The 57671-nt window shown below is 45.9% G+C and carries 46 protein-coding genes (1 of these 46 running past the window's edge); 30 read left to right on the forward strand and 16 right to left on the reverse strand.

All coding sequences use genetic code 11. The features are described 5' to 3' along the window. From ACK8OT_RS03230 to ACK8OT_RS03260, 7 genes are all read right to left on the reverse strand, one after another. Nucleotides 1-234, reverse strand: a 234-nt coding sequence (locus tag ACK8OT_RS03230; protein WP_410195072.1) for a hypothetical protein, incomplete at its 3' end; no start/stop codon positions are given. 68 nt (nt 235-302) lie between these two features. Next, nucleotides 303-1580, reverse strand: a complete 1278-nt coding sequence (locus tag ACK8OT_RS03235; RefSeq protein ID WP_410195073.1) for a hypothetical protein — start codon at nt 1578-1580, stop codon at nt 303-305. 235 nt (nt 1581-1815) lie between these two features. After that, nucleotides 1816-2058 (reverse strand): hypothetical protein, encoded by a 243-nt coding sequence (locus tag ACK8OT_RS03240; RefSeq protein ID WP_410195074.1) that lies wholly within the window; start codon nt 2056-2058, stop codon nt 1816-1818. Further along, complete coding sequence (locus ACK8OT_RS03245) at nt 2051-2842, reverse strand: hypothetical protein (protein WP_410195075.1); 792 nt, start codon at nt 2840-2842, stop codon at nt 2051-2053. Before ACK8OT_RS03245 ends, ACK8OT_RS03240 begins: the two co-directional genes overlap by 8 nt. Next, nucleotides 2814-5186: a lipase family protein gene (locus ACK8OT_RS03250; RefSeq protein ID WP_410195076.1), complete on the reverse strand. Its 2373-nt coding sequence runs from the start codon at nt 5184-5186 to the stop codon at nt 2814-2816. Before ACK8OT_RS03250 ends, ACK8OT_RS03245 begins: the two co-directional genes overlap by 29 nt. After that, a complete protein-coding gene (locus ACK8OT_RS03255; protein ID WP_410195077.1) occupies nt 5183-6016 on the reverse strand; it encodes a DUF4123 domain-containing protein in 834 nt (277 codons plus the stop codon). Before ACK8OT_RS03255 ends, ACK8OT_RS03250 begins: the two co-directional genes overlap by 4 nt. Continuing rightward, nucleotides 6013-8040: a type VI secretion system Vgr family protein gene (locus tag ACK8OT_RS03260; protein WP_410195078.1), complete on the reverse strand. Its 2028-nt coding sequence runs from the start codon at nt 8038-8040 to the stop codon at nt 6013-6015. The genes ACK8OT_RS03255 and ACK8OT_RS03260 overlap by 4 nt, the downstream gene beginning before the upstream one ends. Nucleotides 8041-8428: 388 nt before the next feature. Between ACK8OT_RS03260 and ACK8OT_RS03265 the strand changes: the two genes are divergently transcribed. Beyond that, nucleotides 8429-8713 (forward strand): PAAR domain-containing protein, encoded by a 285-nt coding sequence (locus ACK8OT_RS03265; RefSeq protein ID WP_410195079.1) that lies wholly within the window; start codon nt 8429-8431, stop codon nt 8711-8713. Between the two features lie 215 nt (nt 8714-8928). Here the strand turns inward: ACK8OT_RS03265 and ACK8OT_RS03270 are convergent, their stop codons facing one another. From ACK8OT_RS03270 to ACK8OT_RS03280, 3 genes are all read right to left on the reverse strand, one after another. Further along, nucleotides 8929-9555 (reverse strand): hypothetical protein, encoded by a 627-nt coding sequence (locus tag ACK8OT_RS03270; RefSeq protein WP_410195080.1) that lies wholly within the window; start codon nt 9553-9555, stop codon nt 8929-8931. Nucleotides 9556-9697: 142 nt separating this feature from the next. Then, a complete protein-coding gene (locus ACK8OT_RS03275; RefSeq protein ID WP_410195081.1) occupies nt 9698-10606 on the reverse strand; it encodes a tetratricopeptide repeat protein in 909 nt (302 codons plus the stop codon). 8 nt (nt 10607-10614) lie between these two features. Next, the gene (locus ACK8OT_RS03280) at nt 10615-11547 is read right to left on the reverse strand and encodes a tetratricopeptide repeat protein (protein WP_410195082.1); all 933 of its coding nucleotides are present in this window, start codon (nt 11545-11547) and stop codon (nt 10615-10617) included. A 326-nt stretch (nt 11548-11873) separates the two neighbouring features. On the opposite strand from ACK8OT_RS03280, the gene ACK8OT_RS03285 reads away from it, so the two are divergent. After that, nucleotides 11874-12827 carry a hypothetical protein gene (locus ACK8OT_RS03285; RefSeq protein ID WP_410195083.1) on the forward strand — a complete coding sequence of 318 codons (954 nt, stop codon included), beginning with the start codon at nt 11874-11876 and terminating at the stop codon, nt 12825-12827. A gap of 15 nt (nt 12828-12842) precedes the next feature. Further along, nucleotides 12843-13796 (forward strand): hypothetical protein, encoded by a 954-nt coding sequence (locus tag ACK8OT_RS03290; RefSeq protein WP_410195084.1) that lies wholly within the window; start codon nt 12843-12845, stop codon nt 13794-13796. Nucleotides 13797-14155: 359 nt separating this feature from the next. Here ACK8OT_RS03290 and ACK8OT_RS03295 read toward each other — a convergent pair whose 3' ends face one another. From ACK8OT_RS03295 to ACK8OT_RS03320, 6 genes are all read right to left on the reverse strand, one after another. Further along, nucleotides 14156-15121 (reverse strand): SEL1-like repeat protein, encoded by a 966-nt coding sequence (locus ACK8OT_RS03295; protein WP_410195085.1) that lies wholly within the window; start codon nt 15119-15121, stop codon nt 14156-14158. After that, complete coding sequence (locus ACK8OT_RS03300) at nt 15118-15249, reverse strand: hypothetical protein (protein ID WP_410195086.1); 132 nt, start codon at nt 15247-15249, stop codon at nt 15118-15120. Before ACK8OT_RS03300 ends, ACK8OT_RS03295 begins: the two co-directional genes overlap by 4 nt. Before the next feature lie 83 nt (nt 15250-15332). Beyond that, complete coding sequence (locus ACK8OT_RS03305; RefSeq protein ID WP_410195087.1) at nt 15333-16292, reverse strand: SEL1-like repeat protein; 960 nt, start codon at nt 16290-16292, stop codon at nt 15333-15335. Then, on the reverse strand, nt 16289-19864 hold the full coding sequence (locus ACK8OT_RS03310; RefSeq protein WP_410195088.1) for a LysM peptidoglycan-binding domain-containing protein: 3576 nt from the start codon (nt 19862-19864) through the stop codon (nt 16289-16291). The genes ACK8OT_RS03305 and ACK8OT_RS03310 overlap by 4 nt, the downstream gene beginning before the upstream one ends. Beyond that, nucleotides 19861-20412, reverse strand: a complete 552-nt coding sequence (locus tag ACK8OT_RS03315; protein ID WP_410195089.1) for a DUF4123 domain-containing protein — start codon at nt 20410-20412, stop codon at nt 19861-19863. Before ACK8OT_RS03315 ends, ACK8OT_RS03310 begins: the two co-directional genes overlap by 4 nt. A 10-nt stretch (nt 20413-20422) precedes the next feature. Next, the gene (locus ACK8OT_RS03320; RefSeq protein ID WP_410195090.1) at nt 20423-22489 is read right to left on the reverse strand and encodes a type VI secretion system Vgr family protein; all 2067 of its coding nucleotides are present in this window, start codon (nt 22487-22489) and stop codon (nt 20423-20425) included. A gap of 587 nt (nt 22490-23076) precedes the next feature. On the opposite strand from ACK8OT_RS03320, the gene tssB reads away from it, so the two are divergent. From tssB to ACK8OT_RS03455, 27 genes are all read left to right on the forward strand, one after another. Further along, nucleotides 23077-23571 (forward strand): type VI secretion system contractile sheath small subunit, encoded by a 495-nt coding sequence (gene tssB, locus ACK8OT_RS03325; protein WP_410195091.1) that lies wholly within the window; start codon nt 23077-23079, stop codon nt 23569-23571. A gap of 20 nt (nt 23572-23591) precedes the next feature. After that, the gene (gene tssC / locus ACK8OT_RS03330) at nt 23592-25067 is read left to right on the forward strand and encodes a type VI secretion system contractile sheath large subunit (RefSeq protein WP_410195092.1); all 1476 of its coding nucleotides are present in this window, start codon (nt 23592-23594) and stop codon (nt 25065-25067) included. A gap of 2 nt (nt 25068-25069) precedes the next feature. Continuing rightward, entirely contained in the window at nt 25070-25513 is a 444-nt protein-coding gene (tssE, locus tag ACK8OT_RS03335) for a type VI secretion system baseplate subunit TssE (RefSeq protein WP_410195093.1), read from the forward strand. Between the two features lies 1 nt (nt 25514). After that, a complete protein-coding gene (gene tssF, locus ACK8OT_RS03340) occupies nt 25515-27281 on the forward strand; it encodes a type VI secretion system baseplate subunit TssF (RefSeq protein ID WP_410195094.1) in 1767 nt (588 codons plus the stop codon). Next, on the forward strand, nt 27245-28225 hold the full coding sequence (tssG, locus tag ACK8OT_RS03345) for a type VI secretion system baseplate subunit TssG (RefSeq protein WP_410195095.1): 981 nt from the start codon (nt 27245-27247) through the stop codon (nt 28223-28225). Before tssF ends, tssG begins: the two co-directional genes overlap by 37 nt. Nucleotides 28226-28238: 13 nt before the next feature. Continuing rightward, the gene (tagH, locus tag ACK8OT_RS03350; protein ID WP_410195096.1) at nt 28239-29567 is read left to right on the forward strand and encodes a type VI secretion system-associated FHA domain protein TagH; all 1329 of its coding nucleotides are present in this window, start codon (nt 28239-28241) and stop codon (nt 29565-29567) included. Continuing rightward, nucleotides 29567-30094: a type VI secretion system lipoprotein TssJ gene (gene tssJ, locus ACK8OT_RS03355; protein ID WP_410195097.1), complete on the forward strand. Its 528-nt coding sequence runs from the start codon at nt 29567-29569 to the stop codon at nt 30092-30094. Before tagH ends, tssJ begins: the two co-directional genes overlap by 1 nt. Before the next feature lie 5 nt (nt 30095-30099). Then, nucleotides 30100-31434: a type VI secretion system baseplate subunit TssK gene (gene tssK, locus ACK8OT_RS03360; RefSeq protein ID WP_410195098.1), complete on the forward strand. Its 1335-nt coding sequence runs from the start codon at nt 30100-30102 to the stop codon at nt 31432-31434. A 2-nt stretch (nt 31435-31436) separates the two neighbouring features. After that, nucleotides 31437-32225 carry a type IVB secretion system protein IcmH/DotU gene (icmH, locus tag ACK8OT_RS03365; protein ID WP_410195099.1) on the forward strand — a complete coding sequence of 263 codons (789 nt, stop codon included), beginning with the start codon at nt 31437-31439 and terminating at the stop codon, nt 32223-32225. Nucleotides 32226-32236: 11 nt separating this feature from the next. Further along, the gene (gene tssH / locus ACK8OT_RS03370) at nt 32237-34828 is read left to right on the forward strand and encodes a type VI secretion system ATPase TssH (RefSeq protein ID WP_410195100.1); all 2592 of its coding nucleotides are present in this window, start codon (nt 32237-32239) and stop codon (nt 34826-34828) included. Beyond that, complete coding sequence (locus ACK8OT_RS03375) at nt 34813-36396, forward strand: sigma-54 interaction domain-containing protein (RefSeq protein WP_410195101.1); 1584 nt, start codon at nt 34813-34815, stop codon at nt 36394-36396. Before tssH ends, ACK8OT_RS03375 begins: the two co-directional genes overlap by 16 nt. Then, on the forward strand, nt 36393-37091 hold the full coding sequence (gene vasI / locus ACK8OT_RS03380) for a type VI secretion system-associated protein VasI (protein ID WP_410195102.1): 699 nt from the start codon (nt 36393-36395) through the stop codon (nt 37089-37091). The genes ACK8OT_RS03375 and vasI overlap by 4 nt, the downstream gene beginning before the upstream one ends. A gap of 2 nt (nt 37092-37093) precedes the next feature. Further along, nucleotides 37094-38488, forward strand: a complete 1395-nt coding sequence (tssA, locus tag ACK8OT_RS03385) for a type VI secretion system protein TssA (protein ID WP_410195103.1) — start codon at nt 37094-37096, stop codon at nt 38486-38488. Between the two features lie 54 nt (nt 38489-38542). Beyond that, nucleotides 38543-42085, forward strand: coding sequence for a type VI secretion system membrane subunit TssM (tssM, locus tag ACK8OT_RS03390; RefSeq protein WP_410195104.1), 3543 nt, complete (start codon nt 38543-38545; stop codon nt 42083-42085). Nucleotides 42086-42176: 91 nt separating this feature from the next. Then, nucleotides 42177-43481 (forward strand): type VI secretion system ImpA family N-terminal domain-containing protein, encoded by a 1305-nt coding sequence (locus tag ACK8OT_RS03395; RefSeq protein WP_410195105.1) that lies wholly within the window; start codon nt 42177-42179, stop codon nt 43479-43481. A 253-nt stretch (nt 43482-43734) separates the two neighbouring features. Then, on the forward strand, nt 43735-44253 hold the full coding sequence (locus ACK8OT_RS03400) for an Hcp family type VI secretion system effector (protein ID WP_410195106.1): 519 nt from the start codon (nt 43735-43737) through the stop codon (nt 44251-44253). A 130-nt stretch (nt 44254-44383) separates the two neighbouring features. Continuing rightward, complete coding sequence (locus ACK8OT_RS03405; protein WP_410195107.1) at nt 44384-46465, forward strand: type VI secretion system Vgr family protein; 2082 nt, start codon at nt 44384-44386, stop codon at nt 46463-46465. A gap of 5 nt (nt 46466-46470) precedes the next feature. After that, entirely contained in the window at nt 46471-47340 is an 870-nt protein-coding gene (locus ACK8OT_RS03410; RefSeq protein ID WP_410195108.1) for a DUF4123 domain-containing protein, read from the forward strand. Continuing rightward, nucleotides 47337-50909 carry a toxin VasX gene (locus ACK8OT_RS03415; RefSeq protein ID WP_410195109.1) on the forward strand — a complete coding sequence of 1191 codons (3573 nt, stop codon included), beginning with the start codon at nt 47337-47339 and terminating at the stop codon, nt 50907-50909. The genes ACK8OT_RS03410 and ACK8OT_RS03415 overlap by 4 nt, the downstream gene beginning before the upstream one ends. After that, complete coding sequence (locus ACK8OT_RS03420) at nt 50902-52011, forward strand: DUF6708 domain-containing protein (protein WP_410195110.1); 1110 nt, start codon at nt 50902-50904, stop codon at nt 52009-52011. Before ACK8OT_RS03415 ends, ACK8OT_RS03420 begins: the two co-directional genes overlap by 8 nt. Before the next feature lie 119 nt (nt 52012-52130). Continuing rightward, on the forward strand, nt 52131-52877 hold the full coding sequence (locus ACK8OT_RS03425; protein WP_410195111.1) for a hypothetical protein: 747 nt from the start codon (nt 52131-52133) through the stop codon (nt 52875-52877). 13 nt (nt 52878-52890) lie between these two features. Next, on the forward strand, nt 52891-53826 hold the full coding sequence (locus ACK8OT_RS03430) for a hypothetical protein (RefSeq protein WP_410195112.1): 936 nt from the start codon (nt 52891-52893) through the stop codon (nt 53824-53826). A 102-nt stretch (nt 53827-53928) separates the two neighbouring features. Beyond that, nucleotides 53929-54444, forward strand: coding sequence for a type VI secretion system tip protein VgrG (vgrG, locus tag ACK8OT_RS03435; protein WP_410195268.1), 516 nt, complete (start codon nt 53929-53931; stop codon nt 54442-54444). A 323-nt stretch (nt 54445-54767) separates the two neighbouring features. Continuing rightward, nucleotides 54768-55142, forward strand: coding sequence for a hypothetical protein (locus ACK8OT_RS03440; protein WP_410195113.1), 375 nt, complete (start codon nt 54768-54770; stop codon nt 55140-55142). Next, nucleotides 55139-55399, forward strand: a complete 261-nt coding sequence (locus tag ACK8OT_RS03445; RefSeq protein WP_410195114.1) for a hypothetical protein — start codon at nt 55139-55141, stop codon at nt 55397-55399. The genes ACK8OT_RS03440 and ACK8OT_RS03445 overlap by 4 nt, the downstream gene beginning before the upstream one ends. A 14-nt stretch (nt 55400-55413) precedes the next feature. Then, nucleotides 55414-56241, forward strand: coding sequence for a hypothetical protein (locus ACK8OT_RS03450; protein WP_410195115.1), 828 nt, complete (start codon nt 55414-55416; stop codon nt 56239-56241). Between the two features lie 490 nt (nt 56242-56731). Further along, on the forward strand, nt 56732-57671 hold the 5' portion of the coding sequence (locus tag ACK8OT_RS03455) for a hypothetical protein (protein ID WP_410195116.1). The gene runs 152 nt beyond the window's last position; the window shows 940 of its 1092 coding nt (coding positions 1-940); its start codon is at nt 56732-56734; its stop codon lies beyond the right edge, outside the window.

The raw sequence follows: 57671 nt of genomic DNA on the forward strand, positions 1-57671 counted from the left end.
TACGTTAGTGGTGTCTAAGGTGCCGTTATGCTCGTTTTGGCTATCGATAACGGGCGGTGGTAATATTACCTGCGATTGCGGTACGGGTTTTAATGAATCATACAGCGCAATCTCATCGGCGTAGGGCGCCAGCGGGTCTGGCGACGGCTGTGAGCCGTCTTTGCTCAGCGCCCATATACACAGGCCGATAAAGGCAGCGCCAAGGGCAAGGTGTTTTTTATTGTATTTTTTCATTCGCTGCTGTATTCGCTTGTTTGCTTGAGCAATTTCACCGATTCGCCCCATACCTTTCGTTTTTGCTGTTAACGATGAATGCGCGCTGGCACTTCTTTATAGTTACCTTGCTCATCAAACTCCAAGCCCAGATGGTGGGGCATGATTAAGCTGTTGGGAATAAAGTAGCTCACTTCATAATCGCGCAGGCCCCAAGAAGGTAACAGTTTGGCCAGCTCTGCCATTTGTGCGCGGACTTGGTCGTAGTATTGCGGGGCTTCTTCTTCGCTATAGCCTGCTATTTGTAAACGTATGCTTAATGATGTCTCTTCCGAGCTATTGCCCACGTTTCCGATAAGCATTTGAGCCGCAATACTCAATAAAGGATCGAGTTCATCCAAGAGCCAGCCCCCAGTTCTCTCCTCTTCTGGTCGAAATTCACCTGTATTCGGATTTAGCGCTTTCCTTAGAGAGAGAACCGCTTGCATTAACCCATGCTGATCTCCTTGTTTTATGCAGTTTTTAACCATTTCCTTGGTTTGTGCTGTGGTTGGTTGAGGTAAAAAGGGAATGGTGTACTCACGCCGAAAGTAGTTACTCGCACCGCGCTCACAGTTAATACCATTATCAAAGGCGCGCTGAAACCAAGTGCTGGCTAAATGGGTTAGCTCGGCGAGAGTGCGCCCATCAATGTCAACCTGATGCTCCGGATGGGTCGCCATGTAATCTTGCCGAGCACGGTAGTAGGTGGCTACGAAGGGGACGCAGGTAAAACAGGTGCCGTTGGCTCCTTGCTCCAATAGCGCAAAAGCCTCCATGGTATCGGGAATTTGTTGGAGTTGCTGTGGTGACAGGGTGTGAATAAAATTATAAACCGAGCCAAGCCGATTATTATCCAGTATGGTTGCAGCTGACGCTTTAAACTGCTTGGCTAAGGGGGAGTTCTCGTTCATCTGCGGCCAATACTTCACTCCTTGAAGAAAATAGGCCTCTGGGTCGCCCGTGGCCTTGGCCCAATTGATATAGGCTTGGCGTCTTACCTGCCAAGTAGGATAGCTTCGACAGGCTTCGTAATAGCGTGGCAGGTGACAAAACTGCAGGCCATTAAGGGAAAAATGGGGATAACCCTTGGCGGCGATTTTATATTGAATGGTGACGGCTTTTTCAAGGGACAACTCATCACTGCCCCAAGAGCCTGCGTGGGTATAGATATCTTTAAGAGTAAAATTATCAATGTGTTGCACTTCACGTAAGGCGTCACGATGAAAGTGTTTACCCAAATAATAATTAAAGTGATGGCCGTTAACGTTAGTGATGTCTAAGGTGCCATTATGCTCGTTTTGGCTATCGATAACTGGTGGCGGCAATATCACCTGCGATTGCGGTACGGGCTTTAGTGAATCATACAGCGCTATATCTTTAGCGTATGGGGCTAACGGGTCTGGCGGCGGCTACGAGCCGTCTTTGCTCAGTGCCCATATACACAGGCCGATAAAGGCCGCACCAAGGGCAAGGTGTTTTTTTTTGTATTGGTTTAATTTTTTCATTAAGCCGGTGCCATTAAAGGGGTTGAGTGGGTTAATGGTTGCAATGGGGATATTTTCAGCCTAGTTCGACGCTATCGATTTCAGTGGATACATCGGACAGGTAGGCATTGCCTACTTTTATATAATGCTCTGGTATGCCTTTAGTCCACCAAAAAGCAATGTCGTCGGCAAACACCTTATAAGATAAGTAAATGGTAGTTAAAGCAACGCCAAGGACAATTTTGCCCTGCTTGGTTTTTAACTTCTCGGTTAAATAGGGTTGTAGTTTAGCGAGTGTTAAAGAACTAAACCTAATCATCAGCATCCCAGTTTTCACCATCGATATAGATATCAAAGTTGATGGTGTGATCGGTTATCTCATCATGGTGAATTTGCCATTTGTAATTACCGCCTTTGATACGGCAATTGAGTTCATAGGGGGCTTGCTCGCTATACGTGTATTTATTATCTTCTTTGGTACAAAACCACTGTTCATCAGCCATATACCCATGCTTCTCTTTATTAATCGGTATATCACGAGCAAAAAACTGTAACCGAGTGCCTGGTGAATGGGCTTCTTTGTTGTAAAAAGTTAAATAGACCTCCTTTAATTTATCGTCGCAGCGGTTGATGTGCCAATTAGTGGTCTGTGGCAGGGTGATAATATAGCGGTCGCCTAAGTCGATACCGTAAAAAGTTGAATTATAACGGGTTGGGATGTAAACCGGATTTTCGGCCCAACTCGAACGTGTAGTGCATTTGCGGCCAGATGAAGACCATTCTAGTTCGGCTTCTACCTGCCAGCCTTTGGGTTTGACACCTTGAAAGGTGAGGGTGTTGCTGACTAGGTCGACGCCTTTGAGTTCGGTGGATACGTCTGACAGGTAGGCATTGCCTACTTTTATATAATGCTCTGGTATGCCTTTGGTCCACCAAAAAGCAATGTCGTCGGCAAATAATTTAAAGGATAGGTAAAGTGTGGCTAATACAACGCCCAGAACTATTTTGCCCTGCTTGGTTTTTAACTTCTCGGTTAAATAGGCTTTCAGCTTAACAAGCTTTGATTGGAGTTGGTTAATTAATTTGTTTAAGAATATCGGCATTGGTCAAGCCTTGAATGTTGAGTTGTTTGCTGTCAATTTGTACGGCAGACATCTTACCCATGATTTGTAAGTCATGCTCAATTTCTGGCAAACGTTGTTGGTAATATTCGATTTCTCGCTTGGCATCTTGTTCTAAGGTGTATTTACTACGGTGGAGTTCGTCACGTTGCCAAGGGTCAGCGATTCTCCCATACTTAAGATGATAATCAATGGCTTGCAGGCGATTGCTTAGCTCGGTCTGGATTTTGTTTATAATCATCTCAAGGGCGGATTGTCCTTTATTTAATTCATTCATGGCGTTTTTAATCGCTTGTTGGCGAAGACTTGCTTCGGGAGTTAGCGCGTTTTTGAGGATGGTTGCCAACTTAGGTGCATAGCCTGTCGCCACTGAATGGTCGGCACCTGATTTAAGGAACTCTTGTTTCGTGTCGAGATTAAGTAATTTTATCGTTGCACTGTCTATGGTCGTGAATGTTGATTTACCGTTTACTTCCTGTGATGGGTGAGATGAGAATAAATCTATCAATAATGGGTAGGCTTCTTTTTCTATTTGATCCCCATCGAATTTTAAGTCGTCGATATTATTCCCTACAACAGTTTCCATCAGCTCTTTTTCGGCTAGCTCGGTGGACAGATAATTTGCGATACTGGCTAAGCCACTGTGGGTGAGGGCGATACTTTGGGGGGTGGCTACAAAGTGATTTTCACCGAATGATAGGATCTGTCTTAAGTTACCATGGTGAGTGTAGTTGTCATCATCAAAATCGGTCATCTGATATGCTTGTATAGTAGTATTAGCTGCAGTCCCAATAACTAGCGCACCTAACGCTCCGAAGGTAGTGACAATAGGAATGGACACTAACGATGCAGATACCAACAACCTTTGCCTCTCCGCTGCGTTTAACACATCTGATAATTTGGCGTCCATCCAGCGAAATGGCACCATAGGCACGCCGTCTCTGTTATTAACATGACGGTGGTGTTCAATCGCCTTATATTTTTCTACAAACGAGTGGGTGCCAACACGAGGGCTACCGTAGGTGTATAACAAGGGTGAGTGGGTTATTTTTTTCTCCACTAAATAAGCCGCCAGTAGGGTTGCGCCAGCGCCCCCTAAGCTGTGTCCTGCTAGTAGATAGCGCCTGATTCGGTTTCGATGAATGGCAATGTATGGCTCTATTAACTTCCACAAAGCGCCGGCAAAAGTGGCAAACCCTTTGTGCACTCTGGGGGCGTCACTGTCTAAAACTGGTACCCAATCGTCCAGTTGTCTATCAAGCCAATCTTGGCTTGGCGCAAAAGGTACCTGCTCAGCATTAATATCTGACAAAACAATATCTTTGTAACTGTTTGACTTTATTATTATGTCTAGCGTTCTGTTTATTTGTTCGGATTGGTTCTGATACGCTAGGTATCTAAAGATAACGCCTGCACCTGATGAGATGAGTCTGTCTTCCCTAACATCCTCACTCCAAATCGGTTTGATTTCATCTTGGTCCCATTCAGTACCCTCGGTGCCACGTACAAAAATAAGTAATTTGTTGCCTTGGCAGGCTACCAGTGCTTCGGCACCAGCTTTTTTATCAACTATCAGTCTTGGAAATAACATACGGCTGGCGAAAGGCACCTCTTGGGTGACGAAACGGGTGTTAGCGGTATTGAGTGCATTATGAGGCTCATTTTTCGCCATTAATGTTAGCACTTGTTGCAATGAGCCAACTTTTTGGTCATTTTCATTTTCTCCCCAGTCCGAATAAATCCATGAAGTGGCCAAGGCTAGATTATAGGCATTTACATAGTGATATTCTTTTTGAAAGGTTAAGGCAGGCACCTGAGCCAATAAGGATTCCATTTCAATACAATGATGCTCGAGTACCGACAATGCTGGTATTTGGGTGTTTAGGTGGCCGAAATAGTCATCGGCGGTTTTACTAATAAATTTAGGGGAGTCATCTACTTGTTTTTTGTCATCAAATCCATCTTTTATATCAGCAAGCAGTGCTTCCTTGGTACTGTCGTCGTAGGGTTTAATTTGGTAGTGCCAGTCGGTGCCTGATTCTGATTGTTGATCCAGCCATTCTGCTACGGGGAACTGATCTTTGAGGGCTTTTTGGCGTTTGCGTTCAACCATGGCCCATACGGGTAATATCAGGTCGTAGCTTTGGTCAATTAACTTAGTTTCGTGAATAATACCGTAAGTCGATGTAACGCCAGTACGCGTTTCTGATCCGCCTTTAAGGGTGTATGGGATGCCCGAGTAAGGCGTGTTATTCGGACAAACTAACCGTATGGTGATCCATTTGTGTAGTAGACAAGGCTGGCAAATATCAATGTTATGGTTCATGTTAAATCCTTGGACAAGTTGGCCAACCAAGATTGTGGGCTGTTGGTTTTTTTACTTAGCAGCCAGTCAGGCGACTTATGGTGCGTGATGGCGAAATGGCAAAATTGCTCAATGTGTTGATACTCGTGCACCCCCTGTTGTTTTACCGACGTAATGATCGGAATGAGTTGTACGTAGAGAGGTTGGTTAGCGTTATTGAGGGTTCGCCATTTTTCTTGGTCGTATCTGAGCCAGTTTTCTGAGATGGCAATAGCGAGCTGCTTGATGTAATAGTCACTTTGCCTGTAACTGGCAAAATCTGTTGCTTGTAAGATCCAAGGAGCACGCTCAAGGGCATCATCATGGCTCCACTCATCTTGGTGGCTTGGGTTTATATACCAAGCATTTTGATAATTGAACAAGACAAGTCCAATAGCGTTAATGAACGGGGTGTCGGCTGATAAATCTTGTAGCAAATGAAACAGAATACGCGGATCCCACCAACGTACGAGTACTGTTTGCTGAGCTGTTTGTGCGGTTAAATATGACTGCAGCAGTTTAAATAAACCTTGAAAGTTCAATTGATGGTATAAATAAAAACCCCAGTCAGAAGTATAAGGGTAATTATGGGCTGGGCTTGTTGATGCAAGTTGCAACAACCATGGGCCTGCTTTTTCATTTCCTTGAAATATTGACCCCTCGAACAGTGATGCGCATTGCTTTACTTCATATTGTTGATAGATGTCTGTTAATGATCCAGAAGGTGATGCACCATTAATGACGGCATAAAAGTACGGCTCTCTCGTTTCGTCTAACGCGAAATCAATTAAGGAATCTAGGCGTTGCATCATGGGGTTGCCTTCTTACAGTCGATTACAAGCGGAACCACATTGGCATTTGCGCTTTTAAGCAGCGCTGTAATGTCTGTGTGATGACTTTCCAACCCCACCGCTTGCTCTATCCCTTTTGGCATGGCCGGCATTTGGCCACCGTAACCACTGCCTGAGCCGGCACTTGGGCCCACTTTTATATTGATGGTGGGGCCGCTTAGGTGTACGCCGCCGCCGTCTATTTTGACAAAGCTGCCACCGGCTTTTAGGGTGATTTCGGCGCCGGCTTCGATGACCATTTTTACGCCGGATTTGTGGTGTATTTCACTGCCTGCTTTAACCAGTTGTGCGTTGCCGATTTTGTGGTGTAGCTTGGTATCGGAGATTTGGCTTTGATCGCCTTTGGTGTGTAGGCGGCTTTCGCCATCCACAGTGTGGTGTTGATTGCCTTTAATCAGTTTAAAGCTGTCGCGGTCGACTTCGCTGTGTTGGTCGCGTTTGATTTGCTCGGCTTGGTCGTTTTCAATCAAGCTGTTGAAGTCTTTTTGCGCGTGGATGTAAATTTCTTCTTGGCCCATTTCGTCTTCAAAACGCAGCTCGTTATAACCGTCGCCCTTGTGTGTTTCGGTGCGTAGCACGGTGCGGGTTTTATGCTCGGGCAGGGCGTAAGGTGGCTTGTTGGTGGCATGATAAGTGCGACCTGTGATGATGGGTTGGTCGGGATCGCCTTCTAAAAAGCTGACGATCACTTCATGACCAATGCGCGGAATGGCCATGGCACCGTATTGGCTACCGGCCCAGCCTTGGGCCACGCGGACCCAGCAGCTGGCGTTTTCGTCATTGTTGGAATAGCGATCCCACGGAAATTGAACCTTAACGCGACCATATTCGTCACAAAATATTTCTTCGCCTTGGGGGCCGGTCACGGTGGCAATTTGCGGGCCGTCTACCTTAGGTTTCGCGTTGGGTTGCGGTTTCCATTGGCGGTCGGCGGGGATCACTTGCACTTGGTTGTGATAGCGGGTTTGTCCTTCACCGCCATGCTCTTGCAGGGCTTGAGGTTGTTCACCATGATGCTCAACGCGAATACATTGCCAAGCACGATTAAAGGCAGTGTTAAGATGCTCGGTTAGATCAAATTTAGCCCCTACAAATAAGCGTGTTTGATTGCTGTGCAGTGTTGCTTGAATACTATCGCGGTTAAGAAAGGCTTGGCGGGTTTGAGTGAATTTCTCACCACTGGCGTCGTCTTTGTAACGGCCTGGGTAATCATAATGTTCGTAATCATCACGCTGAAACTCGATGCCTTGGCCTTGCTGGTTTTGTAAAAATGAATAGGCCGGTTTTTTAAAGCTGTATTCTTTTAATTGCACCTTGGCAGGGGCGATTTGGCTTTGTAGAGCAAAGTCGTACACGTAGGGCAAGGGTTGATAGCCGCTGGCCATCGCGTTATAAGGTAGCGCTTGCGTTAGGGGAATCAATGATTGTGCATCATCGATAAACACCATTTCATGTTTATCTTGTTGATGAAAGAAATAATAAAACAGGCCTTCTTCAGCGGCGAGCCGTTCGATAAAGGCTAAATCGCTCTCACGGTATTGCACGCAATATTCGCGAGGCTGACATTCATGCTTAATGGCAAAGGCATAGTCGTTGATGCCCATTTCTTGCAAAATAATACTGATAATCTCAGGAGCGGTGAGCTGCTGAAATATCCGGCTGTTGTGGCGTAAGGTTAAGCGATGCGCGGCAGCGGACAAGGTAAGCTTATATCGCGTGTGATGATGGCCGGTATCGGCTTGGCTAAATGATGAAACGATGCCGTGAATATATCGGGTGGCTTGGCCGTCTTGCCAGCAAGTGAGGGTGGCGGTTTTATCGACGATGTCGGCGGCGCTGATGTGTTCAAGTCGACTGGCAAGTTCAAGTTGAAATTGAAACGGTTGTGAAAGTTGTTCGGTGCCAAAAAACTGCGTGACAGCAAAGGTGTCTGTCCCTAAACCTTCACATTGCAGGGTGAATTGTAATCCCGTGTTGTCAGCCATGATGCTTGCCTTTATTTCTTTGCGTGAACTAGCCTCAGGCGAGCCTAAGGAAAGTTTGATGTCATCCTTGTTTAATGTGGCAGGCTCGCGTTGGGAGTTAAATTTGTTTTATTTAATTTCAGTACGTTACGCGCAATGGTATTTTTTATGGATTTTATTGTCAATTAAAATGCGTTAGAGTGCTTTATCTTTTAGTGATAATTTGATGTGGTCATTCTCTTTTTATTATTTTCCATGCTGGCTATAAATGCTGGAGCTGAGTATGGGGCAGATGACATCAATATTATTTTCGGCATTCACTGAGTTTATTGCGGTTACCTCACTCGGTTCGGCAATGCTTAGTGGTAAGCACGTCGGTGGCGACAACCAGTATTGAAGGAGTAAGATCATGGCAAATGTTATTCATAAAGGGGCTCCCACCACAACGGGAGGCAAGGTATTACAAGGCAACGCAGGATTGTGTGTTGAGGGAAATGAGGTTGCTTCCGTTGGGCATATGGCCAGTTGCAAAGCGTGTAAAAAGGGCATTGGCCCAATTGTTGCGGTAGGGCCAAGAAAAACCATCTTACCCGCAGGACCGGTTGCCCTTGAAGGGGATTATGTTGCCTGTGGCTGCCCACCGATGTCGAATATTGTAAGGGTTGGGCAGGGCTCGACGAGTAGTGACAGCTGATACTCGGGCAAATAAAGGGCTAACTCACTGGGTGTTTGATGGTGCAATACTGCACATGCAACACTCGATGGTTGCCCTATCGCTTCCTGCTTTGCTGATGTTATACAAAAGGAATAGGTAGGCTGCTGAAACTGTAAGCTATTAATTGCACGTGATGATCAATTTGGATTCGTTGACAGATATTGCGCATTGTGATGGTAACAATGCGCGCCAAGCTATTTTTTATACTGCTTGCCCATCTGCCACTCATCTAAGCGGTGAAAGCGCAAGGTATCAACCTGATGTTTGTTAAAAATATCGACAATACGTTGATGCACTATGGTGTATCCCATGTTGGTTTTAGCTATTTTTAAGATTAATCTCTTGTCTTCAGGAATGGCATCAAGAACATCATCGCGTAAGGAATACTTATCAACAGAATGCCTAATATCACTTTCATCAAAGTCATCGATGATGGATTTATCATAATCCAAGCAATCGGTTTCACCATAACGATTAATAAACCAATAGTGCTCATGAAATTGACCGTCATCATCAATCAGCACCGCTGGAAATAATTCTACGCCTAGGTGAAAGTAAAAATAATCTTCCATGTCTTTTTTGATGTCCTCATGCATGATCACAAATGTGGTATGCATATGGGCTTGTTTGATAGGACGGCGAATGTTTGCTGCTTTGTCTTCGTCACGGTACGCGTTTTCAAAAAATAAGGGCCCATTGTCGATACTCATCTCTTCAAAGCCATAAAAACGGTCTGCGGTAGCTTGTGTTGGGCTGAGGTAAATCGTTTCAGGGCTGTAATTATCGTCAACGATGTAATATTGACTGTTGTATTTACTCATAATCCGGGCTCTGGCCTCCATGATTTAGTGGCTGGGAAGGTGATGTGTTTTTTATTACCCGCATTGAAAGACATAATGGGCATAGCTAGCCCTAGCGGTAGGATGAACAATGGAATAAGTGCCTTGCTGCCCATGGCTAAGATTACTCCTCACCTGTGTCTGTATCTGGTTTATCCGGATTAGAATCCGGTTTAACTCTTGGGTCGGGCAAACTGCCATAGCCTTGCACGGGATGCGGGGGTAAAGGATAGCGAGTCGTGATATCGGGGATGCGAAAGTTGGGGTCGGCATCGATTTTATCCGCTATTTGTTCATAAACTTGGACTACGCTTTCATTTATCTGATATTCATGTTGACCCAAAGAAAAAACAGCGTTTAATACAATAGCCGCTTTCAACATACCATTACCAGCAGCCAGTTGATAATAATGCATTGACTCGGGGTAGCGATCTTCTCCCACTCTCAACCAATCGGCGTATTCATAATAAGCCTCGGTAGATTGTTGTTGAGCGGCGCATTTAAAGTAGGCTCCGGCCTTATCATTTTGCTGTTGCTCGCGCGGCAAATTATAACCGTAATGATTACCCAATCGAATTAGGGCATTAGGCTCACCGAGTTTGGCGGCTTTATGCAGGTAGAGCCAAGCGCCTTCAATGTCGTATTTAACGCCATAGCCACGTTCGAGTATCACGGCTAAATCGTAATAACCGATGGGGGCGCCGAGTTCAATTAAACGTTGGGTGGTTTCAAGGGTTTTAGCGGCGCTGCGATAAGTGCCTAGGCCAAGGCGGTAGCGACGGGCTAAATTATGCAGCGCCTTCCAATGGTCTAACTTAGCAGCTTGCTCATACAAGGCGGTAACTTGCTCTTTATCGTGATAACGCTGCTTTTCCAGCTTGCGGGCCTGTAAAAACAGTGCGTCTGCCTCGGCAGTGACAGGGGGCAGGCTGTTTTTTTCTAATTTACATTCAAATTCAAAAGCCGAAGCAGGCGAGGCCAGCAATGCTCCTAGCAGTAGGGTGGTCAATGGAATAAGTGCCTTGCTGCCCATGGCTAAGATTACTCCTCAGCCGTATCTGAGTCTGGTTTATCCAAATTAGAATCCGGATTAACTCTTGGGTCGGGCAAGCTGCCATAACCTTGCACCGGATGCGGGGGTAAGGGATAGCGAGTCGTGATATCGGGGATACGAAGTTCAGGATTGGCTCGGATCTTGGTTGATAAATCTTCATAAATCAACGTTTGTTCTTGATCGATTAGGTACTTATATTGTCCGACAGCAAAAACGGTGGCAAGAACGATGGCTGCCTTAGCCATGCCATTACCAACGGCTAATTGATAATAATGCATGGCTTCAGGGTATCTCTGTTCGCCGATTTCAAGCCATTCGCCATACTCATAATATGCCTCGGTAGATTGTTGCTGAGCGGCGCACTTAAAATAGGCCGCTGCCTTATCGTCTTGCTGTTGCTCTCTGGGCAAGTTATAACCGTAATGATTGCCTAGCCGTATTAAGGCGTTGGGCTCACCGAGTTTGGCGGCTTTATGCAGGTAGAGCCAAGCGCCTTCAATATCGTAATTAACGCCATAGCCGCGCTCTAATATCACGGCTAAATCGTAATAACCGATGGGCGCGCCGAGTTCAATTAGGCGTTGGGTGGTTTCCAGGGTTTTAGCGGCGCTGCGATAAGTGCCTAGGCCAAGGCGATAGCGACGGGCTAAATTATGCAGCGCCTTCCAATGGTCTAACTTGGCGGCTTGTTCATACAAGGCGGTAACTTGCTCTTTATCATGATATCGCTGTTTCTCCAGTTTGCGCGCTTGTATAAAGAGTGCGTCGGCTTCGGCGCTGACTGGGGGAAGGCTGTCTTTTTCTAATTTACATTCAAATTCAAAAGCTAGGGTGGGCGCTGTAATTAGGCATGATAGAAGGGCGAGTGCAAATAGAATGCGCTGGTATAAGGTTCGTCCCATATGTAAGGGGGAGTACATGTTTACGACATTCCTTTTTGTCTGTGCTGCGTATTATCCACTGCGCCTTTTATCGATTGGCTGATGTGATCGCCTAAGATCGAACCATGCTGCAAGGCCTGCGTGAAAGTGATTCATAAATAGATTCAACAGATTAGCCGGCACAGTACGCAATAAAGATATGACTATCAATAAAAATAAGTTAGAATTTTATGTTTTTGTGATATTGACAGTAGCCAGTATTTGGCTAACCAGAGTAAGGTGATGATGAAATTGAGTACCTCCAACAGGTTAGACTTAATGAAAGGCACGACAATACTGGGTTTGAGCCTGGAATGGAGGCGTTTATGGCGGCGTATTTGCCCACGGCTTGGCAGGCAAATAAAGCGCGAGAGCTGGATTATGATCTAAATGATTTGGCCGGTTACAAGTTGCAAAAACGAGCGGTAAAAAATGGTGCAATACCCCGCAGTTGGTTTGATGAACATCATATTTATATGATGCGCAGTATCACGGCTGAAGACGTTAACAGCAGTGAATATGCCGATTTGCCACATCGAATTGATAATCAGGTGCTGCGCTTATCTAGCTTTGGCCGTTATCAATGGCTAGCAGGGCTTTGTGAATTTTTATATGTCATGAGTGCCTCTGGGGGTAAATTCATGGCATTCCTTTCATTGCCATTAGTTCTTTTGTCAAATTATGGAGCCGATGATTTTTGGGACAGTTTTTGTAATGACCTTGTACTATTCAGTGCTATTTTTATTCTTCCTTGCCTTATAGTTTGGAGCGTTCTGGTGTTTACACAGAAATGGGTTATTCCCCTTATCTTTAGTGATATCCAACCTCTATTTGAGTTTTGCCGAACCGACGGTAAGGTGCGTATTTTTGAGCCTAAAACCGGTGTTTTAAAACACGAATTCGATTTTGCTGATGCGGTGGCTGAGGCCGTGCCCTTGGTAGGCCATCAAGGCTTAGTGGTGCGCTATAAATTCGTGGTGCGCCATTATCAACATAATGAAATGAGCGTACAGATAGAGCGATTGGGCGAAGACCGCAATATGCAAGATATCTGCAGCCAGTGGAATTTTATTCAATGGTTCATGGACACCAGCAGCCCATTGCCCGATGTGCCCGCCTTAGAATGTTGGCGCAGCTTTGACCCCGTTACCCGTGAAGCCGATAAGCGCAGCGGCAGACCAGCTCGATACTGGCAAGATAAAACGGATGAAGACATTAAGGCGTATATTCACACCCAGCGCACCCTGAATCAAAAAGGGGCTGCCGATTATGGCTTTTAGTTTAGGCTGGTGCAGATGAGCGATTACCAAGCATCTGCTTGGCAGGCAAATAAAGCGCGAGAGCTGGATTATGATCTAAATGATTTGGCCGGTTACAAGTTGCAAAAACGAGCCGTAAAAAATGGTGCAATACCCCACAGTTGGTTTGATGAACATCATATCTATATGATGCGCAGTATCACGGCTGAAGACGTTAACAGCAGCGAATATGCCGATTTGCCACAGCGAATTGATAATCAGATGCTGCGCTTATCTAGCTTTGGCCGTTATCAATGGCTGGCAGGGCTCTGTGAGGGCTTATATGCAATCAGTAGCTTTGGGGCAAAATTTCTAGCCATTTTATCATTTCCTATAGCTTTGTTACTTAGTTCCGCTTTGAATGACTTTTGGAGTGATTTATGGTTTTTCTTTTGGTTTGGAAACTCTGTAACAACTTTACCTTTTCTCGTGGTATGGGGATTGCTCTCATTGTCAAGACGCTGGGTTATTCCACTTATTGTTAGTGATATCCAACCCTTATTTGAGCTTTGCCGGACCGACGGTAAGGTGCGTATTTTTGAGCCTAAAACCGGTGTGTTAAAACACGAATTTGATTTTGCTGATGCGGTGGCAGAGGCCGTGCCCTTGGTAGGCCATCAAGGCTTAGTGGTGCGCTATAAATTTGTGGTGCGCCATTATCAACATAAAGAAATGAGCATTCAAATAGAGCGATTGGGCGAAGACCGCAATATGCAAGATATCTGCAGCCAGTGGAATTTTATTCAATGGTTTATGGACACCAGTAGCCCATTACCCGATGTGCCCGCCTTGGAATATTGGCGTAGTTTTGACCCCGTTACCTGCGAGGCCGATAAGCGCAGCGGCAGAGCGGCTCGCTACTGGCAAGATAAAACGGATGAAGACATTAAGGCGTATATTCACACCCAGCGCACCCTGAATCAAAAAGGGGCCGCCGATTATGGTTTTTAGTGTGTGAACAATGCGGCGTAATTCGCGGTTGAACAATCGTTCTGATCGGAATGGGCCGGGTAGGAGCGCAATTTATTGCGCGAAATAGCGCGTGAAATGTTTGATTATTCGCGGTTTAAAAACCGCTCCCACAGCAACGCGAAGGACATTGGTTAGGTTAAATAATGTGCAGCGGAGATACCATATTTAATTACGAACCCAGCGCTTATCGCAGCGAACAAGCTCAAGCGTTATTTTGGCAAGCTATCCCATCGCGCCTAACTAAGGTCCAACGCACAAAGCAACGCACAAAGTTTTGTGTGAGCAAAAGGCAACACAGAAAGGTAATTAGCATGGGCAATATGATTCAAGCTTTGGCCTTAATATAAATTGGTCTCATCGTAAAAGCGGTTGGGTTTGACTTTGGTTAGAAAGTCATCAATTTCTTGGTCTAATCTATCTTTAGTGTCGGATGGGAGCATCTTATTGAAATCAATATAAGTAAGTGTGTTTGAATGTCCTGATGGATCAAGTTTTCTAGCAACGATCGCATAATAGTAGGCCATTTCCCAATCATGCTGAGTTTTATTCTCTTCATTTTTGAATTCAACCGCTAAGTTAAAAGCTCCTTCAGCAAAGCCTAGTTCCATTGCATTTTTAAGCTCTATTTTGGCTTTGTCCATACCTATATTTTCGTGGAAGTTATAGATATAAACCATAGCTGGAGCATAGCCACGCTCCGCCGCTACCTTCAAATAACCAAGAGCTTGTTCGATGACGGCCGGATCTTTGATGTCTTGATGTCGAGAAAGTTCGTTAAATAGTGCAATTGCAGCGTTATTCGCCCCCATCTCTAGAGCTTGTTCATACTGTGCTACGCGGGTTCGATGGGCAAGGTAGGGCACGTATTTACGCCACGTGTCTTTGTGTTTGGCGAGCATATACATGGCCTTGCCGTCGCCGTTGGCTGCAAGCTGTTGCCATTTTTCAATGGCTTTATCAAACCATTTGTCGTCGCAGGGAAGCATGTAGAAGTCGCAATAGGTACTCGAGCTATCAACCAATTCAATCATGGCCCAAGGGTTACCTTGCTCTGCCGAGCGAAGCAGTATCCTGCCAACTTCAAAGGTTGCCATGCCACCCATACTCATATAGATACGCGCTTGCCAAAAGAGCGCCGTTGGGTCTTCGGCTTCTATTTCGGGCTGCATGGCTTCAAGGGCAAGGTCGCGCTCGCCTTGTTGTAGCCATGCCAACCCTTCCTCTACTGAGGCAAACGACGCTTGCCCAAAGCATAGGGCTGATAGGATGGACAAGTATTTAAGGTGTTTTAAAAACGGCTTCATATAGCTTTACCTATGGTCCAAGGTACACGACGTAATGGCTTTTGTTGTCGTATGTATTTTTCTAATAAACGGGTACGCGCTGGGTCGGTGAGCTCAACCGCGATCAGTGTTTTGTCGTGATAACTCATTTCAAAGCGGCCCCGACTAGTAAGCGCGATTGATCATCAACGTAAACGCCGCCTGCATGGGCGATATGATGCAAGCTTTGGCCTTAATATAAATTGGTCTCATCGTAAAAGCGGTTGGGTTTGACTTTGGTTAGGAAGCCATCAATTTCTTGGTCTAATTCGGCAATTTTCTCAGTCTGCAGGGCATCTTTAAAGTAGTTCCCTTTGAGCTTGTAATCATAAAAACTATCACCTAATTCAAAGAGTATTTTTGCATATTTATAAAACTCTTCCCATTCAGTCTTTGTTCGATTGTCCTTTAGGTAGTAATTTCCTGCAAGGACTGATGCAGCTGCAGGGTAACCAAGCGATAACGCTGACTGTAAGTATAAAAGGGATTTATTATTATCTGATTGGTACATACCCGATAATTCAACCATCGCAGGTGCATAGCCACGCTCCGCCGCTATCTTCAAATAACCAAGGGCTTGGTTTCTAATCGCGGGGTCTTTGATGTCTTGATGTCGAGAAAGTTCGTTAAAAAGTGCAATTGCAGCGTTATTCGCCCCCATCTCTAGGGCTTGTTCATACTGTGCTACGCGGGTGCGATGGGCAAGGTAGGGCACGTATTTACGCCACGAGTCTTTGTGTTTGGCGAGCATATACATAGCTTTGCCATCGCCGTTGGCGGCAAGCTCCTGCCATTTCTCAATGGCTTTATCAAACCATTTGTCGTCGCAGGGAAAATGGAAGAAGTCACATCTATCCCCGTCCTCAAAAAGTTGCTCCATGGCCCAAGGATTGCCTTGATTTGCTGCTTGCAAAAGCCACTGACCTGCATCGATACCTTCAAGTAGATTAATTGACAGTTTGACTCTAGCCATCCAGTAAATTGCTCGGTCGTTGCCTTTTTCCGCCTCTTCAACAAGGTAGGGTAGTGCTTCGAGCCATTCCTCTTGTTGCATTAATTCAATGCCTTTTTCAAGACTGGCTACGGTAAAAGGACTAAACAACAATGATGTGACGACTATCATTTGTTTAAAGAGGGAGATTAAGTACTTCATATTGCTTTACCTATGGTCCAAGGTACACGACGTAATGGCTTTTGTTGTCGTATGTGTTCTTCTAATAAACGGGTTCGAGCTGGGTCGGTGAGCTCAACCGCGATCAGTGTTTTGTCGTGATAACTCATTTCAAAGCGGCCCCGATGATTACTGTCCGGTTGTGGCAGCTCATAAACGCAGATATTGGCGCCTAACTTACAAATTAAATCCAAAAATTGTTTCTGTGTAGAGCTAATTGATTGATTTTTAGATGTGGATTTTGGCCAAAAGAAGTCGCGCAGTAACACTAGCCCTTTAACGTAATAATCCCATTGCCTAGCTTTATCCATTGCTTCGTTAGGCCCAAGAGTTAAGCGTTGCATGGTTTCTTCAAATTGGCGTTTGTCATTTTCACTTGGGCTGTCGGGATTAATTGATAGCCATTTTAGGATGTTGACTATGGCACCACATTGCATACTGTTTTTGCTCTGGTCTTCTTTTGTTGGCCCGCCAAAATAGCTAGAGTCGTGACGATATGTTAATACCTTCAAGATGGCCGCCAAGGTCTCGGGGTACATAGGTTCAACCCATTTCTGTACTTCACCGCTATCGAGCGTAGATTTTCTGGTTAAGTATTCGGCTATATGTTGTGAGTTTTTCTCCATTTTCGCATCGGTACTCAACTCATCCAACATCCGAAACGGCAACAGCAAAACCTGACTGGCTTTAAGCTGGTAGGTTAGCATAATGGTGAGTACTTTGTTAATGGCATTAAAGGTTTCTGATTCAATGCCTTGTGGGTCATCGCTAGTGCAAAAGGCAATTTTTCTAAAGCCTTGTTGTTTGGTGATAAGCAGCAGCTGATAGATGATGTCGTCCAATACCAGCGGTGATATTTCTAGGCCAACGCTGCCACCAAAGCCAAGGCCTAACGTGCCAGACAAGGAGGTAAGGATGATAAATTTGCCATCGCGATAGGCAATTTGAAAGTGATAGCTGGCGCCGATGCCGGCTTTGGCGGTGCCCCCTGCACCTGCGGCCACCAGTGATCGAAACCCTTGTTGATTATTACTGTGCAGACGGGTAACGGGCGGTCGCCATTGCACATCAAGGTTAACACTGCCGCCACATTGCACGCCGGCAAAGGCTTTGGCTTGCGCACTGCCACCCACTGCGTAGTGTTGGCGGCGACTGCCGTCGGCATTTTTTTGATAAACCGGCAATGGGCCATGGTTGCTGGTTTGACGATAGGCAGGTAAGTCGGCTTTATTGGGCACGGTGCCGCGAATGCCTAAGCCTTTTTGGCCCTTGGCGCTTTCGACTGGGCCGACTTGAATTTCTGTGCCGAGCGCGACACTCACGCCGACGGCGCCGCCCACATTAAAGGCCAATTTCAATTTATAATGGCCAATGTGAAAGTGGTTGATTTCAACCTTGCCATCGCCTTTTTTGTCGATGTAGTAGGGGATATCAAGCGCGCCGCCATCGGGGGCATCGGGATAGGTTAATTGCCCGCCGAATGTGCCACGAAAAACGTCCATAGTGACAGCGACACTGTGCTTACCTAAGGTGATATTTTCTTGCGAGGTGCTGGCGCTGTTACTGAGCTCTTGGCCTGTGCTAAAGCGGAAAAATTGCGCTTGTGCGCCGACCTCTAAAGCCATCGGGGGCAGCAGGGTTGAATCTCTGGTGTCGTGACGCCAATAAAACTGATATTTATCGGATAGCGCGGCGCTGTGCTCAGCAAATTTTTTATTCAGCAGCTCAACTTCAGCGGACTTAGCTTTAAGCGTTAAGCCACCGATTTTGACGTCTTCGGGTTTGTTGACATTGGGCGTGAACGGGGTGATAACGTGGGCATGGCCACAGCTTTTTGCTGAGGTGCTAATGGCATTTAAGGTGTTGCGACAATAACTAACCCGGCTGTTATTGCCACTTAGATAGCCTTCAATAATACAGGTATTGTTGACGCCGGGGTCGGCATAAAAGTGCTCGGCCTTATTCGCGGGTTGCCAATCCAACTCATCCCAAATCAGCTGGTTATATTGAAGGGGGAGCGAAACAGGGACGTCACTGTCTTCATGGGTTTTCGGTGCCGATGGCTGGAAATGTAAATGGAGTTTGTTTTGTGCGACATTTTGCTCTGCGATGGTCTTGAGAGCGCTTATCCGCGAGTAGGCTCGCAAAGAAATGTCTAACAAGGTACTGATGTAAGACGATTGATTATGGATGGACGTGCCAACCAGTGAGTTAAAATCATTAAGCCGAGTGGCGGCCTCTTTTAATGCACCTAGGTATATTTTTCGGGCGCAGTAATAACCGATTTCGTTGTATTGAAGGGTGCGGATGGCTTGATATTGCGCGCTTTGATCTATTTTAGCGAGGTCAATTTTATCCACGGCTTCGTGGTGTTTAAATAGCTCGTCTTTGGATAGAGCTTGCTCTTTAAGTATGACGCCATACTGGTTAAGGCTATAAAGAGTGGTGAAAAAACGCTCTACTTCGCCATACCGTTTGTGATCTCGTTGTAGCCGTGAACGCAGCAACCATGGCGCTTTGCAAAAGTACTTATATTGATTGTAGTGGCCTTCAATTTTTTGATATGACGAAACAATATCTTCGACTGAGCCGATGCTTGTGGCAGGGCTGAGGGTGTTTTTCGTATCTAGCTCATTAGGCATTAACTCTGCACGGTATTTGATGAGTGTTCTCAATGCCTCATAGCGTTTTAAATCGGTATCAGAAGTATAGAATTCCCCTTTTGGGTAAAATGCAAACTTTAAGCTGACGCCGTTTTCTTGGAAGGGGGTTTTGCGGGCTGTGCTTTTGGCTTTTTTTTCGTACTGCAAAATGCTTTTTTCAAGTTTTTCACGAACAGTGATTTGATGCTCTCGAAATGCTTGGCGGTAGACTCGGGCACGAATAGACGGACTTGGCTCAAGGCTGTCCTCAGGGCAGATAGCGTCAATAAATGGATTGGGGCTTACGCAGTCTTGGAACTGGTATTTTTGCTGAAGCGCTTGCAGGTGGTGCCTACCAGGTTGCTGGTCCTTGGGTACCCAATTCACATTTTCATCGATAGCTTGATTGAGTGCGAGTAAGTCAAGTAACGCCATTTTGTACAATGATTTGTCTTGGTCAGATAAGAAATGCTCGTGATAAAGGCTGTTAAACTGATCCATGATGCCAAGCTCAGATAGCCCAGTTAAGGTAGCTTCTTTATCTCCAGGGATTATTTTTGCGCGGCACAAAGCATCTTCATTTTGGATCAGTGCAGCGGCCTCTTTTGTAAGCGCTAGCCAGGTGGGTTGTTTGGTTTCGTGATGCTCAGGAAAATACATCACTTCGGTGTACTCAACCTGAGAACACTGGGTTTGGGTTAGCAAATTGGTGTCGGTATGTGTGACTGGGCTGTGTTCAATATTGCTATTGTCGATCATTGGCGTAAGGATCAGTTTATTGCCAGTAATGATCAGGTCAATATTCTTTATTTGCTCTGAGTTCAACTGTTGTAATTTAGCTGTGGTGGTGTTGAATCTTTGGGCTAATACACTGAGTGTGTCACCTTCTTGGATCAGGTAGGTTTCATTCATGCTAGAAGCTGCTCCATGGTATTGGCACTTAGAGTCAATGTGGCCGTGGTGTTACTTGGTTCGGGCGGCAGAATACTTGATGTATGCCAAGCCTGCTCATCGGGGTCAACATACTGAAAATGAAACCCCATGATTGCCGATGTAAAATTACTGCGCTCTTGTGCTGTTAAAGACTGGCTTAGTTTCATTAATACACTGGGGTGATGAAAGCGAAATAGCCATCGTGCGCCTTGTGTTGTATTTAACGTCACTAAACTTTTTAAATGGCTGATGATTGCGTTTTTATCAGCGCCTAAGTTAGTCACAAGTGAACTGTTTGCTCGCCAATGATCATCTTGTTGTTGATGTTTTAAAAGGCGCGAGTCAGGTTCAACTTCAACCCAAATGGGCCCTTGTTCTTTTAAGTGAGCAAGTTCGGTATCTTGATATAAATAGCCCCACTCACAATCAGGTGAAAGGGTGTACACCTGATACAACACATCTGTGACGAGCGCAGTTTCGATCAATAAATACCCTTTGTTTACAGGGGCTAAATCCAGTGGGTTCACTTATCACATCCTATTGAGGTCGACAGGGGCAGTCAGTCAGTGGGCAAGAGCCGTCGGTTTGTTTTTGGCAAAGTTGGGCAATCGGCACATTGGCTTCGATGATGGCAAGTAAACGTGGTTTACTGATATTGGCATGAGGCGCTAGGTTATTGGCTTGCTCTACATCACCCGGTAGCTTTGCCACCTTGCCGCCATAACCACTGCCACTACTTTTGCTGCCCCCCGAATTCAAATTTACATTGGGCCCTTTAATATGCACACCAGCGGGATCGACTTTGATAAAACTGCTGCCGGCTTTGACGGTTATTTCTGCGCCGGCTTCTAATACCACTTTTGAGCCGGCTTTAATGTGTAACTCGTTACCTGTGTCAGACAGCCAAGCTTGGCCGGCTTTGATATGTAAGCTGCCGTTGATGACGAGGCTTTGTTCACCTTGGGTGTGTAAGCGGCTTTCGCCATCCACCGTATGATGCTGGTTGCCTTTGATTAGCTTAAAGCTGTCGCGGTCGACTTCGCTGTGGCGGTCACGTTTGATTTGCTCGGCTTGATCGTTTTCAATCAAGCTATTGAAGTCTTTTTGCGCGTGCAGATAAATTTCTTCTTGGCCCACTTCGTCTTCAAAGCGCAGCTCGTTGTAGCCGTCGCCCTTGTGGGTTTCGGTGCGAATAACGGTGCGGGTTTTATGCTCGGGCAGGGTATAGGGCACTTTGTTGGTAGCATGATAAGTGCGACCTGTGATGATGGGTTGGTCGGGGTCGCCTTCTAAAAAGCTGACAATCACTTCATGACCAATGCGCGGAATCGCCATGGCACCATATTGGCTACCGGCCCAGCCTTGGGCCACGCGTACCCAGCAGCTGGCATTTTCGTCGTTGTTGGAGTAACGATCCCATGGAAATTGCACCTTAACGCGACCATGCTCGTCACAAAATATTTCTTCGCCTTGGGGGCCGGTGACGGTGGCGATTTGCGGCCCGTCTACCGTGGGCTTGGTTTGTAGGTCTAGCTGCCATTGGCGCTGCTCGGGCAACAGTGTAAGGGTGTTATGATAGCGGGTTTGGCCTGTGCCGCCGTGCTCTTCAAGGGCTTGAGGCTGCTCGCCAACATGCTTGATTTTAACCACTTGCCAATTGGCATTAAACTCGGGGTTGAGGTGTTCACTTAGCGTAAATTTAGCACCGGCAAATAATTTGGGCTGATTACTTTGGGCGCTAGCGGTCACGCTGCTTCGATTAAGAAAATGCTGGCGCACACGGGTGAATTTTTCACCGCTGGCGTCGTCTTTATAGCGCCCGGGGTAATCATAATGCTCATAATCATCACGCTGAAATTCAATGCCTTGGCCTTGCTGGTTTTGCAAAAACGAATAGGCTGGTTGTTTGAAGCTATAATCTTGTAACTGCACCTTGGCGCTGGCGATGGTGCTTTGCAGGGCAAAATCACGGATATAGGGGACAGGTTGATATCCGCTCGCCATGGCATTATACGTTAGCGCTTCAGTCAAGGGTATTAGCCCTTGACCATCATCGGCAAACACCATCTCATGCTTGTCTTGGTTATGAATAAAGTAATAAATAAAGCCTTCTTCGGCGGCTAATCGTTGGATAAAGGCTAAATCGGTCTCGCGGTATTGCACACAGTATTCACGAGGCTGGCAGGGGTGTTTATTGGCAAAGGCATAATCCGTTATCCCCATTTCTTGAAGTATGATACTGATGATTTCAGGCACGGTGAGTTGCTGAAATATACGCGAATTCTGGCGTAATGTTAGGCGCTGCGCGGCAGCCGTTAAGCTTAACTGATAAAGCGTGTGATGATGGCCGGTGTCTTTTTGAGTAAAGGCACTGATCACGCCATGAACAAAGCGGGTCGGCTGACCATCTTGCCACCAAGTAAGGGTGGCATTGTCATCGACTAGTTCGGCTGGGGTAATGTCATCACGGCGACTGGCAAGTTGGATGTTAAAATTAAACGGCGCGCCTAATGCCTCGTTGCCACTAAAAGCTGTCACGACGAAGGTATCTGGCGGCAAGTTTTCACAAACAAGGGTAAATTGTAGTCCTGTGTTGTCGGCCATGATGCCTTCCTTCCTGTGATTGTGGCGTTATCGAGTTAGGTTTAAATGCGGTTAATGACAGCTCTTGCGGAAACAGGTGAGAGGCAGTTGCAAGATGACTCTAAATTGATATTTTTGGCATGCTAGCCACTAATGTTGCATAAGTCAATAAAATTGGCGATATATCTAATAATATCAATGAAAGGTGATGTCTAAAATAAACTCATTATTTCGAGTGATTGTTTACATAAATAGTATCATGATAGATTTGGATTTATAAGTTGTTGTTTATTAATGCCAAAAGTATATGCAACAAGGTGCATTAAGTTGGTAAATACTTGATGAGTGCTAACTAGAGCCAGATCAAAATATACCCACCCACCTAATAAAAAAATCAATTTTTTATTGACATAAAATGGTAATAAGTGGTTTTATGCGTTCAAATTATTTTTACTAACAATTAAAACATTAGCTATCGGAAAGAGCGAATATTTCAATTATCTATGCTCTGCAATGGTAGTAAACATACGTTCATCATTCGCACAGATGACACTTTGCCAAGACGCTCTCTCACATTACTTTAACCAAGATAAGGAATAGGCTCGCTTATGTCTAAAGATGGAACAGTCGCGCCAAAAGAACGCATTAATATTAAATATGTCCCGTCAACGGGGGATTCTCAGGCAGAGGTAGAGCTGCCACTAAAGCTAGTTGTACTCGGTGATTTTAAAGGGGTAGCAGAAGATACACCGATTGAAGACAGGCAAACAATCACAGTAGACAAAGGCAACTTTGAAGCTGTGATGCGCGAAAGTCAGCTTGCTATTGATGCGTCAGTAAAAAATAAATTGTCTGACAATGATGACGATATGCTAGCGGTGAAATTAACGTTCAACGAGCTTAAAGATTTCACTCCTGACAGTGTGGCTAAACAAGTTCCTGAATTGAGTAAATTGGTTGAACTGCGTGAAGCCTTAGTGGCCCTCAAAGGACCGCTTGGTAACGTCCCCCAGTTTCGCAATAGCCTTGAGACCTTGTTGTCTTCACAAGAGTCTCGCGATCAACTTCTAAAAGAGCTTGAGCTTAGCCGCTCTGAATCTTAATCATAGCTAAAGGAATTAACATGTCAGGACAAGAAGCCGTAGCAGAAAAACCGATTGCTATTGCCACCACCAGTTTACTTGATCAGGTAATGCAACAAACCCGCATCACGCCGGATGACGAAGGTTATGATTTAGCCAAGAAAGGTGTTGCATCCTTTATTAGTCAATTATTGGGCTCTGATACCCAAGAAGCTGTCAACAAACACGTTGTTGATCAAATGATTGTTGAGTTAGATAAAAAAATTAGCAGTCAAATGGATGAGATTTTACACCATGAAGCATTCCAACAAATGGAATCGGCATGGCGTGGTCTTAAGCTTTTAGTAGATAAGACTGATTTTCGTGAAAACAATAAGATAGAGATCTTAAATGCGACTAAAGCCGATTTATTAGACGACTTTGAGTATTCACCGGAAATTGCTCAATCTGGATTATATAAACACATATATTCTTCAGGCTATGGTCAGTTTGGTGGTGAGCCCGTGGGCGCTATGATAGGTAATTTTGCGTTTACGCCATCAAGTGCGGACATGAAGCTATTGCAATACATAGGTGCGGTTGGCGCGATGGCCCACGCCCCATTTATTTCATCGGTAGCGCCTAGCTTCTTTGGTATTGAATCTTATGAAGAATTGCCAAATCAAAAGGATTTAAAAGCCACCTTTGAAAGCCCGAAATACACTAAATGGCGTGGTTTAAGAGAATCAGAAGATTCGCGCTACATAGGTCTAACGGCATCACGTTTTCTACTTCGTACCCCGTATGATCCTGAAGACAACCCAGTACGCAGCTTTGGCTACAAAGAAGATGTGAGCAAGGCCCATGAGGATTATTTATGGGGTAATACTGCGTTTGCATTTGCTAGCCGTTTAACTGATAGCTTTGCTAAATATCGCTGGTGTCCAAATATTGTTGGCCCACAAAGTGGTGGTGCGGTAACGGATTTACCGGTTCATAATTTTGAGTCGATGGGACAATTGCAAACTAAGATCCCAACCGAAGTATTAATTACGGATCGTAAAGAGTTTGAACTTTCAGAAGAAGGCTTTATCTCTTTAACTATGCGTAAAGGCTCGGATAACGCGGCGTTTTTCTCGGCCAACTCTATCCAAAAACCAAAGATATTCCCAAATACCAAAGAAGGTAAAGAGGCAGAAACTAACTATAAGTTAGGCACTCAAATTCCTTACATGATGATCATTAACCGTTTGGCGCATTACATTAAAGTGCTTCAACGTGAGCAAATTGGTGCTTGGAAAGAGCGCGGTGATCTTGAGCGTGAGTTGAACACTTGGGTGCGCCAGTACGTTGCTGATCAGGAGAACCCGCCGGCAGAGGTTCGTAGCCGTCGCCCACTGCGCGCCGCTAAGGTAGAGGTAAGCGAAGTAGAAGGGGAGCCAGGCTGGTATCAAGTGGGATTAGCCGTGCGTCCTCACTTTAAATACATGGGCGCAAACTTTGAGCTGTCACTGGTAGGCCGCTTGGATAAAGCCTAACCATGTCAATATATGATGAAGAAACGGGACAGGCATTTAAGGTTGGTTTTTTCCAGCGCCTGTCCGATCAAGCGCCAACCGCCAGTCATTGGTCGGCGCCTGATTTAGCCGATGTGGTCGCTTCGATACAGGCTAATGTTTTGAATCTATTTAATGCACGTCGCGGGCACTCACAAAGTGCCCCTGATCTTGGGTTAATCGATTTTAATGATGCCACCGCCGGCTCACGCGATCTTAACTTGCGTATTAAATTAGCAATCAAAAAATTAATTGCCGAGTATGAGCCGCGTATCCATCAGTTGGACGTGGCCATTGAAAGACAGCCAAATGATCCGTTGATGTTGTCTTTTCATTTAACCGGCACACTCAATTTGAGAGACCAACAAAGTCAAATCAAATTGGGATTTATTCTCGACGGTAACCGCAGATACAAGGCAATGCAGTAGTATGTCAGTAAACAAGTATTATCGCGAAGAGTTAGACTTCTTGACTCAACAAGGGAAGGAGTTCGCTCAGGTACATCCGCAGCTAACTCAGTACCTTGATGGTAAAGTTGTTGATCCTGATGTCGCGCGTTTGCTTGAAGGCTTTGCTTTTTTAACTGGCAAGGTACGTGAAAAAATTGAAGACGAGTTCCCCGAGTTAACTCATTCGATGATCAACATGCTCTGGCCAAACTATTTACGGCCAGTACCATCGATGACCATTATGCAATTTTCGGCAAAAGATAAATCCATCGACCAAGGTCAATGTGTGCCACGAGGCACAGAGATGAAGAGTATCCCTGTTCAAGATACTCACTGCCGGTTTAGTAGTTGTCGTGATGTCACGGTTTATCCTATTGAAACCAGAGAGTTACACGTTTCACACTCACGCGATATGAGTATTATTGAATTAAGCCTCGATATACTTAGCAAACAACCTTTAAATGCATTAAATCTAAATAGTTTACGCTTTTATTTAGGTGGCAGTACTTATAATGCGCAAACCTTATATCTTTGGTTAAATCAATATCTTGAAACCATAGAGGTCGGTATCGACGGCCATTATTTTGCACTGGGTCAAAGTCCGGTTGCCATGGTGGGATTTGAGCCGGAAGATGCGATTTTACCTTACCCAGCCAATGCCCATGAGGGCTATCGGATTTTGCAGGAATACCTGAGTTTTTCTCAGGCGTTTTATTTTTTTGATATTAACGGTCTACAAGCGGCATTACCCCCAGTTGCACGCGAACAATTGAGTATTCGTATTAGCTTTAACAAGGTGCTGCCGGCAGATATAAATCTCATCCTTGATGATTTTCAATTACATTGTACTCCCGCTATTAATCTGTTTAGTCATGCCGCTGATCCAATCGATCTCAACGGCAAGTCTAGCCAATATAAGATCAGGCCATCGAGTCGCTATCCCTCTCACTTTGAAGTGTTCTCGGTTGATAAAGTACAAGGTTGGCAATTAGACAACGATGGACGTTTACGTGGTAAACCAAGAATTTATCACGCATTTGAAAGCTTTCAGCATGAAATAGAGCGGGTCAGAAACCGCCAAGCTTTATATTATCGAACCCGGGTTAAGAACAGCATTCGCAATGATGGCTTTGAAAATGATATCGCCTTTGTTCGTGATGATGAAACCCTCAGCTTTGTGGCAAGTGAAACCATCTCGATAGACTTAACCTGTACTAATCGTCAATTGCCGGTTGAGCTGGGAATCGGTGATATTTGTCTGGAAACTGGCAGCACACCCGCCTTTGTGACATTTAAAAATATCACCGTTCCTACGTCTAGCTTACGTCCTGTTTTGGATGGCAGTTTACTCTGGACCTTGATTTCAAACCTGTCTCTTAACTACTTGTCTTTGTTATCTAAAGATGCACTGCAAGCAGTATTACGTGCCTATGACTTTAAGGCTTTGGTGGATCGCCAAGCTGAAAAAGTCGCTCGAAAACGTCTCGATGGCATCGTCAAAATAGAAACTGTTCCCACGGATAGACTTTATAAGGGCGTGCCTGTGCGGGGCTTAAAGAGTCGGTTGTGGTTAGACCAAGACTGCTTTGCTACCGAAGGTGACCTGTACTTATTTGGCTCCCTATTGAGCCGGTTTTTTTCTCTCTATGCCAGTATCAACTCTTACCATGAGTTGGAAGTTATCAATGAAAAAAATAGTGAGCAGTATCAATGGAGTGCACGCAAGGGACAGCAGCCACTGATATAAGTGGGCTAGAGCGATTGCTTGATGACGCAAGTCAGTACAACTTTTTTCAATTGGTTGAGTTATTAAAGCAACTACAAAATGATCAAGACTTTGCTTTGTTTTATGCCGCCGACAAAAGCCTAAGTTTTGCGCGAAGTGACATTGCCGGTTTAGAGAAATTAGCTGGGCAGCCAGCTCGATATAACTTGGTGACCCGTTTCTTAGGCTTAAACGGCTCACAGTCGCCGCTGCCAAATTATTACTTGGATGAGCTAGCTTGCGAAAGCGAAGATGGCATCAAGCATAAGTTTTTCGATTTTTTCAATCACCGATTAACCGAACTGTTGCATCTAGCATGGCGTAAATATCGCTATTACATTCAATTTGAAGCGGATGCCAAAGACAAATTCTCGGCACAATTATTTTCCTTAGTTGGGTTGGCTAGCGACTCTATGCGCGGGGAAACGCCGATTAACTGGTGCAAGATGTTGGCGTATTCGGGCATGTTGGCGGGTAAGAATCGCTCACCTCAAGTGGTCTCAGGTATCGTCGGTCATTGTTTTGACCTCGCCCATGTTCAAGTTAAGCCTTGGCAAAAACGCTACGTATCTATTGCTGATAATCAAAAATGTAGCTTAGGTGCACAGGGTAATGCGCTGGGCATTGACAGTGTGATAGGGGATGCGGTTGAAGACAGGTCAGGAAAATTTAGGCTGGTGATCAGTGACTTAACCCAGCAGCGATTCAAAGATTTCTTACCCAGTGGAATTGAATACCAACCCTTGTGCAAGTTATTGGAGTTTGTGCTGCGCGAGCAATTAGCATGGGAACTGGAACTGCAACTCGCAGAGGATCAAATCAACCCTCTGCAGCTTAATCAAACTCAGCCCGCACAGCTAGGTTGGAGTGCCTTCTTAGGCAAGGTGGATCCAGCGAGAAAAGTAGTTATCCAAGTGAGAGCCTGATTTAGGAAATACGATGAACGAAGTAAAAGAACATATTGAATTCACGGTAATCAACGCCGATAAGCTTAATCCCGGACTAGCAGCAAGCTATCTTTTTGATCGTCTTGGGGGGGGAATTGGTTCTGATCACAGTGCCGATTGGTTATTAACCGATAACCAAAAACAAATTGCGCCGCTGCATTGCCAAATTGGGTTTCGTGATGGTGGCTTTTGTTTACAAGATATGGCAGGCCTGACGTTTATGAATGGCGCCTCATTTCCTGTGGGGCGTCAACAGTGGGTGCAATTACACGATAATGATGAAATCAAAATTGGTGATTACCAGTTGCGAGTCAACTTTCAACAATCACTCAATGATATGGATGAATTTAATCATCCCGAAATTGATCAGCTAATATCATCAGAAAAAGCTACGTCAAAACAAGAGGATAAGCAAGTCAGTCCGGAGCGTAATGCGCAATATGATCCACTTCTAGCCCTTGATGAACTGGAAAATAAATGGGGTGCTGAACCGCCTGCTTGCTTAATCAACCCAACATCCAATGTCGATGTGCCTGTTGAACCTATTTTAGATTGGCAACAAGCGCCAATTGCATCAGAGCAAATGGTACATGCCGATGCCAACAATACAGTAAACGCCGCCTTTAACACAGAATTGCATACGTACAATGAGGATTTAAACGTGACGCAAGCACACCCAGATTATGACTACACCGAAGACCAACATGCCCCGTTATCAAGTGAACAGCATATTGCTGTTGGCCCTGTTTTAAGAGGTCTTGCGGTCCCTTTGCAAACCGGGCTTAACAGTGGTCAGTTGCAGAATTTAGGCGAAGAATTAGGCCGCGCCATGCGCGCCACCATTCAAGGCTTACTAGCGTTACACCAAAATGTTGATCGCCAGCGCTACGGCGTATCGGAAAAAAACCTTCAACCGATTGAAGACAACCCACTTCGTCTAGGTCTGAACTTTGAGCAAACCGTAGACATTATGTTTGGTGTAAACAAAAGCCCAGTTCACTTAAGTGCGCCTTCAGCGATAGCTGAGAGCTTAAAGGTGGTTCAATACCACCAGCAAGCGGTACAACATGCGATCTCTTATGCGTTAAATCATATTCTCACGTCATTTTCCCCTGATAATTTATTTAACCGCTTCAAACACTATCGCACCGCAGAGCAGGCACAAGGCCAGCAAGATGAAGCTTGGGCTTGGAACATGTATCGCGCCTATTTTGATGAGTTATCGTCGGGGCGTCAGCAAGGTTTTGAGAAGCTGTTTTGGGAAATATTTGAACAGGCTTATGACCAAAAGCTACGTGAATTACAGCAGGAGCAAGGCTAATGAAACTGCGCTGGACGCTGTTTGCGTTGCTATTGCTGCAGTTAGTTGGGTGTAGTTCCGTCTATAACGTCGTCAAAAAAACCGGGCAGGTAATTTGGGATCCTTCCATTGCGATAGGGGAGCCAGAGCAAAGACCCGCGACCATGACATTAAGTTTAGTTGCCGATGAACTACTGAATCCGAATTTAAGTGGTGATTCAACGCCGGTCGCATTTCAGATATTTCAGTTAAAGGACGATTCAAAGTTTCTTGCCGCTGACTACGACTCGCTGATTGCGGATCCAGAGGCAGCCTTAGCGAAAAACTATATCGACCATGATGATTACGCTCTTAATCCCGGCCAATTTAAATTTATTGAAGCATTTGAGCTAGATGAGGACACCTTGTACATCGCAGTAATGGCCATGTACACGGATCCAGAAAAGGTCCAATGGAAAAAAATTGAAAAGCTGACCGGGCGAAATACAGACTTTCATATTTTGGTCCAGCTGCGTGAATTTGACGTTAAGTTACAACGAGTAGAGTAAATATTATGTCTTTAAGAAACAGGGTGATTTGGAAGGAAGGCTTATTTATTAAGCCACAGCATTTTCAGCAACACCAGCGTCACGGCGAATACCTGCTAAACCAAAGGCTGATATCTCTTAACCCCTATGCCTATGGTATCAATGCATTTGAGCTAAACCCGGAGTATTTAAGTTTTGGCCGTATTGCCATTTCTCAAGCGGCGGGTGTGATGCCTGATGGCACGGTTTTCAATATTCCTAATGAAGATCTTAATCCTGATCCCTTAGATATCGAAGGTGAGCACGCCAGTAATCAAATTCTCTATCTGGCTATTCCGCTGCGCAGCCAAGGGGTGAATGAGGTTACTTGGCCTGATGATAAGCTAACCCACAGATATCGTGCCGAGAAGCATTCGGTAAAGGACATTCATAGCACAACTGGCGATTTTACCGAGATGGATGTGGCTAAGGTTCAGCTCAAATTAATGCTGGAGCATGAAGATCGCAGCGGTTATGCCGCCATGCCGGTGGCTCGCATTTTACAAAAGCGTCCCGATGGCAGCTTATTAATGGACACTGATTTTATACCCTGCCATCAAAACAGCAATGTAGTGGGCAGATTACATCAGTTTTTAAGTGAAACCGCGGGGCTAATGTTTGAGCGTGCCCGTAACATTGCCAAACGTTTAGGCTCACCAAGCCAAGGTGCGGTCGCCGATGTAGCCGACTTTATGTTATTGCAACTACTGAACCGCGAAGGGCCAAGATTAAAACATTTATCGCAAATGCGCTCGATTCATCCAGAGCGTGTTTATGAAGCGTTGGCATCCTTGGCGGGTGAGTTATTCACCTTCACCGATGACAGCCGCTTAGCCCCAGTCATTCCACCCTATAACCATGATTACCCAACAGCGGCGCTTAACGAATTAGTCCATGCGTTAAGACAATCACTGAGCATCGTACTTGAGCCAAAAGCAGTGTCGCTGCAATTGCAAAAACGTCAATACGGCTTAATGGTTGCGTCAATGTCAGACAGCCAATTGCCACAACAAGCCGACTTCATTCTCGCGGTTAAAGCGCGCATGCCGTTAGATCAACTGCGTAAACTGTTTGTGCAACAAACCAAGATCTCGTCCACCGAGAAAATCCGCGAGTTAATCTCATTACAATTACCTGGGGTGCCATTACTGCCACTGCCGGTTGCCCCGAGGCAGCTGCCTTATCATAGCGGGTTTATCTATTACCAACTCGATAAGTCAAGTCCAAGTTGGAATGCCCTAAATGGTGCCAGTGGTTTTGCTTTCCACGTAGCAGGCAACTTCCCTGAGCTAGAAATGCAATTTTGGGCATTAAGGAATTAGTCATGCTAGATAAAGAATTTAAGCAAGCCAGCAACCATGATGTAGAGCGCTTGCTGTTTCAGCAAGCCAAACAAATTAATTTAGACATGGATTACCATTTTCAGCTACGCGGTAACAGTCTTAATGCCTTGATAGATGCTTCATTGCCTTTGTTTGGCATGGTGATCAGAGTGCGTAAGCTGGATTGGATGGAAGATATTTCAGCTTTATATCAGCAGACTGTCAGCGAGATTGCGGCCATTGAAATTGAGCTTAAAGAGCGTGGCTACGAGCAAGCCCTGATCATTGCTTATCGTTATGTGCTGTGTAGTTTTATCGATGAAGCGGTGATGGGGACAGAATGGGGCAGTCACAGTGAATGGGCAGAACATTCATTACTGACACGGTTTCATAATGAAACCTGGGGCGGTGAAAAGGTCTTTTCAATCTTAGCGAGATTAGAAAATGAGCCAGTACGTTATTTAGATTTGCTCGAGTTTATTTTCCTTTGCTTCAACTTAGGTTTTGAAGGCCGTTACAAGGTCATGGCCAATGGTCAAGAGGAATACAAACAAATTGTGGCTGAGCTGTATGACTTACTAAAGCAATACAAAATTGAGCCAAGTAAGCATTTAACGCAAGCGACCGATCATGTTGCCAATACTCAGTATCGATTAAGTCGCCAGCTGCCACTTTGGACCGTATTTAGTGGATTTGGCTTAGGCCTGCTAGGGCTGTTTATCGCTATGTCTATCAATCTACACAGTAAGTCAGCAGCGGTTATTGAACAGTTGCACCAGATCCTAAAGTAAGGAAACGAACGATGAGAATTGACCTCACTAAGTTAGTCGAAAAATTATCGCCTGTTGCGCACCAAGCCTTAGAGCAAGCGGCAGCCTTAAGTGTGAGCCGTGAAAATCGCGACGTGACCGTACTGCATTTTTTACACACCTTAACCGAAAGCCCTTTGTGTGATTGTCGCCAATTGCTGGGCCATTTACAGCAAGATCACGAGCTGTTTTTACAGCAGTTGGCGCGTTTATTACCTCAAGGTGATAACCATGACACCTATCCGGTTTTTTCTCCATTACTGGTTGAATTACTGCAAGATGCATGGCTGTTATCCACCACCGAGCTTGGCCAAACCCAGCTGCGCTCAGGCGCCATATTCATTGCATGTTTAATGAATGCTGAGCGCTATTTGCCGTTAGATTTGGTCAATCACTTTAACCAAGTAAACCGTGAAGCTCTACGTCAACAGTTTAGTGAGTTAACTGCGTCATCATCTGAAGCGCCTGAGAGAGATCAAGTTAAAACCAGCAAAGAGCCAAGCTTAGCTCCAGCACAATCTATGCTAGACAAGTTCACCACAGATTTTACCTTGCTTGCGGCCAATGGTGAGTTAGATCCTGTGTTATGCCGCGATAGCGAAATTGACCTGATGATTGACATTTTATGCCGCCGACGTAAAAACAACCCCATCGTGGTGGGCGATGCAGGGGTAGGTAAAAGCGCCGTGGTGGAAGGTTTAGCCCAGCGTATTGCGGCGAAAAAGGTACCTAGCGCGTTGCAAAACGTAAAACTGTTGGCGTTAGATTTAGGTTTGCTGCAAGCGGGTGCGGCGGTTAAAGGTGAATTTGAAAAACGCCTAAAAGGCATTTTAGAAGAAGTTAAAACCGCCAGCGATCCGATCATTTTATTTATCGATGAAGCGCATACTTTGATCGGTGCAGGTAATCAAGAAGGCAGCGGTGATGCGGCGAATCTATTAAAGCCAGCGCTTGCCCGCGGCGAGGTACGTACGGTCGGCGCGACAACTTGGAAAGAATACAAAAAGTATTTTGAGAAAGACCCAGCCTTAGCACGTCGTTTTCAACTGGTGAAATTAGAAGAGCCCAGTATCAAGGCCAGTATCAGCATTTTACGTGGCCTGCATACCCTGTATGAAAATGCGCATCAGGTATTAATCAGTGATAAAGCATTAAAGGCGGCGGCAGAGCTTTCAGCGCGTTATGTTTCAGGCCGCTTATTGCCCGATAAAGCCATCGATGTACTGGATACGGCCTGTGCGCGCATTGCCATCAACTTGTCTTCACCGCCGGCGCAACTGGCGCGTTTAACCACCCAATGCCATGAGTTAGAGGCCGAAATTGCACTGTTGCAACGTGACCTTCAATTAGGGGTAAAAGACGTTGCCCAAGTGGTGGCCGAGCTAGAGCAAAGCTTTGCCGAAAAACAACAGCAATGCGAACAGCTAGAGCAAGCATGGCAAACCCAAACCCAATGGGTAACCCAGTTAATCGATGTTCGCCAGCAGCTGTTGCAAGGCGATGAAGCAACAGATGTGGATGCGTTAACGGCGCAGTTACAACACATTGAAGCACAATTAGCGGATGCTCAATCCGAACAAGTCTTGGTTCATCCTTGGGTGGACGAGCAGCAAATTGCCGAAGTGATTGCTGATTGGACCGGCGTGCCTGTTAATCAAATGAATAGTGATGAGCTGGAAAAAATCACCCATTTACCGGATTTGCTAGCACAAGAAGTGAAAGGACAAATGCCCGCCATCGAAACCATCCATAAGCACCTTTTAACCGCGCGCGCTGATTTACGTCGTGCCGGTCGACCTAAAGGCGCATTCTTACTGGTAGGGCCAAGTGGGGTGGGTAAAACCGAGACCGTGCTGCAAATTGCCCAGCAGTTGTATGGCGGCAAGCAATTTTTAACCACCATTAACATGTCTGAGTACCAAGAAAAACACACGGTATCACGTTTAATTGGCTCACCGCCGGGTTATGTGGGTTATGGTGAGGGTGGTATTTTAACCGAGGCGATCCGCAAGAAACCCTATTCGGTTGTGCTGTTGGATGAGGTAGAAAAAGCGCACCCAGAAGTGTTGAACTTATTCTATCAAGCATTCGATAAAGGTGAATTGGCGGATGGCGAAGGTCGTCTGATTGATTGCCAAAATATCGTGTTCTTTTTAACTTCTAACTTAGGTTATCAAGCTATCGTTGATCATGCTGGTGATCATCAGGCCATGCAGCATTACTTATATCCTGAGTTAGCGGCATTTTTTAAACCTGCGCTACTGGCTCGAATGGAAGTGGTGCCTTATTTGCCGTTAACTGAATCCGTATTGACGGACATAGTAGGCCATAAACTAGCCAGTTTAAAACAGCGTTTGGCAAGTCGATACAAGGCAAAAGTAGAGCTATCTGATTCGTTGGTATCAGAAATTACCCGCCGCGCGACGCGCTCAGAAAACGGCGCCCGTATGCTTGAAGCCATTATTGATGGTCAATTGCTGCCGCCGTTGTCACAAATTCTGCTTAATAAGTTGGCTCAGGGTGAAGCCATATCATTTGTTGGCTTGTACGCCGAAGAAGGTGAGTTTGTATGCCAAGTGGAGTAGTCGATGGCGTCCCTTGGCTAGCTGCGGTGGGCGCGTTAACAGGCTCAATGAGTTTGGCTACGGCCACGGCGCATTGTTGTCGCGCCCTTGAGCAACAGCCGGCGATACGCCTCGCTGGCATGTATTTATTAAGCCCAGATAAACATAGCTTGGCGGCCATGGGCTGGCCGAGCCAAGCGGTAAGTGGTGCTGGCTCGCTAAGCTGGCAAATGGATGACTTTTCTCAGCCCTTTACCCGAGCCATTAGGCAAAACAAAGCATTTTGCATGGACTTGATGCAGCGTGTGTATTGGTATGACAATCTGGCATTTGGTCAACTCAGTAGCGAGTTAAATGAAGATGAGTTTTTACTTATCAAACCAATTGTTGCTGATGGGCAAGGTGCACATGGTGTATTGGTTTTGATTGCTAGTTCTGCTCAATTAGCCGACTCTGATGCGCTACAGCAGTTTGTGCAAATTTTGGCTGGCCAGTTAGTCATACTGACCAAACTAAATCAGCAGCAAGTGCAGCAGCAGTGGTTAAACAAAGATGTACAAACTCTGAAAAATCGCGCCGACGATCATGACAAAAGTCATCGCTTAGAAAAGCAAATCATTGGTGATAGTGACGTTATGGCTACCCTGCGTAAAAACATCAGTCGCGCGTCCAGATTGAGTCTAAGTGTATTGATTCAAGGCGAAACAGGTACCGGTAAAGACTTAATTGCACAGGCAATTCATCAATTGTCAGACCGTAAAGATAAACCTTTAGTGACCATAAACTGTGCCGCGATCCCTGAAAACTTGCTTGAAAGCGAACTGTTTGGACATGAGCAAGGGGCGTTTTCCGGTGCCACTAAAGCCAAGGTTGGTTTAGTGAAAGAAGCCGATGGTGGCAGTTTGTTCTTAGATGAAATTGGCGACATGCCAGCGAATTTGCAAGCTAAGTTATTGCGCGTGCTTGAAGCGGGCAAGTATCGTCCTGTGGGGGCAACCCAAGAGCAAAATGCCAGTTTCCGTTTGATATGCGCTACTCACGTCAATTTGCAGCAGCAAGTTGAGCAGGGCCTATTTCGCCGTGATTTGTTCTATCGCATCAATCAGTTTCCGTTACTGAGTCCGGCGTTAAGAGAACGCTTGGCCGACCTGGGCCAGCTTTGTCAGCATTTAATTGCCCGCTATAACCTGCAGCATCAAGGTCAAGTGACGGGCATACGTTACTCGGCGCTGACCGAGCTTAGACGTTATGCGTTTCCGGGTAACGTACGTGAGCTAAAAAACATCATAGATTATGCCTGCGCGCACACCGAAGCCATGGCTGAGATCAGCGTGGAGCAACTGCCCCTTGATAGCTTAATTATGGATCAAGTGACACAGGCGCAAGGGGTGGCTGGCATGCCCAATATTGATACCAACGCCATGTCCCAAGTGAATGATCTAAAGCAAGCCATTTTGGATTATGAAAAACACCTGATCACGGCCCGATTAGCCGAATTTGATGGTGATAGAGCACGGGCTGCAGACAGCTTAGGTTTGCCCAAGCGAACCTTAGCCCATAAATGTTTACGGTTGGAGATCGGCAATTGAAATTAACATTCCCTGCGATTATAAGCTTGAGTTTGATGCTCAGTTGGCCGAGTCAGCTCGTTGCCGAGCAGTCAAACGCGTCTGAGGCCGACGTACTTAATCAAGCTAAAACCTGTACACTGATTGGCAATCGACTTGAGCGTTTAGCCTGTTTTGATAGCACATTCTCAACGCCAGTCAATGAACAAGCCTCAGTGGCTGTTGCTGCGGATTTATCACACTCTCATAAACCGGGACAATGGGCGAAAATGCAACAAATGGAGCAGCAACGCAGCCAGCAAGGCGTTGCTAAAGATGGCTTTATTTATGCCAGCGAAAGGGTAAGCGATCAGTTGACACAACACTGGCTAAGTGCACCCGCGATTGGTACCCATGGTGAGCGTCCGGTGTTGTTACTTAGTTGTGTTAACAAGATCAGTCGGGTAGAGCTGTATTTACCTGAGTCGCAAGACATCAGCCAATTACAGGTCACGGTAAGTGCGAACCGCCGTAACGTACAACAATGGCAGTTTGATGAAACAGGGTACATGATCCGCAGTGGCCGCGGCTTGCCGGCAATTGAAGTGATGAAAACCATGCTGACTGGGCGCACCATGCTTATCAGTAGTGATTTGGCCGCCGTTAATGATCTGCATTTTGATGTTGCAGATCTTGTTAAAGCCATCGCGCCGATGCGCAAAACGTGCGGGTGGTAACCATGCAGGACTACGTAGCTGCCATTGCCAAGCCAATCAGTGACAACAGCGCCGTCGGCGAGCGTTTGCTCGACGATGCCAAATACGAATTTATCGAAGAACAATTGATGAAAGTGGGCTCACTGGCTCATGAAACCGTGCAATGGCCACAAGTGGAGTCTAGCGCGGTTGAATTGCTCAGCACGCGCAGTAAAGACATCAAGCTGTTGTCGTTTTTACTGCAATGCTTACAACAAGATAAACGCGCCGACAAGCTTGTTATGTCAATTGGCGTGTTAGTAAATTTTGCCGAACAGTTCTGGTTAGAGGCGTTTCCTGCGCCGGGTGACAAGGGCAAATTACCCCGTAGACGGCTGTTTCAAATGATGCTGGAGCGCAGCATAGTGTGCGCTGATCAACTGAGTTCCCCCCAGTTGTCACCGGATCAAAAAGCAGAAGCGGAAAGCTATTTAACGCGCTTGGTGGCGCTTGCTGGCAAATACGGTTTGCCCGATGTTGAAGCTGTTAGGTTACAACAAAAATTGCAACCATTATTAGCTAGCTCGGCCGAGCAAACTACGCCCGCTGTCACTCGAACAAGCAGACCCAGTTTAACACCCACACTGAGTACGTCTTCAGGCAGTTCAGGGTTGGCCTTTGATACTAGCAACGAGCGAGAAGTCCAAAAAACCTTGCAAAAAATTGCGGATTTTATGTGTGAAAGTGACAGTGGCATGGCGCAGGGGTTACGTTTACGTCGCTATAGCACATGGTTTGCGATCACCGCTATGCCTGCTGGCGATCAGCAAGGTAAAACCGAACTGGCCGCCGTGGATGAAGACACCGCGCGAGATTTTCAAGATGCCATTAATCATGGCCCCGACAAAGCTCTGTGGCGCAAGTTAGAAGCGAGTTTGGCACTGCGACCATATTGGTTTGATGGTCATTATTTAAGTGCGCAAATTGCCACCAAGCTGGGTTACCCAACCAGCGCTGATGCGATTAAAGAGGAATTAGCCGGATTTATTGCCCGTTTGCCCGGCATTGAAAAATTGAGCTTCAGCTGCGCCAGACCCTTTTTATCTGAGGCAAGCGAGCAATGGTTAAACGAGCAACAAGGCGCGCAAGATGCTGGTGCCGGAGACTGGGAATTACTCTGGCAGCAAGCCGATAGCACGGCGCAAAAGGCGGGATTAGAAATCGCACTGGCACAACTAAACCAAGGGTTACAAATGGCCAAACAACCCAGAGAGCAGTTTTACTGGCGTTTGCTAACGGCTGATCTATTGGACAAGTACGGCTTAAGTGCGTTAGCCCGCGATCAGTACCAACAATTACATAAACAAATCACTGAGATTACTTTGCCCAATTGGGAGCCGAGCTTGGTGAAAAGAATTAATAACAAAGTAAATCAATAGCACACATCTTAATTTGGATGTGAGCTGGTATTTAATTATTTAGGGATAATGTCGATGTGGAATAGCTTCTTCTCCATAATAGGTCGTTTTAAAAGCTTGTTTAGGGCGTCGGTGCCAGGCTTATTAATGGCCATCTTCGCACTGCTGCAAATCGCCATTTGGTGGCTTGGACCCAGATTAGAAATTGACGGGGAATATCCACTATCGGGTACCGTAGCCCGCGTAATTGCTAGCGCTATGCTGGCATTGATTGCGCTATCTTGTTGGGGCATTTTTCAATGGCGAAAATACCAAAAACTGCAACGCCAGCAGCAGCACGAGTCCTTGCTTGAGCAAAACCCCATTCAGCGCTTTGTTGAGCGCCAAGAGCGCGAGCTAAACGGCGTATTACAGCGTTTGAAACACAGTTTAAACAGTCGTAATTATCTTTATAGCTTGCCTTGGTATTTAGTGTTGGGTCTGGAAAATGCGGGTAAAACCAGCCTCATTAACCGCTCGGGACAACGTTTTGTGCTTAGCTCGGTGATGCGTGCATCCGGTGAGCAATCTGAAAATCCCTATTCATTTGATTGGTGGATAGGAGATAAGGCCGTATTGATTGATCCCGACGGTGAATTGCTTACGCAACAAAGCACGCAAGCGGGCGACAGTGACGGACTAGAGCGTAATTTATGGCTGCATTTTATTCATTGGCTAGAGCAAAAACGCAGCAGAAGACCGCTAAATGGCGTGGTGATTGCTCTTGATATCGCGCACCTTGCCTCATCGGATGTGGCCGAGCGCAAAGCCTACGCCTATCTGATCCGCGCCAGATTACGTGAATTAATGGAAACCCTATCAACCCGGTTACCTGTTTATATCACCTTAACTAAGTTGGACTTACTCCACGGCTTTGAACCGTTTTTCCGTGAATACAGTAAAGAGCAGCGTGATGAAGTTCTGGGTTTCACCTTTTCGTTAGACTCTGTCGCGCAATTTGATTCATGGTTACAAGAGTTTGACCATGAATACGAGCAGTTTTTGCGTCGCTTTGCGGCCATGATCCCCAACGCCCTGATGCAAAGCCGCAATAGCGATGAAAAAGCGGCCATATACAGCCTACACAGACAAATGGCTGGCCTGAAACGGGTGCTATTGCAATTTTTCCATGACGCCTTATCCAGTGATCAGTTCTCAACATCCGCGTTAGTGCGCGGGGTCTATTTTTCTTCGGTGTTTCAACAAGGGGTGCCGGTAAACGCTTTTGTTGATGCTGCAGCGGCAAGGTATGGCATGAATGAGTCGATTAATCGTGCTCAGAATGCAAAAAATTCAACAACCTATTTTACACCCAACCTATTTAGTAAAATCATCTACCCTGAAGCAGGCTTAGCGGGCGATAATTTTCGTGTGGCAAAACAAAAACGCCGCTTAATCGGGTTAAGTTTTGTCGCCTGTAGCTTAGCATCGTTTTTATTGGTGCCTGCTTGGTATAACTATTACCAAAAAAATTCGCAATCGGCTGATGCGGTACTGCAAAAGGTAGCCAAATTTAACCAATTACGCGCCGATTACACGGTTGACCCAACCGGTAAAAACTTACTTGAACCGCTTAATTTGATCCGTAGCGCCACCTTAGAGTACGGCTTTTTCCGTGATAAACCGAAATACATTTCGGACATGGGCTTATACCAAGGCCATCTGATTGGCCCGGAAGTTGAAGAAACCTATTTAAAATTATTGTCTTACCATTACCTTCCTTCACTGATGACAGGGGTAGCCAAACAACTTGCGCAAGCACCCCAAGGCAGTGATGAAAAGCTCGCAGAGCTACGCATCTTACGCATGCTCACCGATAACAGCGGCCGTCAAGACGAGTTGATCCAAGCGTACTTTGCCGCTTACTGGCAGCAAGCCTTTACCGGTAATCGGGATATGCAAGAGCAATTGATGGGCCACTTAAACTACGCGCTTGAACACACGGATTTACAGCTTGCGCGCAGCGAAGGCATAGCCGATGCAGAAACTGTGTTGGCCCCGTATGATCAACTTATTGCTAATGCACAAAAGGAGTTATTGCAGCTGCCGATTGAGCAACGAATTTTCCGTGGTTTGCAAAAACAAGCTGAGGTTGAATTAGGCGGCCCATTAGCCTTACGTGCGGTCATTGGTCCCGTATATGACTTGGTATTTGATAATCAACAGCAGCAAGTTGAAATTGCAAGACTACTGACCAAACAAGGCTTTGAGCGCTTTTTTGTACCTAATACCACAGAAATCTCTGAGCTAGCGCTGATTGATACTTGGGTGCTGGGGCTTAGAGATAACATTAACTTCAGTGACGAAGACAAGAAAGTGCTGCAAGCCAAGGTTCATGACTTGTACCAACAAGCCTATATCGCAAGCTGGGATGAGGCATTAGCTGGCGTGCGGATTAAAAACTTCAAAGATATTAATGACGCCGTGATGATCTTAAGTGAGCTGACCAGCAGTGCTAAACCCCTTAATCGTGTGTTAGCTACCTTATCGGATAACACCCAATTGTTCCCAGCCATGCCAGATGATGAAGTAGCCAAACAAGCGTTAAAACGTTCTGCGCAATATAAGGTAGCCTCTGATATCGCAGGTGACTTTATTGCATTAAATGAAATGCTTGAAGCGAAGGGCGATAAACCCGCTTACCTAGATGAAGTTAACCAGTCGATAGCGGCATTACACGAGTATTTAAAAGAGATCCAACTGTCGCCCGATCAAGGCCGCGCAGCCTTGGCCGCGACGCAAAAACGCATTGGCTTAACCGATGCCGATCCTATCTATGCCTTACAGCGCGTAGCGGAGGGCTTACCCGCGCCGTTAAACCAAACCGTCAGACAACTGGCCCATGATAGTTGGCGGGTGATGATGGTGGCAGCCATCAAACACCTTGAAGTCATGTGGTATCAAGATGTTTATCTGGAGTTTGAAGATAAATTGGCGGGTCGCTACCCGTTTGATCCGAGTGCCAAAAAAGACGCCGAGCTAGATGATTTTGTAACGTTTTTTGCACCCGATGGGACCTTGGAGCAATTCTACCAAGGCCAGCTAAAAATCTTTTTAGAAGACTCACAAGGCGTCGAGCCGGGCTGGACGGGGACCCAAGCACTGATCAGGCCAGATATTTTGGCCAGAGTGAATATGGCGAAACAAATTCAGCAAGCCTACTTTAACCAAAAAGGGGCGTTAGACGTAGAATTTACCGTTGAACCACTGGAATTGAGTGCCGATAAACGTCGCAGCATTATGAATGTGGATGGCCAATACGTGGAATACAGCCACGGCCCAAGACGTCAAACCGGCTTAGTTTGGCCCAATACTTTACGTGCGGGCGCACAAACTAAGGTGACGTTAGTGCCGGGCGCCGCCGATCGCTCACCGCGCTCGATGACAACACAAGGGCCATGGGCGCTGTTTAGAATGCTAGACAAAGGCAAGGTAACCGGGACAACAGCGGCTTATGTTGATTATGAATTTGCTATCGACCAAGGCCATATGCGTTATCGCGTGCAAGCGGATAAGAAGGTAAATCCCTTTACCAGTGGCCTACTTGAGTCGTTTGAACTACCGCAAACCTTGTACTAAGCCAAACCACTTCAAGCTAAACCAACGTAAATCAAGTTGAGCGAGAAAGCGCCATCAAATGATGGCGCCAGCAAGCAAAAAGGAATATCCCTTGGCAATAAAAAGCCCCTTTTTTGAATCAGAGCAAGCTATTTTCATTTGTGAAGATGAAGACAAGCTAACGGCACGCCCAGAATATCAGCAAGTGAGAGCTGAGATAAATCGTAAGTTTTCACCGCTGGCGGGCCGTGTTGACTGGCAAAAGGTGGAGCAACTGGTGGTTACCTTGGCCCAACAAGACGGTGTTGATCTATTACTGGCAAGCTATTATTGCGTGGCTAAAACGCGCAACGATGGCCTCAATGGATTGGCGAACGGGTTAGAGCTACTCGGCTTTGCTCTTTCAAGTCGTTGGCAACATTGGGCATTACCCATTAATCGACGTGCTGAACTGGTAAATTGGCTAGTGGCTAAATGCATTGATGAAATTAAGCGTATGCGTCCAGAGCAGACACATCTAAGGCAATTGTATCGCTGTGAGCGTGCACTGGCCGCCATGCATACCTTGTTTGAACAAGCGAGTGCGCCAGCGCCCAATTTAGACAGCATAGGTTATTGGGTATTTGAAGCCATCGATCGCATTGAACACGCTAAACCCGCCACCCCGGTAAAAACCCAAGTACTGATAAAATACAAGCAGCGCTGGCCCATGTTTGTGAGTGGTGCTGTGCTGGGCTTATTATTGGTGTTACCTTTTAAACTGCCTCACAAACAAGAAATCACGGTTGAAGATAGAATTAACAACAGCTTAACTGGCCCTATCGCCTTATCTAAAGCACAAGTGAAAGACGTACTGCGGTTGCATAAGCCAGAGGAGCTTGTTGCAGCCAAACCTAAGGTAACCTTGGCATACCAAGCAAAAATAAACAGTCTACTCACGGCGCCTAATGACTCGAATCTACTGCAAGCAGAGCAGTTAGCCAGCGCGTTAATATATTTATATCCTGATGATAAGGCATTAAAACGCGATCTCTATAAGATCAAATATCAGCAACAAGCTGCCATTGAAAACCTCAATACCCAATATCAACGCTTTGCTAAAGCTCGTAGTGGATTTGCCAATCTGAACTTGGCCGTTGAACAAGTGCAGCGTAATGCAAGCCGAGAGAACCTGAAAAAGGTTAAGCAACTGAGTAAGCCCATTTATAGCTATGCCATCGGCTTATCGCCCATTATGGCAAGGCTTTGGTACACCGAAGAGTTACTGCAAAAAGGCCAGTTTGAAGATGCAGAAAAGGAAATAGACAAGCTGGAATTAGCTTTAGATGGGGTCGGACTCAAGCTAGCTAGATTGAAACAATTGCAGCAAATTCAAAGTAGTAGCGATGAAGTTTTAATAAGCCAAATCGAGCAATAAGTTGCCCGCTGAGCAAGATCTTGCTCGATATCGAGCAATAAATTGCCCGGCAAAATCAATAGTCTTTATAAGTTGTTGATTTTTAATGAAGTAAAAGTTGGCACACAAGCTGCTATATAACGATTACTAATGATTGAGTTATTAGTCTAAGCCCTTAAATTTTGGGCATAACGTTAACACTATCTGACTACCTAAGTGGCCAAATCGGTCAAACATGATTAGTCAGGATATATTTTTAAAATAAGGAATTAAGATGCCAACTCCATGTTATATCACTATTGAAGGCGAAACTCAGGGTCTGATCACTGCGGGTTCAAACACACCTGAATCTATGGGTAACACCTTTAAGGAAGAGCATGCTGATGAAATGACAGTACAAGCGTTCGATCACATCGTAACGGTACCGACAGATCCACAATCAGGCCAACCTTCAGGCCAACGTGTACACAAACCATTTAAATTCACCGTTGTGCTAAACAAAGCAGTGCCGCTACTTTACAACGCACTTTCTTCTGGTGAAATGCTGCCACGCGTTGAGCTTAAGTGGTACCACACACGTGTAGATGGTAAGCAAGAAAACTTCTTCAAAACCATTTTGACCGATGCAACCATCGTTGATATCGATTGTAAAATGCCGCACTGTCAAGACGATAGCAACAGACAGTTTACTCAATTAGTTAATGTTTCATTAGCTTACCGTAAAATTGAGTGGACCCACGAAATCGCGGGTACATCGGGTGCTGACGACTGGCGCGCGCCGCTAGAAGCATAATTTTTTTATGCACGCTAAAAGCCAGCCCCTATGGGCTGGTTTTGTCTTATCTGGAACAATTCACCAACCGCTGCAACTTTAATCTTCAAAGGCAGGTGTTGTTAGGATGTGGTAGTAGTAAGGAACAAAGATGGCAGATCAAACCGGTTTACAGTTTACGCTAACCGTCCCTTCATTAGCCCATGGTGAGTTGCTGGTGGTTGAATTTGACTATCATGAGCAGTTATCTCAGCCTTACCGCGTCACTCTTTCATTAGCCAGCACGCGTTTTGATATCTCGCCGTTAGAGCTGGTCGACCAAGTCGCCAATTTAAGTATTTGGCAAGACGGGGTATTGCAGCGCCAAGTACACGGCATCATCAGTGCATTTAGCCAAAAAGATACTGGCCATCACCATACTTTTTATCAGCTTGAATTAGTGCCCAGCGCCGCGCGGTTAACCCTGCGCCATAACAGCCGCATTTTTCAGCAGCAAGATGCCTTGAGCATTATCAGTATTTTATTGCAAGAAATGGGCATTACCGATTATGCCTTTGCCTGTCAGCAGGCGTGTGCAGTGCGCGAGTACTGTGTGCAATACCGAGAAACGGATCTGGCGTTTATTGAGCGTTTAGCCGCCGAAGAAGGCCTGTTTTATTACTTTGAGCACCATGCAGATAAACATGTGATGGTGTTTAGTGATCATAACCAAGGCACGCCCAGCTTTGCTCAGCCTTTGCTGTATCATCATTTAGCTGGCGGTAAGCGGGCGCAAACCTGTATCTCGCAATTTACCCAGCAGTTTCAAATTCGCCCCGCGCAAAGCCAGCTAAAAGACTACAGCTTTAAACAGCCCAGTTATGGCTTTTTAGCCAATGCGGCCGCCAGCGATATTGATTGGCAGCGCCTGGATTATGAGCATTACGACTATCCCGGGCGCTATAAAGATCAAGGCGTGGGCGATAAATTTAGCCAAATCCAATGGGCCGCCCAGCGCCGCGACGCTCATATCGCCACTGGCCACAGTGATATTGCGCAACTGGTGGTGGGCAGTCGCTTTAGCTTAACCGAGCACCCCAATTCAGAGCTTAATATCCCTTGGCTATTGGTATCGGTGCATCACCACGGCACTCAGCCCCAAGCGCTTAAACAAGAGGCGGGCGAGGGCAAAACCCATTATCAAAACCAATTTAGGGTGCTACCCGAAAGCTGTGAATGGAAGGCGCTGCCCAACCGCAAACCTCGGGTAAATGGCCCCCATATCGCCACTGTAACGGGCCCGCAAGGGGAAGAAATATTTTGTGACGAGCATGGCCGGGTTAAGGTGCAATTTCCGTGGGACCGTTATTCCAACAATGATGAAAACGCCAGCTGTTGGATAAGAGTGAGCCAAGATTGGGCCGGCGCGCAATATGGCCACATGGCCATTCCCCGCATTGGCCATGAAGTGATAGTGAGCTTTTTAGAAGGCGACCCCGACCAACCCATTATTACCGGTCGCACCTATCATGCCACCAACAAGCCGCCGTATCCGCTGCCAGCCAATAAAACCCGCACCGTGCTGCGCACCAAAACCCACAAGGGCGAAGGTTACAACGAGCTGCGCTTTGAAGACGAAGCGGGCCAACAAGAAATCTATATTCATGCACAAAAAGACCAAAACCGCCAAGTAGAAAACGACTGGGGTGAGCAAATCAAACGCGATGAGCACAGCGAAGTAGGCCAGCACAGTTACACCCTTATCAAAGGCAACCAGCACCGCACCACCCAAGGCGAAACGCGCGATTTAATCAAGGGCGACCAAACCTGGCTGATGGACAGCAAATTGCACACCAAGGTGGGGCAAAAGTGGCTCAGTGAAGTGGGCCAAGAAGTGCACCAACAAGCCGGTAACAAGGTGGTGCTGGATGCGGGCGTTGAAATTACCCTAAGCGCCGGCGGCAGCTTTATCAAACTCGACCCAGCAGGTGTGCACCTAGTGGGCCCCGCCATCAACATGAACGCCGGCGGCAGCGCCGGCAGTGGCAGTGGTTATGCAGGACTTGTGGCAGAGCTGGTGAAAGGGGTGGAGCAGGCGGTTCAATTGCTTCCATTTGGCGGGCAAGTAGCAGAGCTGGTGAAAGGGGTGGAGCAGGCGGTTCAATTGCTTCCATTTGAAGTCACTCGGCAAGAGGCCGCGCTGCGTTCAGGTGAGCCTTTAGTCACCATTTGTAACCCACCTGACGAGGAATAATCTTAGTGACAGAGTCTTACTTAGTGCCTGATATCAGCTTGCATCAAGATGAGCGGCTGTTTTTGTATTTGGATGGCAGTCGCTTTGAAAATGTTTTAAAAACCATATATGAATTCGAAGACTGTCCAGATATCACCATTATCTACACGGCCACTCAATGGGAATCCCTGTCGTCTGTTTCCCCATGTTTAATCGAAATTGATCTCACCAGCCCTCTCTATCGCTTTATTTTGGATAACCCGTTTCAGCGCTATGGCTATTTTATTGCCGCAAAAGACAGACTAATGCTAGAAGCACATTTGCGGCGTCTGATCGTAGTTAGCCCTCCTTATGGTGAGACTGTGATGCTAAAGTTCGCCGACCCCGAAGTCGCAGCCAGATTATTGGTCGATTCATCCAGTGAATGTTGGGGGCCGATTGAGCAGGTTTGGCTCCCTTGCGTGAGATCAAAAACATGGCAGCAAAAGGGTAGCTGTCAGGTAAATGGGTTCCAGCAAAGTCAAGGCACGATCAGACTCACAGAAGCGCAGTACAGCCTATTAGGTGAGGTTAGCCATTTAAACTTTATCTTTGAATTAAAACGCTACATGGAAAAATGGTTTTTAGCTAGGTTACCTAAACAGCAAGTTTTGGATTGGCTGTATCACTGGTCTGATCGCGCTTATCAGCTTGGTTTTACCAGTCAACAGGCTCAAAAGTGTTTTTTGGCGGTGGTGGGCTACTTAGGGGAAGACGTGTTTCAGCAACCACAATTTGCCCAAATACAGCAATATTTAACCCAAGCTTCAACACTTACACCCGATCTGCGCGCCGAAAAAGCGGCGGAGTTAGCACATGGTTATTGGCTTAAACAGAATCAAAAGGAAGTATCATGAGTGCCGTCCAAGATGCGAAAAACAGTTCGCAAAATGATGTAAAGGCACCTTGTGCCCCTTGCGCTTTAATGAACAGCAGAATTCAATTGGTTCCTGTGCGGTATGCCATTGTTGAATCGCCTGCTCAGCATCGCGCCATTGCCAGTCGCCATGGCAGTAAGCTGACCTATCGTCCCGTTGGGATCCGCCCTGCCTATGAGGGAGGGTATTTATATCTTATTCATAGTCAACGCCCCGACATAGTTTATGCCTATCAGATCGGTGAAAATGGCGCCGTGACTAAAATAGAACAACAAAGTAAAACCCCCGGTGACTATGGCGGACCTGAGTTTATCTACGATGAAAGTGAAACCAGCATTGTCATGAAACGCTCGGGCAGTGTATGGGCCTTATATACTCATACAAAAATATCCGCTAAGTTGCAGGGGCAACTTATTCTGGTGCCCGAATTACGCGATGCCTTGATGCAAAAATGTGATTTGGCCGCTTACCAAGTCAATATCGGCGCTCGACATCTATTACCACCCAATGATCTCGCCGACAATTTAGCGGATTGTGACCCTAACAAGAGTGATAACCCGTTAGATCAGCAATGGTGTTGGTTAACAGAAAAACCACAAGCAATAGCCGCAACCGATGTCACCCAGCATATCTTGCCTAAATATAAAGACGACTCGGCTATTTTGTTACTGGAAGATCCCATCTCGATGGCGACCGAACTAAGCGGTGCTGCGCAAGCCATTAGGCTGCTTGAGAAAGAATGGGAAGAAACCGACAAGAATAAAGAGAAATTCTTTGCCGCGACCAATATTAGCGCTTTGATAGAGATTGATAATCAGCGAATTAAAAACGCCAGTGGACAAGATCCTGACTTTGCTCATTTGGAAGAACAGCAGTGGCAGGAATTACGCGACTTGTATGAAGAGTACGATCTTACTTTGAATAACTATAAGGTTGCTGCGAGTAAGATTCAGCACGTGTCATACCCTGTAGTTGCCAGTGTACCCACCGATCCCGCTGTGGTAGGACCGCGCAATAAAGTCATGGCCGACATGGCCGTGATGGCAAACAAAATTGGCGTTCCTCGGGCAAAAATAGAGGCCTTATTTCGCCGTGTGCGCCAAGGTCAGCGCTCCTTACTGTACGGCGCAGGCTTAGGCATAGGTGATGATGGCGTCGCCGAGCGGGTGAACTTACCCGAAATGAAGGCGTGGCTCAGCGCGGCCAATGTTACCTTAGATATCATGAAAACAGCGGCACTCAATATAGATAACGACCGGACCTATATTATTGAGCCAGCCTATGCGGCGATCCCCGTTTTTGACAAAGAAAATTTTATCTTACTCGCCGAGCGCTTAGGCCTTGAAATTCAATGGCTTTATGAGCTTGGTTTAGTCCCTGAAAATATTGACAAATTACGGAATTTCTTTTTTCACCAAGTGGGTGAACAAAACCTGCAACTATGGGTAAATAGAGAAAAGGGCACACTAAAGGATTATGCCGCTGCCGAGGGTGATTTGTATTATTTCCTCACCATGGCCGACCAAGCTAACACAACCAAGGGCTGTGAAGATGGCCTAACGACGTTTAGAGCCACCCTAGAAGGTAAGGGCCTTACGTTACTTGAAGACATGCCGGAAGCAATCAAAAAACAGCTAGATGCCTTTAACGCCACGTTGCTCCCACTAACCGTGTCAGAGCTCAATGCGCTCAGTCGCAAAGCGGCGGATCTTAGCAGTAATTATGATCCTAACTCCTTTTTCAAAACAGCGCCGAAAGGCTTACTCGCCACCTTCTCAAATACCCTGGCGCATACCGAGTTATTGTTGTCACTGGAGCCTGGGCCTAATGCGACAGATGTCGCTAAAATAGTGACCGCCTATGACCAACGTATATTGACGGTTCAGAAATTATGGCAAGAGCGTGAGAGCATCAGAAATTATAAACCTAAGATTACGCCTCATCGTTCACACCAAAAGCGCAGGCTTACACGAAAAGAAATAGAAGAAGCGCGTTTAGCGGCTCAGCGCCGCATCGAGAACATCGCAGAAATTGACCGCGAGATCCGCGCCCAAGGTATCAGTTTAGAAACCTTGGTAGAAGATATTCGCCAACAAGATTTGGCTATCAAAGGGCATCCTTCTGAAGCCGCCGTTAAGCCATTCCCCCATAGCAAAACGCCAGGGGCAAAACTAATGATAGCTGGCCAAACCCCTGACTCGGTGGCAGAGTTAGCACAAATCCGCAAAAAGATCTTATTTAATGAGCTCACCCTAGGCAGCCCAGATGGTAATAAAGGCTCATTAGCCAGCGGCAGCGCCGGCGCTAGCTCAATAGCCTCGTTTGTGTTGGTGTTAAATATGTGGAATTATAACAACACCAAAACCGAGTATGAGAAAAAATCTCAGTTAACGGGTAAACAAGAGTTTCACTTATTATCGGATAAGCTCGGTATGCTGGCAGCAGGCACCGCATGGGTGATGGAAGGTTTTAAGACTGCGACCATGGCTCGTTGGGCCTATACGGGCTCGGAGTCAAGCCTAAAACTGCTGAGTAAGGTTATGGTTATTGGTACATTTGGTACATCTGCACTAGGTACATTGTCAGCCGCGTTTGATATGGTAAAACAAGCCGATAGGATTGAGCGCAGCTGGCGTAAAGGGGATTATACCGCCATTGCTGGCGCAACTATTGCGGCCACAGGCGATGTGCTACAAGCCGCGCCGGGTGCCGCGATAGCTTGGACCAGCGGACGGCAAGCCATATTAGCCCTGTTGGGGCGGATCACTTGGCAAACGGCGGCCTCCACCACATTAGGCTTGGCCACGCGGTTAAACCCTTATATGTTAGCAGGCACCCTCTTAGTGTTTGTTGGCGAGGTGGTTTACAATATGACCCAATCTACCGCATTAATGCAATGGATCAGCAATAGCGCATGGGGTAAGGACCGAGGCTTCTTATACAGCAAGAACCCTAACTGGGACTTTGCTACCCAATTTAGAAAATGGCTTGAAGTAACCATGACCCCGCAAGTGTTTGCCCGAATCGACCATGTCACCGGAGAAAACTGGCATTTATCCGCCAGCGGCAATGCTGCTAGTTTAAGAGACATGCAAGTCGTCACTCTACTTGAAATTAAAATTGTGGTGCCGGCCATTTTGCCAGAGAATATTCGGATTGCTTTTTCTCATGCCTATAAAAATACTCAAGGGCAAAATTCTGAAGTGGTAACCAAATCAGTTGAATCTCAGCTTATTGGCAGTTATAAACAAGAAGGCTACACCGAAATCATTTTGATTTGGCCAGCGGACAGGTTGTTCGGCTATATCGATATTTTATTAGAAGCCAATAATGCCGAAGGCGGCATCTTGTTTTCTGAGCAGCAAGGCGCTCGCTATACCATCAATTTATCAGATTCGGATAACCCAGCTAATTTAAACCAAGCATTAAGCTCGGGTTATACCAGTATCGACTTATTGGAGTTGGAAGACACCCAAGCGACCCCCTTACACAAATTAGCAGGCGACTTAACCCCAGTTAAAGCAAAAGAGACCAACCATCATGGATAAACAAGAAATGCCTTTTAAAGCGGGGCGCAGCGAAGTGCAAGGCACCGGGCAACGCATCACCTTAAGCCCCTTGCCGGTCGCCACTAACATACCCAAGGCCAATGCCTGTGATTTGTTAGCTAAGAAGTGTGAGCATTATATTGATATTGGCGGGGCGAAGGGCAGTATTTTTCAAGCGCAATTGGTTTTGATTTCGGCAATCATTCATCTATGGGTAATTTATGAAATTACATTTGGTTTTAATTTCTATAACTGGTTTGAGTGGAAGGATGTAACGGAGACCTTATCTGTCAGGGACGTATCTTGGGATGCCATTATGTGGGATGAGGTCTTGACTTCTTTTGCTTATGCTACTCCCGTGATTATTTTAGGGTTAGTACTCACTGTTGGTATTATTATGGCCAGCAATAAAGATATTGCTCGCGCCGCCCCCCTTCGCTTTCACCGCCAGCGCCGCGAGGTAATGTTTTCTCGCTGGAATGAAAAGCTAAAGCAAACCGAATATAAAGTGGTGCCATGGGAAAAGGTGGTGGCCTTAGTGGGTCAAGGCAGCGGGTTTACCGGCCATGCCATGGTGCACAGTGCTACCTTGTTTATTGGCGCTAATGATGAAGACGATCACGGTCATTTTTGGTCAGCAGCGCAAGTGGGGACGGGCAATATGTTAGTAGCGGCGGCGCAATGGGAAATGATCCGACATTTTATGGAATACGGCCCCGATGACATCCCCGAGCCCAGCCCCGAAAGCTTCGCCGCTATTCGCCGAGAATATTGTGAAAGCCATAACTGCGAAGAAAAAGACATCCCCCTTTGGATCAAGATTTGGTGGTACGTGAACGGCACCCCGTTTGGTATTTTATTAACCAACTACCGCCTTAAATATGTGATACACCGCGGCGTCACCCCAGCCATGCAAGCTTGGAGCGAGCCGCTCCCGCGCGACCAATGGGCCAAGCCATCAGCAGAGCTGCAACATGCCAACAAACTGGTTAACAGCGAGTATCGCTACTATGGCAAAAACCTATTAAACATTGGGGATATTGAGCTGCTGGCTAAAGCCAATAACGACGCTGTAAATAACCAAGATGTGAAGGCTTATTAACAAGAGCCCTTAATGAAGGTGGTTATGCAAAGTGCGGACCGGTAGGAGCTGTATTTATACAGCGAAGCAGCGCGTTATTATCCACATTAACCTTAGTGGCTGGGGTGTTAGGCGCGGGCATGTCGTGGCCCATTTTTTGTTTAGGTTTATTAATTGGCGGTGCAGGGGCGTTTTCTGCTAACGAGCTAAACGACGATGATATTCACTTACTGTTACAAAACGGGCCATTAGGCACGCATCCCAACCCCGCCAAATATGCTTATCTGTTTAACCATGAAGAATCTTACTACCGTTTACACAGTTATTTATTAAGCCCGCGCATGACCATTTCACCGAAATACCGCCAAGACTGGCCCGATATCGATAAATTTGATAAAGCGCTGCAACAGGGCATTGCGCAATCCAATATGTGTTACTCAATCGCCACTAATTTTCCAAACTGGTTCAGTGTTAAAAACTTTAACATTGAGTGTTTAGTCATCACCACTGAATTTGAAAAGGTGTCTTATTATGGTTTTAAGCAAAAGGTAACCGAATCGCCAGCCAAGTTGACACTGGTGAATACTAAAGCCGGGGTTGACGTATATTTGCATTGCCCAGAATTTACCCAAATCAAGCAAAAAAGGTTAATAACCAAAGTTAGGCTGAAATTACAAATACATGCCCAGCCTAATAATGTGGTAAAAGAATCTGAAGAACAAAAGCTTACCGCGCAAGCTGCGCCCACAGCTTATGACATAGCCAATAACAATATATGGGTATTCCCCGCGCCCGCAATGGGTTACAGTTTGAGTTTACAAAACAAAGACCTAACAGCGGATTTCAGTCAAGATAAACAGCCCTATTGGTATGAATTTGAGGTTTAAGGAGTAAATTTAGATGCAACAAGAATATTACGCAGCAACGGCGTATGAATACCAGTATTGGAAAACCACGCCAACGCCTGAGCCTCATAACCTAAAAGGCAATCATCCATTGGAATTTGGCGATTACGCACGGGTGGTGCCATCCACTTACCTAAAAGGACTGCATGCTTCTTTGCAGCATGCTTCGGTAGTGGAAGACGATGGCTTATTTCAATTTAATCACCAATGCATTCGGACTTTAACTGGAGGGCGGGCTTGGTTGGGGATATTGTTCCAATTTGGCGGAATGCTAATGGCTATAGCGGGCGGGGGCTTTACTATTGTTACTTTCTTTATGGCATGTTTGGGATGGATAATCGATGCACCTAATCAGTTTAATCTAATCACTGAACTATTCCCATTTTATGGGGGATTCACGCTAGCTGGCTGTATTGGGCTTGGGCTTGTTCGACTTCCCCCCCCTTACTCAGACTATATATTTGGTAAAGCTAGCCCATCATTAGAGCTTAATCGTCAAACAGGGATGATTACCTTTTGGCAATATGGTTGGTTAACGGGCCGTTTAAAAAGCAAAAAAAGTGTGAATTTTATGGAGTTTATTCCTTACTTACAGCCCCTTGTCAGTCCAACGCCGACCGCGGCTGGCTGCAATATCATTTTTGTGCATAAGGATGACAAGTCCCTTCAATTTAGCAGTGTCGGCTTGGCCAACTTTACCAGTATTGCCGATGGACTGGCGTGGTGGGACTTTATTCAATGCTATATGGATGTTGCCGAGCCGCTGCCTAACGCGCCGACGTTAGAAGTATGCCGCCATTTAGATCCGACCACCGCCAAGCATGACTTAGCCATAGGACGCGATCCCCGTTATTGGCGCGATATGAGCGAGCAAGAGTACCAAGACGCAGAGCAAGCCATGGCTGAAAAAATTAGCCGCGTTTATCATTGATTTAATCACTCATTTCTAATGAAATAAAATTAATACCTTATAACCCACTCAAGGAGTTCATTTCTCCCTGAGTGAGGTTACAAAACAATCGCAATACTGATTATTTGGCAAGACGGGGTATTGCAGCGCCAAGTACACGGCATCGTAAGTCGCTTTAGCCAAAAAGACACCGGCCATCATCATACTTTTTATCAACTTGAATTAGTGCCCAGCGCTGCGCGGTTAACCCTTCGCCATAACAGCCGCATTTTTCAGCAGCAAGATGCCTTGAGCATTATCAGTATTATATTGCAAGAAATGGGCATCACCGATTATGCCTTTGCCTGTCAGCAGGCGTGTGCCGTGCGCGAATATTGTGTGCAATACCGAGAAACGGATCTGGCGTTTATTGAGCGTTTAGCCGCCGAAGAAGGCCTGTTTTATTACTTTGAGCACCATGCAGATAAACATGTGATGGTGTTGAGTGATCATACTCATCAAGTCTGTAGCTCTCGTTCAGGATGCTGTCATTGTCTTTTTTCATCGATTCAATGTATTAGCTACCATGATTTACAAAGGCGATATAACTATCAATTAAAATGGGTTATAGTTTCACTTTTTTGTGATATTGGTGGGTGAGGCAATGACCATGCAAAATACTGGTGGATTTTGATGGGGCCCAATCTTTGCCAAGTTTGCCTAAACTGGAGTGGGGCCAGGTAGGAGCGCAATTTATTGCGCGAAACAGCGCGTGAAATGTTTGATTGTTCGCGGTTTAAAAACCGCTCCGCATCGTAAGGGATGTTGGCAAGGGTTCGCAGCCTTGGTTTAGCCATATTTAGGCACAATAATGGTAAGCTATATTCAATGTGTTAGCTGGTTAAAACTGGTTTATGGATTTTATTGTCAATAATACTGGGTTAGAATGCTTCATCTTTTTGTGACTTAATTGTTTAAGCAGAATGTCTTTGTATCACCCACCATATCGCGAATACGCAACCACTGCCTATCACGGACAAGGGCCAAATCCAGCGCCGGCGGCCAATGATAGCTTTTTTAAATCAGTCATCACCAAGGCGAAACTGCCATGGGGGGATATCACTTGGCTTAATCCAACAAAATATCAATTTAAGAAGGTGGCTGAGCCGGGTAAGTTAAGTCACGATGCTTCCATCGATCATCAAACTTATCGTATAGAGACGGGGCCTGATTGTTCTGGTTCAGTTTTGATGGGGGTTATACGGTCGATTTTTGTTATTGGAAGTTTTCCACTGGCTTGGGGATACCTACAAGAAAAAACTGTCACGGGAACAGTTGATAAAGGAGAAGTCGTTTGAATTCAGATTATTACCATTCTACTGCGTACCGCAAATCTATGTGCCCTGAAGGTCGAGGTAAGGCTAAATCCAGTAAGCTGAATATATTAACCGAATATGTACAGCTGCCTTGGCATTCTGATTACACCTATTTAAATAATTTAAGGTGGCAATTTCCACTGAGATGGTTGGACTACCACTTAGCAAGAAAGAAAAATAACTTTCCTGCGAACTGTGAAATAACCCATGAAACATTGAAAAATGGGGGGGGGGGTTAGGGGTATTAGACACCTTGTTGCTTGTTTTGTTTTTAATCACGGTCACTTTTTCTTTCCCAGCGGCTTGGTTTTGGACAATTGCTTTATGGATAACGTATATTGTGTTTCTGTTTGCTGAACCGGCAGATTTTAATATACATTTGATTTTTTTGGCGCCTATCTTATTTATTCCAATAACATACATACATCAAGTTATCAAAAGCATACAGGTTAAGCGCTACGTGATAAAACCAAAGTGGAACGGTGAAGGCTTTTATCGCCGTACCGGTATGGTTGTGACGGCCTATGGAGAATATCATTTCACCGAGTTTGACCCCATTATAGAGCGAACCATCATGCAAAATGGCACCGCTAGCTTAAGCTTGGTATTGCGTTTGAGGGAGCCACCCAAAGACATCCCACAATTTACACTTCACATTGCAAGTACCGGTGCTAACTTGGCACATGCTAGGGCAGCGTGGGATTTTTTGCTGCGTTATATGGACGTGGAAGAGCCGTTACCCGATGTGCCAGACTTAGAAGCATTTCGCGCATTAGACCCGACAACCCATGCTTATGACCAAGTAGGAAAAAGGGCATTTCCGGCCAATTTTTGGATTGACTTATATCAAAATAACTCTGAAACAAAATTTATAAATTTCTTATGGAGTACTGAAGGGAGAAACAAAGACAACCCCATCGCAAAGATGGAAAGTGAGTACATGGAAATAGTTTCTGGCTACGCACCCGCACGACCGCCTTATGTACCAAAAAACCTAAGGAGAAAACGGGCTAGAAGTGGCGTTAAAAAGCAAAGCAAGCGGCAAATGAAAAAAGAAAGAATGGATAGCCACCTTAGTTAAAGCAAAGTGGCGGCCCGTTTGGTTATAAAACACGAACCTTTTTTTGAACCGTATTTGAACGACATTTCGGGCCTTTATCGAGCGGCTAGCCAGCGGCTTGCGATCTCTAGTTCAACATTGATGGTAGGGTTGGTTTTTTCGGCAAAAACCAATAAATATCGAGGATATTGAGCTGCTGACTAAAGCTAATAACGGCGTAAAGATGGCTTATGATTTTGATGGGGCCAATCTTTTGCTTAGGTAGGAGCGCAATTTATTGCGCGAAACAGCGCGTGGAGTGTTTGATTATTCGCGGTTTAAAAACCGCTCCCACCACATCGTAAAGGATGTTGGCAAGGGCGCTGCCTTGGTTTAGCCATATTTAGGCACAATAATGGTAAGTTAAATTTAAAATCAATGTGTTAGCTGGTGAAACTGGCTTATAGATTTTGTTATCAATAATATTGGGTTAGAATGCTTTATCTTTTTGTGATTTAATTGTTTGAGCAGAATGTCTTTGTATAACTCACCTCACCGCGAATATGCAAACACGGCCTATCATGGCCAAGGGCCAAATCCAGCGCCGGCGGCCAATGATAGCTTTTTTAAATCCGTCATCACCAAGGCGAAACTGCCATGGGGGGATATCACTTGGCTTAATCCAACAAAATATCAATTTAAGAAGGTGGCTGAGCCGGGTAAGTTAAGTCACGATGCTTCCATCGATCATCAAACTTATCGCATTGAAAATGGCCCAGATCTTAGTAAATCCATGTCAAAAAATTTGCTAACCTTTTTTGTTGGTGTATTGAGCTTTCCGATGGCTTGGATGTATATGTTTGTGCATTTTATAACGTCAATAGCGACCTTCCTTGCAGGAGACGTTGTATTTACAATTAAGTTGTTATTTTATCCATTCGTGATATTTCTTTTCTTTACAGTAATGCGAGTATATTTGGAACAACCAGTGCGTAGTTGTCGCCCCTATATTTGGTCAAAAATAGGTTTACACCGTTGTACGGGTAACATGACCACGGACTTTGGTACGTTACCGTTTACCGACTTTGATGCTGTGATTAATGCCATCGTCCAACAAAATGGCACCCATGAATTTCGTTTAGCCCTGCGTTACAAATACCCCGATAAATTGGGGCGTCGAACTCATGATATTGATGTGCTTATGGCGGGCGCTTCTATGCATGAGGCCGTTGCCGCTTGGGACATGGTGCAGCGCTATATGGATGTCACCAAACCGTTACCTGATATTCCTGAGCTCGAGCCTTATCGCCATCTTGACCCCACCACACTAGCTTGGGATGAAGCGGGTTATCGTGGCCGAGAGCGTTTTTACTGGCGCGATCTCTATGCCAAGGCCGCGCAAATTGACCAGCAAGATCCCACCCGCTTTATCCAGTATTTGTTTTCTTTTGAAGGGCGTAGTAAGCGAAATC

The organism is Motilimonas thetidivivens (assembly GCF_046452435.1).
Taxonomy (GTDB): Bacteria; Pseudomonadota; Gammaproteobacteria; order Enterobacterales; family CBDFNC01; genus Motilimonas.

Coding starts and splice junctions, on each gene's coding strand:
- ACK8OT_RS03250 (WP_410195076.1), bottom strand. CDS start 5,186: ATGAACCATAACATTGATATTTGCCAGCCTTGTCTACTACACAAATGG.
- icmH (WP_410195099.1), top strand. CDS start 31,437: ATGCTAGATAAAGAATTTAAGCAAGCCAGCAACCATGATGTAGAGCGC.
- tssG (WP_410195095.1), top strand. CDS start 27,245: ATGGAGTGCACGCAAGGGACAGCAGCCACTGATATAAGTGGGCTAGAG.
- tssF (WP_410195094.1), top strand. CDS start 25,515: ATGTCAGTAAACAAGTATTATCGCGAAGAGTTAGACTTCTTGACTCAA.
- tssJ (WP_410195097.1), top strand. CDS start 29,567: ATGAAACTGCGCTGGACGCTGTTTGCGTTGCTATTGCTGCAGTTAGTT.
- ACK8OT_RS03420 (WP_410195110.1), top strand. CDS start 50,902: ATGGATAAACAAGAAATGCCTTTTAAAGCGGGGCGCAGCGAAGTGCAA.
- tssM (WP_410195104.1), top strand. CDS start 38,543: ATGTGGAATAGCTTCTTCTCCATAATAGGTCGTTTTAAAAGCTTGTTT.
- tssH (WP_410195100.1), top strand. CDS start 32,237: ATGAGAATTGACCTCACTAAGTTAGTCGAAAAATTATCGCCTGTTGCG.
- ACK8OT_RS03320 (WP_410195090.1), bottom strand. CDS start 22,489: ATGGCCGACAACACAGGACTACAATTTACCCTTGTTTGTGAAAACTTG.
- ACK8OT_RS03255 (WP_410195077.1), bottom strand. CDS start 6,016: ATGATGCAACGCCTAGATTCCTTAATTGATTTCGCGTTAGACGAAACG.
- ACK8OT_RS03430 (WP_410195112.1), top strand. CDS start 52,891: ATGCAACAAGAATATTACGCAGCAACGGCGTATGAATACCAGTATTGG.
- tssE (WP_410195093.1), top strand. CDS start 25,070: ATGTCAATATATGATGAAGAAACGGGACAGGCATTTAAGGTTGGTTTT.
- tssA (WP_410195103.1), top strand. CDS start 37,094: ATGCAGGACTACGTAGCTGCCATTGCCAAGCCAATCAGTGACAACAGC.
- tssB (WP_410195091.1), top strand. CDS start 23,077: ATGTCTAAAGATGGAACAGTCGCGCCAAAAGAACGCATTAATATTAAA.
- ACK8OT_RS03305 (WP_410195087.1), bottom strand. CDS start 16,292: ATGAAGTACTTAATCTCCCTCTTTAAACAAATGATAGTCGTCACATCA.
- ACK8OT_RS03440 (WP_410195113.1), top strand. CDS start 54,768: ATGTCTTTGTATCACCCACCATATCGCGAATACGCAACCACTGCCTAT.
- ACK8OT_RS03300 (WP_410195086.1), bottom strand. CDS start 15,249: ATGAGTTATCACGACAAAACACTGATCGCGGTTGAGCTCACCGACCCA.
- ACK8OT_RS03295 (WP_410195085.1), bottom strand. CDS start 15,121: ATGAAGCCGTTTTTAAAACACCTTAAATACTTGTCCATCCTATCAGCC.
- tssK (WP_410195098.1), top strand. CDS start 30,100: ATGTCTTTAAGAAACAGGGTGATTTGGAAGGAAGGCTTATTTATTAAG.
- ACK8OT_RS03275 (WP_410195081.1), bottom strand. CDS start 10,606: ATGGGCAGCAAGGCACTTATTCCATTGACCACCCTACTGCTAGGAGCA.
- ACK8OT_RS03270 (WP_410195080.1), bottom strand. CDS start 9,555: ATGAGTAAATACAACAGTCAATATTACATCGTTGACGATAATTACAGC.
- ACK8OT_RS03265 (WP_410195079.1), top strand. CDS start 8,429: ATGGCAAATGTTATTCATAAAGGGGCTCCCACCACAACGGGAGGCAAG.
- ACK8OT_RS03425 (WP_410195111.1), top strand. CDS start 52,131: ATGTCGTGGCCCATTTTTTGTTTAGGTTTATTAATTGGCGGTGCAGGG.
- ACK8OT_RS03245 (WP_410195075.1), bottom strand. CDS start 2,842: ATGCCGATATTCTTAAACAAATTAATTAACCAACTCCAATCAAAGCTT.
- tssC (WP_410195092.1), top strand. CDS start 23,592: ATGTCAGGACAAGAAGCCGTAGCAGAAAAACCGATTGCTATTGCCACC.
- tagH (WP_410195096.1), top strand. CDS start 28,239: ATGAACGAAGTAAAAGAACATATTGAATTCACGGTAATCAACGCCGAT.
- ACK8OT_RS03280 (WP_410195082.1), bottom strand. CDS start 11,547: ATGTACTCCCCCTTACATATGGGACGAACCTTATACCAGCGCATTCTA.
- ACK8OT_RS03310 (WP_410195088.1), bottom strand. CDS start 19,864: ATGAATGAAACCTACCTGATCCAAGAAGGTGACACACTCAGTGTATTA.
- ACK8OT_RS03260 (WP_410195078.1), bottom strand. CDS start 8,040: ATGGCTGACAACACGGGATTACAATTCACCCTGCAATGTGAAGGTTTA.
- ACK8OT_RS03375 (WP_410195101.1), top strand. CDS start 34,813: ATGCCAAGTGGAGTAGTCGATGGCGTCCCTTGGCTAGCTGCGGTGGGC.
- ACK8OT_RS03400 (WP_410195106.1), top strand. CDS start 43,735: ATGCCAACTCCATGTTATATCACTATTGAAGGCGAAACTCAGGGTCTG.
- ACK8OT_RS03405 (WP_410195107.1), top strand. CDS start 44,384: ATGGCAGATCAAACCGGTTTACAGTTTACGCTAACCGTCCCTTCATTA.
- ACK8OT_RS03415 (WP_410195109.1), top strand. CDS start 47,337: ATGAGTGCCGTCCAAGATGCGAAAAACAGTTCGCAAAATGATGTAAAG.
- ACK8OT_RS03290 (WP_410195084.1), top strand. CDS start 12,843: ATGAGCGATTACCAAGCATCTGCTTGGCAGGCAAATAAAGCGCGAGAG.
- ACK8OT_RS03285 (WP_410195083.1), top strand. CDS start 11,874: ATGGCGGCGTATTTGCCCACGGCTTGGCAGGCAAATAAAGCGCGAGAG.
- ACK8OT_RS03240 (WP_410195074.1), bottom strand. CDS start 2,058: ATGATTAGGTTTAGTTCTTTAACACTCGCTAAACTACAACCCTATTTA.